This window comes from Methanomassiliicoccales archaeon (assembly GCA_038740345.1).
Lineage (GTDB): Archaea > Thermoplasmatota > Thermoplasmata > Methanomassiliicoccales > UBA472 > JAJRAN01.
Genome location: JAVYMA010000012.1, coordinates 1 through 57455, shown reverse-complemented (window position 1 = coordinate 57455; position 57455 = coordinate 1). Strand labels below are relative to the sequence as shown.

General features: G+C 50.7%; 57 protein-coding genes and 2 tRNA genes (1 of these 59 running past the window's edge). 30 read left to right on the top strand and 29 right to left on the bottom strand.

Annotated features, from left to right (window positions below; genetic code table 11):
• The coding region annotated (locus QW520_05535; GenBank protein MEM0449265.1) for a hypothetical protein crosses the window boundary (this coding region is incomplete at its 3' end): on the bottom strand, nucleotides 1-1213 show 1213 of its 5945 nt. The annotated region extends 4732 nt beyond the left edge of the window.
• A gap of 368 nt (nucleotides 1214-1581) precedes the next feature.
• Here QW520_05535 and hypB point away from each other — a divergent pair.
• Genes hypB through QW520_05520 form a run of 3 tightly spaced genes read left to right on the top strand, consistent with a single transcriptional unit; the run spans nucleotide 1582 to nucleotide 4295 of the window.
• The gene (hypB, locus tag QW520_05530; GenBank protein MEM0449264.1) at nucleotides 1582-2238 is read left to right on the top strand and encodes a hydrogenase nickel incorporation protein HypB; all 657 of its coding nucleotides are present in this window, start codon (nucleotides 1582-1584) and stop codon (nucleotides 2236-2238) included.
• Between the two features lie 53 nt (nucleotides 2239-2291).
• Complete coding sequence (gene purD, locus QW520_05525; protein ID MEM0449263.1) at nucleotides 2292-3620, top strand: phosphoribosylamine--glycine ligase; 1329 nt, start codon at nucleotides 2292-2294, stop codon at nucleotides 3618-3620.
• A gap of 30 nt (nucleotides 3621-3650) precedes the next feature.
• Entirely contained in the window at nucleotides 3651-4295 is a 645-nt protein-coding gene (locus QW520_05520; protein MEM0449262.1) for a hypothetical protein, read from the top strand.
• A 210-nt stretch (nucleotides 4296-4505) separates the two neighbouring features.
• On the opposite strand, the gene QW520_05515 is transcribed toward QW520_05520, so the two are convergent.
• The 3 genes from QW520_05515 to pyrF all read right to left on the bottom strand — a co-directional run bounded on the left by QW520_05515 (nucleotide 4506) and on the right by pyrF (nucleotide 12530).
• Nucleotides 4506-5210, bottom strand: a complete 705-nt coding sequence (locus QW520_05515) for a CARDB domain-containing protein (protein ID MEM0449261.1) — start codon at nucleotides 5208-5210, stop codon at nucleotides 4506-4508.
• A 53-nt stretch (nucleotides 5211-5263) separates the two neighbouring features.
• Nucleotides 5264-11770, bottom strand: coding sequence for a carboxypeptidase regulatory-like domain-containing protein (locus QW520_05510; protein MEM0449260.1), 6507 nt, complete (start codon nucleotides 11768-11770; stop codon nucleotides 5264-5266).
• Between the two features lie 112 nt (nucleotides 11771-11882).
• Nucleotides 11883-12530, bottom strand: coding sequence for an orotidine-5'-phosphate decarboxylase (gene pyrF, locus QW520_05505; GenBank protein ID MEM0449259.1), 648 nt, complete (start codon nucleotides 12528-12530; stop codon nucleotides 11883-11885).
• Between the two features lie 102 nt (nucleotides 12531-12632).
• Between pyrF and QW520_05500 the strand changes: the two genes are divergently transcribed.
• The gene (locus QW520_05500) at nucleotides 12633-13745 is read left to right on the top strand and encodes a radical SAM protein (GenBank protein MEM0449258.1); all 1113 of its coding nucleotides are present in this window, start codon (nucleotides 12633-12635) and stop codon (nucleotides 13743-13745) included.
• A gap of 26 nt (nucleotides 13746-13771) precedes the next feature.
• On the opposite strand, the gene QW520_05495 is transcribed toward QW520_05500, so the two are convergent.
• The 7 genes from QW520_05495 to QW520_05465 form a co-directional block, all read right to left on the bottom strand.
• Entirely contained in the window at nucleotides 13772-14197 is a 426-nt protein-coding gene (locus tag QW520_05495; GenBank protein ID MEM0449257.1) for a NusA-like transcription termination signal-binding factor, read from the bottom strand.
• Between the two features lie 5 nt (nucleotides 14198-14202).
• Nucleotides 14203-14478 (bottom strand): 50S ribosomal protein L30e, encoded by a 276-nt coding sequence (locus QW520_05490; protein ID MEM0449256.1) that lies wholly within the window; start codon nucleotides 14476-14478, stop codon nucleotides 14203-14205.
• Nucleotides 14471-15919: a DNA-directed RNA polymerase subunit A'' gene (gene rpoA2 / locus QW520_05485; protein ID MEM0449255.1), complete on the bottom strand. Its 1449-nt coding sequence runs from the start codon at nucleotides 15917-15919 to the stop codon at nucleotides 14471-14473. The genes QW520_05490 and rpoA2 overlap by 8 nt, the downstream gene beginning before the upstream one ends.
• A complete protein-coding gene (locus QW520_05480) occupies nucleotides 15919-18708 on the bottom strand; it encodes a DNA-directed RNA polymerase subunit A' (GenBank protein MEM0449254.1) in 2790 nt (929 codons plus the stop codon). Before QW520_05480 ends, rpoA2 begins: the two co-directional genes overlap by 1 nt.
• Nucleotides 18705-22304 carry a DNA-directed RNA polymerase subunit B gene (locus QW520_05475; protein ID MEM0449253.1) on the bottom strand — a complete coding sequence of 1200 codons (3600 nt, stop codon included), beginning with the start codon at nucleotides 22302-22304 and terminating at the stop codon, nucleotides 18705-18707. The genes QW520_05480 and QW520_05475 overlap by 4 nt, the downstream gene beginning before the upstream one ends.
• Nucleotides 22301-22579 carry a DNA-directed RNA polymerase subunit H gene (locus QW520_05470; GenBank protein MEM0449252.1) on the bottom strand — a complete coding sequence of 93 codons (279 nt, stop codon included), beginning with the start codon at nucleotides 22577-22579 and terminating at the stop codon, nucleotides 22301-22303. The genes QW520_05475 and QW520_05470 overlap by 4 nt, the downstream gene beginning before the upstream one ends.
• 124 nt (nucleotides 22580-22703) lie before the next feature.
• Nucleotides 22704-22840, bottom strand: a tRNA-Lys gene (locus QW520_05465).
• Between the two features lie 443 nt (nucleotides 22841-23283).
• Between QW520_05465 and QW520_05460 the strand changes: the two genes are divergently transcribed.
• Both QW520_05460 and QW520_05455 read left to right on the top strand, forming a co-directional pair.
• On the top strand, nucleotides 23284-23451 hold the full coding sequence (locus QW520_05460; GenBank protein MEM0449251.1) for a zinc finger domain-containing protein: 168 nt from the start codon (nucleotides 23284-23286) through the stop codon (nucleotides 23449-23451).
• Nucleotides 23452-23460: 9 nt separating this feature from the next.
• A complete protein-coding gene (locus QW520_05455) occupies nucleotides 23461-23727 on the top strand; it encodes an elongation factor 1-beta (GenBank protein MEM0449250.1) in 267 nt (88 codons plus the stop codon).
• Between the two features lie 61 nt (nucleotides 23728-23788).
• Here the strand turns inward: QW520_05455 and QW520_05450 are convergent, their stop codons facing one another.
• From QW520_05450 to QW520_05435, 4 genes are read right to left on the bottom strand one after another with little or no spacing between them, the layout of a single operon-like run.
• Nucleotides 23789-24490, bottom strand: coding sequence for an NAD-dependent malic enzyme (locus tag QW520_05450; GenBank protein ID MEM0449249.1), 702 nt, complete (start codon nucleotides 24488-24490; stop codon nucleotides 23789-23791).
• 15 nt (nucleotides 24491-24505) lie between these two features.
• On the bottom strand, nucleotides 24506-24754 hold the full coding sequence (locus QW520_05445) for a hypothetical protein (GenBank protein MEM0449248.1): 249 nt from the start codon (nucleotides 24752-24754) through the stop codon (nucleotides 24506-24508).
• Nucleotides 24639-24980 (bottom strand): hypothetical protein, encoded by a 342-nt coding sequence (locus QW520_05440; GenBank protein MEM0449247.1) that lies wholly within the window; start codon nucleotides 24978-24980, stop codon nucleotides 24639-24641. Before QW520_05440 ends, QW520_05445 begins: the two co-directional genes overlap by 116 nt.
• Before the next feature lie 14 nt (nucleotides 24981-24994).
• A complete protein-coding gene (locus QW520_05435; GenBank protein MEM0449246.1) occupies nucleotides 24995-25135 on the bottom strand; it encodes a hypothetical protein in 141 nt (46 codons plus the stop codon).
• 409 nt (nucleotides 25136-25544) lie between these two features.
• Here QW520_05435 and QW520_05430 point away from each other — a divergent pair, with 409 nt between their 5' ends.
• Nucleotides 25545-27149: a radical SAM protein gene (locus QW520_05430; GenBank protein ID MEM0449245.1), complete on the top strand. Its 1605-nt coding sequence runs from the start codon at nucleotides 25545-25547 to the stop codon at nucleotides 27147-27149.
• 36 nt (nucleotides 27150-27185) lie between these two features.
• The gene (locus QW520_05425) at nucleotides 27186-28325 is read left to right on the top strand and encodes a DNA primase large subunit PriL (GenBank protein ID MEM0449244.1); all 1140 of its coding nucleotides are present in this window, start codon (nucleotides 27186-27188) and stop codon (nucleotides 28323-28325) included.
• A 172-nt stretch (nucleotides 28326-28497) separates the two neighbouring features.
• Here QW520_05425 and QW520_05420 read toward each other — a convergent pair whose 3' ends face one another.
• The 3 genes from QW520_05420 to truA form a co-directional block, all read right to left on the bottom strand.
• The gene (locus QW520_05420; GenBank protein ID MEM0449243.1) at nucleotides 28498-29133 is read right to left on the bottom strand and encodes a CDP-alcohol phosphatidyltransferase family protein; all 636 of its coding nucleotides are present in this window, start codon (nucleotides 29131-29133) and stop codon (nucleotides 28498-28500) included.
• Entirely contained in the window at nucleotides 29124-29648 is a 525-nt protein-coding gene (locus QW520_05415; GenBank protein MEM0449242.1) for an adenylate kinase family protein, read from the bottom strand. Before QW520_05415 ends, QW520_05420 begins: the two co-directional genes overlap by 10 nt.
• A gap of 206 nt (nucleotides 29649-29854) precedes the next feature.
• Nucleotides 29855-30643 carry a tRNA pseudouridine(38-40) synthase TruA gene (gene truA / locus QW520_05410; GenBank protein ID MEM0449241.1) on the bottom strand — a complete coding sequence of 263 codons (789 nt, stop codon included), beginning with the start codon at nucleotides 30641-30643 and terminating at the stop codon, nucleotides 29855-29857.
• Nucleotides 30644-30687: 44 nt separating this feature from the next.
• Between truA and QW520_05405 the strand changes: the two genes are divergently transcribed.
• Nucleotides 30688-31407, top strand: a complete 720-nt coding sequence (locus QW520_05405) for an RNA methyltransferase (protein MEM0449240.1) — start codon at nucleotides 30688-30690, stop codon at nucleotides 31405-31407.
• Here QW520_05405 and ftsZ (QW520_05400) read toward each other — a convergent pair.
• The gene (gene ftsZ, locus QW520_05400; protein MEM0449239.1) at nucleotides 31404-32447 is read right to left on the bottom strand and encodes a cell division protein FtsZ; all 1044 of its coding nucleotides are present in this window, start codon (nucleotides 32445-32447) and stop codon (nucleotides 31404-31406) included. The two genes, QW520_05405 and ftsZ (QW520_05400), sit on opposite strands and share 4 nt — an antisense overlap.
• 9 nt (nucleotides 32448-32456) lie before the next feature.
• The gene (locus tag QW520_05395; protein MEM0449238.1) at nucleotides 32457-32768 is read right to left on the bottom strand and encodes a ribbon-helix-helix domain-containing protein; all 312 of its coding nucleotides are present in this window, start codon (nucleotides 32766-32768) and stop codon (nucleotides 32457-32459) included.
• 228 nt (nucleotides 32769-32996) lie between these two features.
• On the opposite strand from QW520_05395, the gene QW520_05390 reads away from it, so the two are divergent.
• A complete protein-coding gene (locus QW520_05390) occupies nucleotides 32997-33842 on the top strand; it encodes a TatD family hydrolase (protein ID MEM0449237.1) in 846 nt (281 codons plus the stop codon).
• 17 nt (nucleotides 33843-33859) lie between these two features.
• Here the strand turns inward: QW520_05390 and QW520_05385 are convergent, their stop codons facing one another.
• Entirely contained in the window at nucleotides 33860-34135 is a 276-nt protein-coding gene (locus QW520_05385) for an acylphosphatase (protein ID MEM0449236.1), read from the bottom strand.
• A 173-nt stretch (nucleotides 34136-34308) separates the two neighbouring features.
• Here QW520_05385 and ftsZ (QW520_05380) point away from each other — a divergent pair, with 173 nt between their 5' ends.
• From ftsZ (QW520_05380) to rpl12p, 8 genes are all read left to right on the top strand, one after another.
• Nucleotides 34309-35445, top strand: a complete 1137-nt coding sequence (ftsZ, locus tag QW520_05380) for a cell division protein FtsZ (GenBank protein ID MEM0449235.1) — start codon at nucleotides 34309-34311, stop codon at nucleotides 35443-35445.
• A 172-nt stretch (nucleotides 35446-35617) separates the two neighbouring features.
• Nucleotides 35618-36733: a cell division protein FtsZ gene (gene ftsZ, locus QW520_05375; GenBank protein MEM0449234.1), complete on the top strand. Its 1116-nt coding sequence runs from the start codon at nucleotides 35618-35620 to the stop codon at nucleotides 36731-36733.
• A 55-nt stretch (nucleotides 36734-36788) separates the two neighbouring features.
• The gene (locus tag QW520_05370) at nucleotides 36789-37004 is read left to right on the top strand and encodes a protein translocase SEC61 complex subunit gamma (GenBank protein MEM0449233.1); all 216 of its coding nucleotides are present in this window, start codon (nucleotides 36789-36791) and stop codon (nucleotides 37002-37004) included.
• A 30-nt stretch (nucleotides 37005-37034) separates the two neighbouring features.
• On the top strand, nucleotides 37035-37949 hold the full coding sequence (locus QW520_05365; protein MEM0449232.1) for a transcription elongation factor Spt5: 915 nt from the start codon (nucleotides 37035-37037) through the stop codon (nucleotides 37947-37949).
• Between the two features lie 4 nt (nucleotides 37950-37953).
• On the top strand, nucleotides 37954-38433 hold the full coding sequence (locus QW520_05360) for a 50S ribosomal protein L11 (protein MEM0449231.1): 480 nt from the start codon (nucleotides 37954-37956) through the stop codon (nucleotides 38431-38433).
• Between the two features lie 102 nt (nucleotides 38434-38535).
• Nucleotides 38536-39174 carry a 50S ribosomal protein L1 gene (locus tag QW520_05355; protein MEM0449230.1) on the top strand — a complete coding sequence of 213 codons (639 nt, stop codon included), beginning with the start codon at nucleotides 38536-38538 and terminating at the stop codon, nucleotides 39172-39174.
• 10 nt (nucleotides 39175-39184) lie between these two features.
• Nucleotides 39185-40183, top strand: coding sequence for a 50S ribosomal protein L10 (locus tag QW520_05350; protein ID MEM0449229.1), 999 nt, complete (start codon nucleotides 39185-39187; stop codon nucleotides 40181-40183).
• 18 nt (nucleotides 40184-40201) lie between these two features.
• Nucleotides 40202-40513 (top strand): 50S ribosomal protein P1, encoded by a 312-nt coding sequence (gene rpl12p, locus QW520_05345; protein ID MEM0449228.1) that lies wholly within the window; start codon nucleotides 40202-40204, stop codon nucleotides 40511-40513.
• 182 nt (nucleotides 40514-40695) lie between these two features.
• Here the strand turns inward: rpl12p and QW520_05340 are convergent, their stop codons facing one another.
• A complete protein-coding gene (locus QW520_05340; protein ID MEM0449227.1) occupies nucleotides 40696-41028 on the bottom strand; it encodes a hypothetical protein in 333 nt (110 codons plus the stop codon).
• Between the two features lie 148 nt (nucleotides 41029-41176).
• Here QW520_05340 and QW520_05335 point away from each other — a divergent pair, with 148 nt between their 5' ends.
• From QW520_05335 to QW520_05320, 4 genes are all read left to right on the top strand, one after another.
• On the top strand, nucleotides 41177-42145 hold the full coding sequence (locus QW520_05335; GenBank protein MEM0449226.1) for an NGG1p interacting factor NIF3: 969 nt from the start codon (nucleotides 41177-41179) through the stop codon (nucleotides 42143-42145).
• A gap of 7 nt (nucleotides 42146-42152) precedes the next feature.
• Nucleotides 42153-43325, top strand: a complete 1173-nt coding sequence (locus QW520_05330) for an AAA family ATPase (protein MEM0449225.1) — start codon at nucleotides 42153-42155, stop codon at nucleotides 43323-43325.
• A gap of 64 nt (nucleotides 43326-43389) precedes the next feature.
• The gene (locus QW520_05325) at nucleotides 43390-44589 is read left to right on the top strand and encodes a glycine cleavage system aminomethyltransferase GcvT (GenBank protein MEM0449224.1); all 1200 of its coding nucleotides are present in this window, start codon (nucleotides 43390-43392) and stop codon (nucleotides 44587-44589) included.
• A 42-nt stretch (nucleotides 44590-44631) separates the two neighbouring features.
• Nucleotides 44632-45699 carry a M20/M25/M40 family metallo-hydrolase gene (locus tag QW520_05320; protein MEM0449223.1) on the top strand — a complete coding sequence of 356 codons (1068 nt, stop codon included), beginning with the start codon at nucleotides 44632-44634 and terminating at the stop codon, nucleotides 45697-45699.
• On the opposite strand, the gene asnS is transcribed toward QW520_05320, so the two are convergent.
• Nucleotides 45690-46988, bottom strand: a complete 1299-nt coding sequence (asnS, locus tag QW520_05315) for an asparagine--tRNA ligase (GenBank protein MEM0449222.1) — start codon at nucleotides 46986-46988, stop codon at nucleotides 45690-45692. The two genes, QW520_05320 and asnS, sit on opposite strands and share 10 nt — an antisense overlap.
• 106 nt (nucleotides 46989-47094) lie before the next feature.
• Between asnS and QW520_05310 the strand changes: the two genes are divergently transcribed.
• The 5 genes from QW520_05310 to QW520_05290 all read left to right on the top strand — a co-directional run bounded on the left by QW520_05310 (nucleotide 47095) and on the right by QW520_05290 (nucleotide 48779).
• A complete protein-coding gene (locus QW520_05310; protein MEM0449221.1) occupies nucleotides 47095-47574 on the top strand; it encodes a GNAT family N-acetyltransferase in 480 nt (159 codons plus the stop codon).
• A 69-nt stretch (nucleotides 47575-47643) separates the two neighbouring features.
• Nucleotides 47644-47865 carry a hypothetical protein gene (locus tag QW520_05305; protein MEM0449220.1) on the top strand — a complete coding sequence of 74 codons (222 nt, stop codon included), beginning with the start codon at nucleotides 47644-47646 and terminating at the stop codon, nucleotides 47863-47865.
• A gap of 34 nt (nucleotides 47866-47899) precedes the next feature.
• The gene (locus QW520_05300) at nucleotides 47900-48322 is read left to right on the top strand and encodes an Lrp/AsnC family transcriptional regulator (GenBank protein ID MEM0449219.1); all 423 of its coding nucleotides are present in this window, start codon (nucleotides 47900-47902) and stop codon (nucleotides 48320-48322) included.
• Between the two features lie 35 nt (nucleotides 48323-48357).
• Nucleotides 48358-48615, top strand: a complete 258-nt coding sequence (locus tag QW520_05295) for a UPF0147 family protein (GenBank protein MEM0449218.1) — start codon at nucleotides 48358-48360, stop codon at nucleotides 48613-48615.
• Between the two features lie 92 nt (nucleotides 48616-48707).
• Nucleotides 48708-48779, top strand: a tRNA-Gly gene (locus QW520_05290).
• 5 nt (nucleotides 48780-48784) lie between these two features.
• On the opposite strand, the gene QW520_05285 is transcribed toward QW520_05290, so the two are convergent.
• From QW520_05285 to QW520_05270, 4 genes are all read right to left on the bottom strand, one after another.
• The gene (locus QW520_05285; GenBank protein MEM0449217.1) at nucleotides 48785-49195 is read right to left on the bottom strand and encodes a hotdog fold thioesterase; all 411 of its coding nucleotides are present in this window, start codon (nucleotides 49193-49195) and stop codon (nucleotides 48785-48787) included.
• 276 nt (nucleotides 49196-49471) lie between these two features.
• Nucleotides 49472-50812 (bottom strand): Ig-like domain-containing protein, encoded by a 1341-nt coding sequence (locus QW520_05280; GenBank protein MEM0449216.1) that lies wholly within the window; start codon nucleotides 50810-50812, stop codon nucleotides 49472-49474.
• Between the two features lie 264 nt (nucleotides 50813-51076).
• The gene (locus QW520_05275; protein ID MEM0449215.1) at nucleotides 51077-51796 is read right to left on the bottom strand and encodes a DUF1638 domain-containing protein; all 720 of its coding nucleotides are present in this window, start codon (nucleotides 51794-51796) and stop codon (nucleotides 51077-51079) included.
• Nucleotides 51797-51862: 66 nt separating this feature from the next.
• Entirely contained in the window at nucleotides 51863-53707 is a 1845-nt protein-coding gene (locus tag QW520_05270; protein MEM0449214.1) for a cation:proton antiporter, read from the bottom strand.
• Between the two features lie 223 nt (nucleotides 53708-53930).
• Here QW520_05270 and rtcA point away from each other — a divergent pair, with 223 nt between their 5' ends.
• A complete protein-coding gene (gene rtcA / locus QW520_05265; protein MEM0449213.1) occupies nucleotides 53931-55025 on the top strand; it encodes an RNA 3'-terminal phosphate cyclase in 1095 nt (364 codons plus the stop codon).
• Here rtcA and QW520_05260 read toward each other — a convergent pair.
• A complete protein-coding gene (locus tag QW520_05260; protein MEM0449212.1) occupies nucleotides 55010-55849 on the bottom strand; it encodes a PAC2 family protein in 840 nt (279 codons plus the stop codon). The genes rtcA and QW520_05260 overlap by 16 nt on opposite strands.
• Nucleotides 55850-55959: 110 nt before the next feature.
• Here QW520_05260 and QW520_05255 point away from each other — a divergent pair, with 110 nt between their 5' ends.
• Both QW520_05255 and QW520_05250 read left to right on the top strand, forming a co-directional pair.
• On the top strand, nucleotides 55960-56598 hold the full coding sequence (locus QW520_05255) for a 2,5-diamino-6-(ribosylamino)-4(3H)-pyrimidinone 5'-phosphate reductase (GenBank protein MEM0449211.1): 639 nt from the start codon (nucleotides 55960-55962) through the stop codon (nucleotides 56596-56598).
• Nucleotides 56588-57067 carry a Mut7-C RNAse domain-containing protein gene (locus QW520_05250; GenBank protein ID MEM0449210.1) on the top strand — a complete coding sequence of 160 codons (480 nt, stop codon included), beginning with the start codon at nucleotides 56588-56590 and terminating at the stop codon, nucleotides 57065-57067. Before QW520_05255 ends, QW520_05250 begins: the two co-directional genes overlap by 11 nt.
• On the opposite strand, the gene QW520_05245 is transcribed toward QW520_05250, so the two are convergent.
• Nucleotides 57042-57455 (bottom strand): hypothetical protein (locus tag QW520_05245; GenBank protein MEM0449209.1); only part of this gene is annotated, 414 nt, incomplete at its 5' end. The genes QW520_05250 and QW520_05245 overlap by 26 nt on opposite strands.

Here is a 57455-nt window from a genome sequence, read left to right as displayed (position 1 = left end):
CTTGATACGGATTGGATATATCCGTTCCCACAATGTTTATAGTGGCCGTATGATTGGACTGGACTGATATCGGCACATCCACATTTTCGAAAATGCAGTTGGTTACGCTAACAATTGCGCCTTCCTCCCAAGCCCAAGCCACTAGACCATATTCAGTGATGTTATCAAAGGTGACTCCAGATACGGCTATGTTCACTCCTCCTTCAGGTGCGTAGCCGAAGGCTCCATAAGTGGCGTTCCTGATTACCATATTTGTGAGTTGAATGGTCGATTTACCGCCAATTCCATAGGCTATGGCAGCTGCTCCATAACTTGTACCTGCACCCTCGACATTGCCAAGCGTTACTCCATTCATGGAAACTACGGCATTGCCCACCACACACTCAGCCACCGCTCCTATTTGAGCATAGTAGAATGATGCCCCTCCAGAGATACTTACAGAAGAATTCCAATAGGCAACTGACCAGGCACCACCAAACATTCCTGCTGTCGGGGAAGTAAACACGCCTCCTACAATACTTAAGGAAGCATTACCCCACGGAGAGAATACATAAACCCCAACACCTTCTACATTAAATGCTCCACAATTAGTTAACGAGACAACAGCGTTGCCATTGTCCGCAATGAATTTGTAACCGTCACCACCAATGCCATTTAACACAAAACCCTGTAACGCAACATTTAGATTGCCGGTGGTTCTGACAAAGGTAACAGCGTCGCCAGCATTGTTATTTATTGTTCCGCTAAAGGGGCTGACCGTTGTGTCCTCAATAACAATACCATCTTGGGCATAGCTCATTTCAAAATATGTCATTCTTGAACCAGATGGGCCCTTGAGTAGAATTCCATCCCAAAACCCTGGGGTGGGAGTCACGCCCGACATTCTTACAGGGCTACCCTGAGTACCATTCACATACAGATAACCCTCAATCGTGAGACTTGAACCAGATGTAAAGTTTACATATACACCAGGTTCAATTGACAACCTGACTCCCGATACAACAGTAATATCTCCACTGATAATGTAATCATCAGCTGTTGTAAGCGTTGTATCAGTCGTTATATCAGTGTTGATGACTATCGTCGCGCTCGCATTGCTGGTGTTAAGCAAGAGCACCAGCGCAAAAGCGAATACGAGCAGCGCGATGTAGAGCAAAGCTCTCTTTCCTAGAACGCGACCCAAAGGTAGACCGCGGACATTAACGTTTGCCATATCCATATCTCGCCACCTCGAGAAGAGGTACAATTATTTCCTCCTGAAGCTAAGTGTTTTAATTCTTGAGGGGTTTATTGAATTGCCTATTACTTAAATCTTCTTCCAGCGCATTAAAAAAAAGAGTGTTTCGAGCGCTCATGAAACATATATCCTGGCTATGGGTTGATTGATATTTAGTTAAATTTTGTATAAAAATGAACCTAGCCCCCGAGAGGAATGTATTATCATTTGACGATATCATTTTGCGAAATGAGCTATAATTGCCAAGAGAACCATTTTTGTAAAATATTGAGGGCTCCTAACTAATTCTGCAATTGGGAGATGAAATGGGTAAAGATTAAGTCTGGATTCCCATTATCAAATCTGTGCATAAAACCACTATAATCGATATGGGCACTGACGTGCTGGCAGAGAATCGACGACTTGCGGCTGAAAATCTTCGGCTTCTTCGTTCCAAGGGGATAAAATCCGTGGACGTGATGGGTTCTATAGGATCGGGAAAGACCGCTCTCATATTGAGAATGTCGCGCATATTGAGGGCCAGAGGTGTCAGAGTAGCCGCCATCGCAGGAGATGTCACAGGTGAGGATGATTATAGCCTTTTCAAGAAAGCGGGCGTGCCTTCTGTTAATTTGAATACCGGGAAGGAATGTCATCTAGACGCGCACTTAGTTGGTCACGCTCTGCAGGAGTTGAACTTAGAGGATCTGGATGTCCTTTTTATCGAGAATGTTGGAAATCTGGTATGTCCAGCCGACTTCCCCTTGGGAACGGAGGAAAGGATGGTTGTGATTTCACCAACAGAAGGGGATGACATGATCAACAAACACCCCATGATCTTCTTGGAAGCTGGGGTGGCAGTGTTGAATAAAATAGATCTCCTCCCGCATCTTGATTCAGATATTGAGAGATTGAAGAGGGACTATTCTAGGTTGAGAAAAGCCGGAAAGCTCTACCTAACGAGCGCCAAGACAGGGGAAGGGGTGGAGGAACTTCTGAAGGCATTGCATCTTATCTCGTGAGCCTATAACTTCAGTTCAAGAATTAATACTGGTTCGACGATTATCCTGCTGGTATGAGAATGAAAGTCCTGGCGATTGGTGGAGGAGGCAGGGAGCACGCTATAGTGAAAGCCTTGGCCAAATCAGATGTTGAAATATATTCTATTTTAAAGAATAAAAATCCTGGTATTATCAGGGCTTCTAAGGAATACGTTTTGTTAAACGAGACAGAGGTTGATTCCATCGTTAGATATGCCACATCTAAGGGAGTAGAGCTGGCCATCATAGGCCCGGAGTCTCCCCTTGAAGCAGGTGTGGTGGATGCCCTGGAGGAAAAAGGCGTGAGATGCGTTGGGCCCACTAGGTCAGCGTCTCGCATAGAGACTGGCAAGAGTTTTGCCCGCGCCCTTCTTGCCAATTATAAAATTCCTGGAAATCTTGCTTTTGCCGTCTTCTCATCATATGAAGAGGCTAAATCTTTCCTTGATAGCGTTGAGCATCAGGTTGTTGTGAAACCGGAGGGGTTGACGGGAGGAAAAGGGGTAAAGGTTGAGGGAGAGCACCTGAAAGACAGAGCAGAGGTCTTGGCATACATCAAGGAAGTGATCGAAAAAGGTGTAGGGGGAGGAAGGGTGGTAATCGAGGAGAAGGTCGAAGGTGAGGAGTTCAGCCTGCAGGCTTTCTCTGACGGCAAGCATATTATCCCTATGCCATTGGTGCAGGATCATAAGCGAGCTTTTGAAGGCGATAAAGGTCATAACACAGGGGGAATGGGCTCATACTCTGGCGAGGACCATCTGCTGCCTTTCGTAACCTCTTCAGAGAAGGAGAAGGCAGTAATGTCCATGCGTAAAACGATAGATGCGCTGGCTTCTGAAGGGACCCCATATAAGGGAATTCTTTACGGGCAATTCATGTTGACCGCTGAGGGGCCCAAGATAATTGAGTTCAACGCCCGTTTCGGTGACCCTGAGGCTATGAACGTCCTGCCTCTTCTCGAATCGGATTTCTTAGAAATCTGCCAGGGCATCGCTTTTGGAGACCTATCGAATAAGAAATGCCTGTTCAGGAAGGAAGCCACGGTATGCAAATACGTGGTTCCGATCGGTTATGGATTGAATGCCAAATCGGGTACCACAATAAAAGTAGACGAGGAGGGGATTAGGCGATGCGGGGCGGAACTGTTCTACGCGGCGGTCAACCAAGAGGATGGACGTCTGCTGACAACCTCTTCGAGAGCTGTAGCGGTGGTCGGCATTGATCGAAGCCTCGATGCTGCAGAAAGACAGTGCGAGAGGGCCCTGCGCTTCGTGTCAGGGGAGGAGGTCTACGTCCGCCATGATATTGGCAAGCATGAGGTGATTCAGAGGAAGATAGAGCGCATCCGATCCCTGAGGAAATAGTATTTATTCTTGAGTCAGTTTAGCCGTTTCATGAGTAACCTGGATGAGATAGCTAATCGTATCCAGAGCAAACTTGATGAGAAGGATACAGTTAGGGAGATAGCTATCAAGTCCTCGCGGGCAATCATTCGCCTCTCTGGAAGCGTGGTGCACAGCATACACAAGGGGGAGAATGCGGAGGAGATGATGTCGGAGGCCATGGATGAGTCGCAGAGGCTTAGAAGCCTCCTGCTTGACCATCCAGAGATTTTCAGCTCTGGGCTCGTATCAGATGCCATGCAGGAGTTGGCTGAGGCGGCCATACTGCTGTCCATAGTCAAAGGTGAGGATATGCCATCTCCCGAGGAACTGAACGTTCCCAGTACTGCCTATCTGTTAGGTCTCGCGGATTGCATAGGGGAATTGAGGAGATTCTGCCTTGAAGCCCTTAGAGAAGGTGACATAGAAGCGGCCTCACGTCATCTGGATATGATGGAGGAGTTCTTCCAGATAATAATGCGCTTTGATTATCCAGATGCATTAGTTGCCATCCGAAGGAAGCAGGATATAGCCCGTTCTCTTCTAGAAAAGACGAGAGGAGAGCTCGCCGTGGCAGTAAGCGCCAAGACGCTAGGCGATAAGATCGAAGCCTTGTATAAGAGGCTGGATAAAGAGGAGTCAGTGAATCGAGATTGATTCCCCTATAAAATGGGGACGTAAAAACAGTACTATTCTTCCACATGACCTCGAACAATGAAGGTGTTATCCAGCACGAGTATTTTATTGAAGGCTATTCAATTCCATCTTTCAAAGCAGTAAATGAATGAAACCTCCTTTAAGACTACAGGCAATTTTACTCATCGAATCATGAAGACCTTCATTTTCTTCATAAAAAGGATGCTTCTTTCATCTTCTACGCCGTTTTGTCGTTGGCCTTTTATAAACGAGGTAAGCCAGCAGGCCTAGCAGGATGATCAAGCCTATCAATATAGCGTTGAAATTAGCCCAATCGGTCCCTCCGACCCAAATGGTCTGCTCGAAGATCGTTCCTCCGGATTCGAAGCGTACGAATTGCCCCTGCGGATCCAGTTCTACTCTTATCCTATGCTCTCCTGGTGAAACGCTTTCGGTCCAATTGTATGTTACGACCTTGGAGGCGCCTGCGGGTATGTCAACTTTTTTCTCTTGCAGTAGAACTCCGTCCGCAAAGAAGCGAACGGCTACACCTTCGACCTCTATGCTCCCTTGGTTGACCACTTTAGCACTGATAACTATTGGCTCCACCGAACGGACGTAGTAATTATAGATTTTACTCACTTTGCCAGAAGGCCCAGTCGATGTGACATTCACGGTTATGGTCATATCTGTAGCGCTGGAAGGAGCGGTCAGGTTAAAACGGAATATGCCAGTGGGCGTTACTCCATTCGCTGGAGACACCAGGGCATCTACCGCATTCCTGCCCGTGACCGTCACCAAGAAACTATAGTTTCCACCGCCAGGCACCTCTGCGGGTCCGCCTATGGCCGTGACGACGTAAGGGTTGACCTCCCTCACTGCCACCACATTTCTGCCCTCTACTTTGATGTAAAGAGGATTCTCCGCTTGTACCACTAGTGCTAGATTAGCGCAGCTAGCCAGAAGAAGGATGAGCGCGGCGGCGATGATCAGCGCTTTCTTCGTCGGAATACCCCCTTCTGCACTGAGAATACCATTAAGATAGTTGTGACCGCCACCAACAATCCAATGAAGATAACCGTTTTAGTTGGAACTTGCTGAACCTCTGTGAACACGCCCGGTCCGGTGACTGTTAGGCCTCCCAATGGAATATTGAAATTAGGCATGGAGGGCTCGAATTGCAGCACCTTAACCGTGGAAGGAGAATTCAATGATTGTATAGTTAGGACTATTGTCACCCTTGCATTCGGGTTGCTTCGAAGCGGAATTAATCTTAGTTCAAGATTACCCTGATTGCTCGCTGCAAGAGTGGATGAGATGTAGCTGGACCAGGGGCCGGTTCCCGATCTTATCTCCGCCTTCCACCCCCAAGAGGCAAGCTCCGACAGGTTAGGAATAGAGATGTTATAAGTATCATCTACGTTGCCCACGTTCTTGAAAGTGAACTTGTAGAGGTATTCGCTTCCTGACGTGCTCGAGGCCGAGGAATAATTGAGCCAGACATCATGGTGAGAGGCAATGCCGACATCAACTGTTACGGAGTCCGAAGCTGTCCCTTTGGTCGATTGTGCGCGAATAGTGATGGGCGGATGGATGACTTTGGCGTTAGTGGGTGTATAAATCGTAACAGTAACCAATTGTGCGCCATCGGGCCCAAAGTCCACGTTGACCGAGTTCTGAGAGAAGCTAACCCTCCATCCGGTAGCGAAACCAGAGGCGCTCAAGGTGAACACATCAGCAACGTTGCCAGTATTAACGATGCGTAAGTTGTAAGATACATTCCCTCCGGGAGCTATGGTCTGCTTCTCCGCTGCATCCCAGCTCAAGTCTACGCCGTACTTAGGCACCTTCTTCAAATCTATTATGCTTATCTGGTTATTCCTTAGTTTCAACGGAAATTCCAGCTCGTATTCCACGGCAACTCCCTTTTCGCTGCCCTCAGCCGTGCATTTCACAATGTAATCATCCTGAGGTAGGTAGATTTCGAAGCTGCCATCTTGACCACTCTTCACCTGAGCATAATTGGCGCTGTTGAATTCTAATAGCGCGTTGCCAGGTCTTCCGTTTAACAACGTAGTGCCAGAGAATTTAATGCCCGGGACCAAATCGATATTCAGATAAGAGGATGAGCGGGGTGGCACGTTCATTTTGCCCATGAATACCGATGGACCGCTCAATTCTCTAGCATAGATAGCGTATTCCCCCGGCGCGACATCTACGGTGAAGCTTGAAGCTGGCACGGTGAAATTTCCCCAAATTGCTGAGGAAGAAGCAGGAATAAATTGCAGCACCGCCGCCACGGCCTCTCCATTAACCCTAACTGATCCAATCAGAGTGCTGTTGTCAAGAGCCTTATCGACATTGATGGTAATAGACTTACTTCCTGCCACATTGAAAGATAAATCTCCAAAGTAGCGTATGTACCTAGTTCTGGTTTTAATCGCTTCCGTGGTATGGAAATCTACCGAAGCCATATATTCCCCTGCTGGCAGATAAGTAGTAAAGGTGCCAGCAAGGGTGGTCTTAAGCTCCATACTCCCACCGCTGCCGGCGCTGATCACCACCGGAGCGTTTCCCGTTATGGCCTTGCCCTCAAATCTCACAGATCCCTGAATAGAATATGCTTGAGCCGTCACCAGATTTACATTATTAATTTCATAAGGACCGACTGTCACGCTTGCGATAGCTGCATATCTCGCTCCAAGCCTCTCCACTAAAGAATAGAAGCCATATTCTCCTGCTTGTAGATAGATGCTGAAGGAGGTCTGCGCTCTCAAGCTCCTTACATCTGGACCGTATATGCTTATGGTAGCTAAGGAACCTCGATCCGGAGCAATAGTTCCTGTTACCAGATAGCGCTTCACCAGATCAAGCGTCAAGGGGGAGGGGTCCTTGCCTATTTCCACTGTGAGATTTCCTTCATATTGATATCGCGATGAGTTGTCCCCCACCACAGTATCCTGATCCACCCTTATGCGATAAGAGCCAGGATGCAATTGCACCGAGAAAGTCCCCAAGGTTGAGGTCTGGACCACTTTGGTAATTGCATCACCCGATATCGATTCGAATCTTATCACTATTCCTTCTATGCCCGTCCCCGAAATCTTGGCCGTGCCGCTTACTGTTCGGTTTAAGGCCTTCAATTGGATATCCGTGTTGGATGAGGATGTCAAGGGTTCGAAGGATTTTACAAAGCTAGCAAAACCTTCTTCGCTAACCAGTATAGAGAACGACCTGCCCGGGACAAGATAGAACTCATAATTCCCTCCTGCCCCACTGAGCTTGGATATGCTCCTTCCATCAGCGTCTCTGATTTCCACTCTCACGCCTTCTAGCCCTTCATCCCAACTTCTTGCTCCATCGCCATTTTTGTCATACCAGACATAGCCATTTACCTTAGCCGCACTGGCCAGATTAATAATCAGACTGGTTGAAGAAGCCACTGTCAGGTCGTTCCAATAGGCTCCTCCTTCTTCACCCATCTGCACGAAATAGATATCATTAGGAAGTATCACCCCAAAATTCCCAGTCTCGTTCGTCTTGGCAGACAATGAAGCGCCACTGCTTCGCGACTGGAACAGTACAGTCAAACCTTCAAGAGAGGAGATGCCTTGAACCTTCCCCTTCAAATAACTAGCAGGGACTAACAGAGGATCGAATGAGTTTTCGCCAGGCATGAGAGTTAACTCCTTAAGAACCGCCATATCCCTGCCTTCGGAGACAAAGGTAGAATATAGGTTATAGGTGCCCTGCGGCAATTCCACTGAATAGCGACCCGAGCGATCCGCACGTATTACCACGTTTAAATCCTCGTTCTGCAAGAGGATTGTGGCATTGGAGGCTACTATTCCCGTAGTGAGCCATGCTTGTCCTCGGAGTATTGAGGATGGATAAACTATGAGCTGTTTGTTGACTTTCTCCCCTTCGCTAAGCTTAATCTGTAACGGACCAAAGGTAGTGCCAGGCATCCCTGAGCTTATCTCATATTCGCCATACATCAAGCCCTCGAAAGAGAAGGCGCCTGAATCGTCGGTGCTTTTCGTGCTAACTGTCCCATTGATCTTATCAGAGAGAACGATTCTAAAGCCAGGAGCGGGGGTTCCGTCATCATATTTCACGGTCCCGCCGATCGAGCTAGGTTTGATGCCGATGTCCACAGTGGTATCTGCCAATGGAAGTATTTGTGTTGGCTTCTTGGTGGTTGGGTGGCCTTCAACTATCGCGTACACATCCGCAGAGACCGCGGGCACGTTGTTAATGGTATATCCCATGGAGGTGGTGACGGCCTCCACCCTGAAGCCTAGGGATTCATTAGTGGCTATCACCCTAGCCCCAGATATAATTTCATCTTGAGCTGAGTCATAGGACCCGTCACCATCCATATCCCAGTATACCTTCCCCTTCAAATTGGCGCTGGTAATAGTGACATCTCCATCGATTATGTAGTCCGTTTGTCTCATGGCCTGAGCGTAAGTCACATGGTATTTAACGCGCTGAAGTTCACTGGCATAAAGCAATCTCTTATCTAGATTGCCCATGGAGAAGACCACATCGACATCGCCAAAGGGAGCGATCACGCTGTAATATCCGTTCTGATCCGTACGCACATAATGATGCGGTATGCCATACTCATCCAGAACCGTCACCCATACGTTAGGATAGGGCAAACCGGAGGCAGTCCTCACCTGGCCCTGGATGATGGCCCCATCATAGTATTGTACAAACACTACCCCTTGAGTCAGACTATAGGCAGAAGTGTCAACAACACCTATCTCCTCTCCACGGGAGATCTTGTCCTTCAATATCAACGCCTCATCATATGAAATGGCCCTCCAAGCTTGACTGTGATTGGCCACCTGATCGGAGGGGAAGGGATTGAAATAGGCCGTTCTATACACCATGCGGAAATGGCTCTGATTCCAGCCCTGCATAGGCGGGAGGTTTGACAAAGAGCCTGATATTCCGGGGATGCCTTGCTGGGTATAACCGATGTCATACGGGCCATAGCCCATAAAAGCCCTATAAAGCATTGTTTGATAGAATGCCTGGGTGTATTCGATCTTGTAATCGATTATCGTCATGTCAGCAGTGATCTCCCCCAACGGAACTGTCCGCTGCTGGCCATTCTGGATAACCACTGCATAAATTTGATAGAAATCGACAGGAGCGTTGCTTCCCTTATCTATCACGTGATCTGACAACTTTGCAGGAGCGTAGAAGATGTTGTAACCCGTCGCGGTGAAGGGGAACAGGCGAGAGTCAATAGCAAAATACCCTATATTGTTGCCAGTAATCGCCCTGATCTTATTGTAAAGGGAAACCAACTCGCTCTTACCGACTTTTGCCATTTCTACCCTGGCAGCGATATATTTGGCATTCGCCGAGGAGAGGTCAGAGCTGAATCTGCCGTAAGTCTCAGGGTTCCCCAGGACCACGGATATATATTTGGAGGGGTTTTGCAATATATCTCTAACTTTTACGGCGTCGACGCCGTGGGCCATTAAGGCATTGTATACATCAGAGCCCTCACTCAAGTCATTATATTCTATGCATCTGATAACTAACATGGCGATGGCTTGGGTCTCATCAGTGCAGGTTATGTAATTGCCTGCGAAGTTGTAGCCGTTCTGGAAGTTGTCTGCCACCGTGGGATGCTGCCCAGCCTGAATCGCTTCGAAGCCATAGTCCCACCATGATAGGAAAGCGGGGCGATCGTAAATGGGCAAATAAGAATCTTGATATCGATACCAGCTCCATGCTGCGGGCCAGTATTGGCTGGGAAGGGGAAGGCTGAAACCGAAGGCTCCTAAGTACCATTGTGAACCATTTACACTGTCATAATTCGAAGGTCTTAGGATTGAGGGCATGGCATTGTAGATCTGCAAGTCATATTGTTTCTTGAATTCTGAAGGAATACCCGCATCCACCGCGGCCCAGGCGTTTGGAACGAGCACCAAGATAAAGAGGAAGAAGAAGGCCATCACATATTTCGGCCTGAAAACGCTCTTGAACCAGGGCCATGGTGATCGCCAAGGACGGGTAGGGTTCTCCAGTCCTTTAGGATAATCTTGAAACCTGACCGCATCGATTATAAGGACCACGATCCACCCCGCCATAATGGCAAAGGCAGGTGCGGCATTGAATAGGAATCTGCCCGCGGAAGCGGCCATGAACACCGCCGTCCCCGTCCAGACTATAAGGAAGACAAAGTGGGGGGACAGACTCTTGCGTACCTTGATGGCGGCGTATCCTATCCCCACCAGGGCCAGCCAAAAAGTAACTATGCCAAAGGACATGGCTAGAGTGGAGAAGCTGGGAGCCTGAGCTTCGGATATAGTGGAGTAAAGCTTACTTTTCACCAAATAGCCCTGACCAGTGATAATGGCGTCGAACAGATTAGGAGCCAGGAAGGAAAGCGCAGCCAATGCCACCGTTACCAATATCAAAAAGGATGGCACGACAAGAGTCCAAGGCAGGTCCCTGGTACTAGCGAAAATGAGCCCGACGACTATCATAGCTAGGAATAGCAAGAGAGGCACATCGTACCAAGTAGCCCAATAGTCCATGGTCCAATACAAGGGTGCGGCCAAAATGAAAGTCAGACCTAGCATTACGCCGACGCTCATCATCACACCCAATGAATCGACGTTGCGGAAACGATTGATGAAGAGCTGCAATAGGAAATAAACCAATACGATTATCAACACATACATATAGCCCGTCCAGATGAATGAAACCGCGGCTACACAAACTCCCCCTAATGCTGCATAAATAAGGGAGACCTGATTCATCTTCCAATAGGACTTAAGCCCCGAGAGGACGGAACGATAATTCTTCCAATTTGAGACCCAGCGGTCACCAGTTATAGTCTTAAGACTTCGCAAGAGGAAATAGAAAGCGAAAACCACGAAGAACAATATCATGGCATCATGATCGGCCTGTGACGCTACCGACCTTTCGATGTGTCCAGGCATTAACGCGAACAGGAACGCTGCCACTAATCCAGCCTTTCGATTGAAAGCTTCGCGACCGATCATATACATGGGTATGCAGGTCAATGCTCCCCAAACAGCAGTAGCCGTGATCAAGGCCAAACCTGTGCCATCCGATACGGCCATGCCCGTTAAGCCGGACCATATCATCCCCATGACCGCTACAGACCAATCGAACAAGGGGGGCCGCGGATTCCTCATTCCCCCGGGATAATTCAAGAGTGGGTCGATGTAGAGGTGCTGCCCTGTATTAGAGATATGGTCGATGACACGTTGATGATAGTAGGAGTCGGAGCCTCCTGAGACCAAAAAGCCATTTTCCACTGAAGGGCCCCAGACGAAATAACTGCGAATGAAAAAGGCCAGGAGCACTACGAAAAGAAGCACCACCACTGTTCGCCAATTCCGATTTAGCCAGGATTCGCGGCCCTTACCGAATGAAGCTAAAAAGTTGAGGCGGCTCTTTTCCACAGTTCTGCCCGACCCTCCATCCATAGATGCCATCAGCTATCTCCTGTAGGATTTGACAACTGATTACAAATCCACTATAAATACGTTCTTTCAAAGAGAGGGTGAAAATTTTTTCATCTGGCTATTTCAAAAAAGGTGTTTTTCTTCACAAGAAGGCGTTTTGTATCTCCTCCAAGAATCGTCTTGCCGCCCCCGCAGGATCCTTATCTTCGTATATGGATCTCCCAATGATAATGAAGTCAGCTCCGTTTCTTAATGCCTCAGTTGCACTTCCACCTTGAAATCCCACACCTGGCGAGAGTATTAGCTTATCACCGATCAAGGAGCGAAGGCGGGCGATCCGTTCTGGTCTTGTCGCCGGAGCTATTATTCCAGTTGCCCCTACTTCCACCGCTAAAGTTGCCAACCGGTCGGCCAGAGAAGCAGTGAACTCTTCTCCTCCAGGATGGCTCATCTCCGTCACTAAAAAGACCTCCTTCCCTCGCGCCTCATGCACTACCGCTGCCACTGAGTCCCGGCCAGCAAATCCATGCACTATTATACCTGATGCTCCCAATTGAAAAGCTCTCTGCGCTATCAATCTATTAGTGTTTGGTATGTCAGCTAGCTTGAAGTCGCAGATTACCGGTGCCAATCTTGCCATCTCTGTGATGATGTGAGGGCCAGTGGCTAAAATCAATGGCCAATTTATCTTTATGGCATCAACATAATCCAACACCTTTTCGGCTACCGTCAATGCTCTAGCTTCATTAATTACATCCAGGGCAAGGATGATCCTTGTACGCTTTTTCATGACTATTCATCATGACACGGGCTATCTGGGATAAAAACATGGCCCCGGCAAGATATGCCGATGCAAAAATTGAATAGAACCTCTGGGGTGTGGTGTTTCGATATGGTCGAGGTGAAGGTTAGGAGTATCGAGGCCGGGTCCGCCTATACACGCTCCCTCCCAAAAGGATGCCAGATATGTCGCAGAGGGGCGAAGATGGTGCTCCTTGTCACTGGCAAGTGTGAAACTGGATGCTACTACTGCCCTCTTTCCAAGGAAAAAAAAGGAAAGGAGGTGGTTTACGCGGATGAATTAAAAGTACATTCCGATGAGGATGTCATAATGGAAGCGAAAAGCATCAAAGCAGGGGGAACAGGGATCACAGGAGGTGACCCTCTCAAATCACTGCAAAAAGTGCTCCATTATGTAGGGATTCTGCGCGAGACTTTTGGAGAAAAGCACCACATACATTTGTACACAGCTAGCATTGATGACGACGCCTATAAGATACTGCAGGGCGTCGGATTGAACGAACTTAGGATACATCCGCCCACTTCCATGTGGACTAAGATGAATAGAACAGGTCTGGAGAAAGCTATATCGGGATTGGACATGAGTGTGGGTATAGAAGTGCCCGCAATACCTGGGCATGAGAAGCAATTAGAGGCCTTGATCAGATACGCTGATGCAATAGGATTGGACTTCGTAAATTTAAACGAGCTCGAGTTCTCGGAAACCAACTTCAAGCAATTATCAGAGAGGGGGTTTGCGGTAAAAGATGAGATTTCTTCTGCCGCTTGGGGGAGCGAGGAGACGGCGCTGAAAATGCTTAGACTGGAGGTCGGGATTCCTGTCCATTACTGCTCCTCGGCCTTCAAGGATTCGGTACAGCTGCGCCGTAGGCTAATGCGCAGAGCTAAAAACGTAGCCAAAAGAGGAGATGTGATCACCGAAGATGGAACGTTGGTCAAAGGAGTGGTTGAACCAGATGAAGCGCGTCTTGCTAAAAAAGTTTTGAGCGAAGATTATGACGTCCCTGATACCCTCATGTACACTGACCCAATTACGGGAAGGTTAGAAGTTGCGCCTTGGATATTAAAAGAGCTGGAAGGGCTGCTACCTTTTGATTCCTATATCGTTGAGGAATATCCTACTGCAGATAGGCTGGAGGTGGAGCGGGAATTAATAAAAGGAAAAATGCAAAAGGACAAGGCAAAGAAGTGTTCATCTAAGTAAATTCACACCTTTTCGCGGCCGAGATTCTAAGCCACGATGATGCTTTGGACGTTATGATGCCTTGCCACGATGTCTCGGGCTATCTTTAGATTGCGCCCGTTCTTCCCTATAGCTCTTCCCTTGACCTTGGGGTCTACGGTCACTGTGGCATGGACGATATTGCCGCGATTCTCTATGGAGACGCTTTGCACTCCGTAATTGTAGAAGACGTTCTTTATAAACTGCTCTGCATCATCCGAATATTCTATCACTTGGATATTCTTTCCTGTGGTGTTTTTGAGACGGATTACATTCTCTCCACCCTTGCCCACGGCCCTATTGGCCTGGCCTGGGTCAACCACGAAAACCAATTTGTCTTCTGTCTCCATGCAATCCTTGACGCGTGTTTTCGTCATGTTCTCGAACAGGGTTATGTATCGAAGAGTGTCTTCTGTGAGTTTTACTTCAGGCATGACCATCACAACGAAAGGATATTAGAGGAGCCTTTATCGATTATAGCTACGGCGGAAACGGAGAAGGGTTTCCCAGCCAAGGCTCCAAGTTCCATATTTGTTCCTTCAAATGTTTTTACTGGCACAGATTTAGTCGACTTAAGGAATTGGCTGGGGCAGTTCGATGAAATGATCACCATCTTAGCCTCACCATTCCTGACAGCTTTTTCTGCTTGCTGTACGCCAAATACCACTTTGCCCGTCTGCACTGCGGTCTTCAATGCTCTACCGATATCAACCATGGCTCTGCCCCCTGGAAACAGGTTTATATACCAAATTAACGGCCCCAGTTCCGAGCGTAACAGGCTGCCCTACTATAATGTTTTCTGCCACGCCGTCCAAATGATCCTCTTCTCCCGTCAGCGCGGCATGTAACAGATGCACGGCCGTAATCTCGAAGGCCGCTCTGGCCAAGACGGATGATTTGCGGCCTGAAATGCCGTGCCTCCCGATGGCCTTAACATCCCCATCGTTGGTCATGAGGTCCGCGACCAGCATTATGTGCCTGATGTCAACGTTCAGCCCTTGCTCGTCAAGAGTGTTGTATGCCTCCTTTATTATCGCGTTCCTCGCCGCCTCCACGCCCAGCTCTTCATATATTTCTTGAATGGCATTGGTTGTGGTCTTGGATTGGTCAACGCCTTCTTTGCGCAAAACCTGTCTCAGATTGCTGCCCTCGGTGTATATAACATAGCTATCTCCAGAGCGGCGGATGATCGCGCGCTTTATGCCGTCGATGCCTTTTATCTTCCGCTCTTTCACATCGTCTATTATCCTCTGCAGTTTTTTGAATGAGGGTTCATCAGATGATATCACGATTTTATCGCCCTGCATCTCTACCAAGCCTTTAAGGCCTCGGGTCTTCGCCAGTTCTGTGTAGAGCATGTCAATGGAGATGCCTTTCTGAGTCATCTTTCTCTCATCTGGTCGGACCAACACCTGCATGTTCACTATGTCAATTTCAATGGAGGCCACATCCTCCACCGTAGTCATCTCTATTTCCGAGGCGATGCGCCGCACGCTCTCCACATCCTGGCAGAGCTCTGGAACCACATGGACTTCCATCATCGGTGTGGATGGGACTCTTCTGGCATCGACGATCTCGATAAGCCTTGGCAGCCCTAAAGTGACGTTTATCTCAGCCACACCCGCATAGTGGAAGGTACGCATGGTCATTTGGGTACCCGGTTCGCCGATGGATTGTGCAGCGATTATACCTGCGCTCTCGTTGGGGTCCATCTGATGCTCCATGTATCTTTCATAAGCGCGCTTCATCAAGGCCTTTATCTTCTCATCTGGCACTTCGATGCCTTCGATGCGTTCGGCAATAATCTTGATGATCTTAAACGGCAACTCCAATCCCATCTCTTCTGCCATCCGACGCATCCTCTCTTCTAGCTCAGAGGGTTTGCTCAACTTGTCAGGTATCTGAATCTCGAGCTTTTTGCGTTCTGCCTCCGGCTCTTTTCCCTTTTTTATTCTCTTTTCCGGAGCTGTCTTCTTGCCCGCCTTCTTGCCTTTTATCTTCTCGATATCGTCTGGGCTGAGACCTAGCTTCTTCAATTCTTCCTCTGGAGCCTCGATTACCTTTGCCTTCGAGCCGAACTTGTCAGCCAGCAAACTGGCCTTGGCCTCATCTAAGCCCAGCTTGGTGAGGGAACGAATAGTGTCCTTCTTGGCCATTACTCTTCACCTCCTCCCTCGTACTCAGGCTCCTCGAACTCCTCGGCCTCCTCGTCCATTTCTCCCTCCATAAGGTCCTTCTCAACGTTGGCATATGATATGGCGCTTCTCTCCTCTACCTTGCTTAAGAGTTCGGCTTCCTCGCCTAAGACCTCAACCAGAATGTCCTCAACATCTATTGGATCTCCTTGCACCGAGCGGGCCGGATCCACGCCATCATCGCCATAGCGGAACTGGATAATGTAATCAGCTGTATTACGCACCGTTCCATCCTGCTTTAGCTTCAGGTCTTCCAAGGCGTTGATGAGACGACGCTGCATGTATCCTGATCGAGAGGTTCTAACGGCCGTATCCACCAGGCCTTCTCTTCCACCCATAGAGTGGAAAAAGAACTCAGTAGGGGACAATCCTGACTTGTAGGAATGAATAACGAAGCCTTTGGCTTGTGCTCCCAAGTCTCCCTGTTTGAAATGCGGTAGGGTGCGATTCCAATATCCTCGGGAAAGCCTTTCCCCACGCACTGCCTGTTGCCCGATGCAACCGGCCATCTGAGAGAGGTTGAGCATACTTCCTCTGGCTCCGGACCTGGCCATTATGACTGCGCTGTTCTCTAGGCCCAAGTGCCTGCCTGCGATCTGCCCTGCCTCATCACGAGCCCTGCCCAAGACCTTCATGACCTCCACTTCCAATGTCTCCGCCAAGGACCGGCCGGGCATCTGTTCCAACTCTCCGTTGCGATAGGCCTCCACTAACTGATCGACGCGCGCCGTGGCCTCGCGCAGCATCTCTTCTATCTGCCTTTTGGCTTCCTCAGGTATGTCCTCGTCGTCTATGCCAGTGGTGAATCCTGAGACCATGATGGCTCCTATCGCCAGTCTCGTCACATTGTCCAAGAACTCTCTGGCCTGGTCGGCACCATAATCTCGAGCAATTTTGTCCAATATCTTTCCTTTGAAGGACCCGATGGCTTTCTCATCGATAGTACCACAGATCAGAACACCTTTGCGTATCTTGACATAGGCATCGAGATCACACTTCTCCTTCTGACAAACAGCGCACTTGCGGCATATGCTCGATTTAAAGGTTAAATCCAAGTCATCAGGCAAAATGAGGGAGAAGAGTTGCTTGCCAGTCCATTTCTCTTCCATGTCCACCTCAACCGGTGGCGGAAGGGGTTTGTGGTTGACCCTCGAAAGCATGACTAGAGTCTCGCTCTTGGAGAAGTGTGGATTCTTATGGGTGAGCATGAAGGTGCCCGTGATATGGTCATGGATGGCACCTATGATGGGGCCTCCAAAGCGGGGGGATAGCACATGCTCCTGTACTTTCATAAGGATCTGAGCCTCTGCTCTCGCCTCTTCCGATTGTAGCACATGCAGATTCATCTCATCCCCATCAAAGTCCGCGTTGTAGGGCGGGCAGACACATAGGTTAAGGCGGAATGTCTTCCCTGGCATGACGCGGACGGTATGAGCCATCATGGACATGCGGTGCAGCGAAGGCTGCCGGTTGAAGAGCACGATATCGCCGTCCTGTAGCTGACGCTCAACTATGAAGTTCACGTCCAGGCTCTCAGCCACATTCTCTGCATTCTTATCCGTGACTTTTATCCTCCGGCCATCTGGTCTTATTACGTAATTCACACCAGGCAAATATTTACCGTCTTTGCGAGGGCTGACTCCTCTTTTTACCATCTCCTTCAGAATCGCAAGGTTGGACTTGGTTACGTAGACTGGAACGGTCAGCTCCCTAGCTGCCTCCTCAGGGACACCTACTTCATTGATGCTTAATCCAGGGTCAGGCGATATGACCGTCCTGGCCGAAAAGTTCACCCGCTTACCGGAAAGGTTGCTGCGGAATCGGCCTTCTTTGCCCTTAAGCCTCTGGACCAAGGTCTTCAGGGGTCGTCCGGACCTATGCCTCGCTGGGGGGATTCCTGATGTCTGATTATCGAAATAGGTGGTGACATGATATTGTAAAAGCTCCCAAAGGTCCTCGACGATGAGCTGAGGCGCTCCTGCATCTCTGTTCTCCCGGAGCCTTTGATTTATTCGCAACACATCCACTAGTTTATGGGTAAGATCATCCTCGGAGCGGTCCCCTGATTCCAGTGTGATGCTTGGCCTCACCGTTACTGGTGGCACAGGTAGAGCGGTTAGGACCATCCATTCTGGCCTACAGGAATTCGGATCGATGCCCAAGGGTATTAGGTCAGCATCAGGTATTCTCTCCAAACGCTCTCGCACTTCTTTTGGAGTCAACTTGTGACCGTCCTCCCTGAAGGTGGTAGGCTTGTCCAAGGTGATTTTCTTCTGCTCCGCGCCGCAATGAGGACATATTTGCCTCGAGGCTGCATCTTTGGCTGTGTCTTTGGAGACCAGGCGCACGTCGATTACGTCGTGACCCATCTCCTCCATAGATTCCATCTGTTCCTTGTACTCTCTAGCCTGTTCCTCGGTGAGAAGCAATCGGCCGCACACCGAGCATGTGGACTGCAAGAGCTTCTTTATTTCTTTGACATAGCCCACATGAATCACTGGCATTGCTAGATCGATGTGCCCGAAATGTCCTGGGCATTCGTCCACTTTGTGACCGCAGGTCTTGCACCTCAACCCAGGCTCGATGACCCCCAGATGAGTGTCCATAAGCCCCATGTCAATAGGGAAGCCGTCATCGTCATAGGTATCCGCGGTTATGATTTTGGTAGCAGACATCTTGCGTATCTCATCGGGGGAGAGGCAGGCGAATTTTATCGAAGCTATTCTTTTGGAGACTCCTCGCATCATCATCTTAGGTCCTCCAGTTGCAAGCGCATGGCTACGCCAAGAGAGAGCAGTTCATCTAGAAGCAGCTTGAATGCATAGGACGTCTGCACCAGATGAACATTGGTATTGTTCCCACAGACAGGGCATTTTAACGAGCCGCGACGGTCGAGAATGGCTATATGACCGCAGTTGGGATTTCCGCATACGTACTGGAACGTGCCATCCGATTCATCCAGCAAGCGATCCTTAATGACCATTGCCGCTCCATGGCCGATGAGACAATCTCGTTCCATCTCACCGAACCTAAGCCCACCTTGCCTTGAACGGCCCTCTGTAGGCTGACGGGTGAGTATCTGCACCGGCCCTCTTGAGCGGACGTGCATCTTCCCCGAGACCATGTGATGCAGCTTCTGGTAGTAGATGACCCCTATGAATATGTCGGCCTTGATCATCTTACCTGTCAAGCCATCATACATGACCTCCTTGCCAGTGTGCATGAAGCCATTCTTGACCAAGGATTCGCGGATGGCCTCTTCCCTCTCTCCCGAGAATGGCGTGCCGTCCACGAACCTGGCCTCCATCGCTCCCACCTTTCCTCCGATCATCTCGAGAACGTGGGCGACGGTCATACGTGAGGGGATGGCATGCGGATTGATGACAAGGTCCGGCACCACGCCATCCGATGTGAAGGGCATATCCTCCTGGGGAACGATGAGCCCCACCACCCCTTTCTGTCCATGCCTAGAAGCGAACTTATCTCCCAGCTCGGGAATGCGTTCGTCGCGCACCTTGACCTTCACCAGGCGTGAGCCGTTCTCGCTTTCGGTAAGCATAACACTGTCTACCCAACCAGTCTCTCCAGGACGGCAGGTTATGGAAGTCTCTCTCCTTTTTTGAGGCGTGAGGAAGTCCGTCTCTTCCTCCAAGAATCTTGGCGGTGAGGTCTTGCCGATGAGAACATCACCTCCAACGACGGGGGTCTCAGGAGAAATAAGGCCGTCCTCACCAAGTGAGGCGTATGATAGGTCAGCTCTAGCTCCCCTCACATCAGGCGAAGGAATCTCGAAATGATCCTCTTGTCCTCCTGGATAGCGGCGCTCTTCCGCTCTATACGTCCTCATGAAAGTACTCCTTCCCAATCCTCTCTCAATGCTAGCCTTGTTAAGGATGAGTGCGTCCTCCATGTTGTATCCATGGTAGGACAGCACGGCGACGCAGAAGTTCTGCCCCGCAGGTCTCTCATTGAATGCGACGAACTTCATGGTATGGGTTTGCACTATTGGCTTCTGCGGATAGTGCATGATGTGCCCTCTTGTATCTGGACGGTGGCGGTAATTGCTCGACGCTAAGCCCAATGACTGCTTGGCCATTCCTGACCCCATGGTTACCCGGGGGGAGGAGTTGTGCTCAGGATATGGTACCAGGCCAGCACAGCATCCAAGGATGACAAGAGGATCCACCTCTAAATGGGTATGCTCGTTGGTGAGCAACAAGGGCGTTTTGAGCTCTGCCCCGCACTGTTTGCATTTTAGTATAGCGTGCGGCTCTGGGGAGGCGGGGTTCATCCAATCCACATAGGTTGGGGATAAGGCTATGCCGCAACCCGAGCAGCGTTCTGGGACCTTGTAGGGCTCCACAGCTATTAGGGTGTCCTCTTCCTCCTCTGCATCCAGCCACTCTATAACCCCTTCGCGTACCAGGTCAGACCACTGAATCCTTCCCTCTCGTATGTCCTCGATATGCTTTCGATTGAGGATGGTCCTACCGTTCTTCAGTACCAACAGTGGTCGACGCAGCCTACCTTCATCGCAATTGATAATAATCTCATCCATCTCTCGATCATAGCGCACGTTGATCTCATTAGATAGAAGGCCCATGCGCCGCCTTTGGCGAATTTCACTCACCAATTCTCTTGGCCTGTCGCAAATTCCTTTCAGGTCTCCATTAACATACACGCGCGTGCCAACAGGGGGGCTTTTGACCTCTTTCACCCCCTGCTCCCGTAGCATATAGGCAACATCCTCCTCGCGAAATCCCTCGGATACGTCGATAATGAGTGCGGCGTTCTTCACAAGACCGCAGTTTTGCCCTTCAGGAGTCTCATTGGGGCATAGCCGGCCCCATTGAGTGGGATGCAGATCACGCGCCTCAAAGTGAGGTTGAGACCTCGTCAGGGACGAGGTGACACGGCGCAAATGAGAGAGAGTCGACATATTGGAGGTTCGATCCAGAAGCTGTGATACACCGGCCCTTCCTCCCACCCAATTGCCCGTGGCCAGGGCATGGAGCAGTCGATGCGTAAGCAGATCTGGCCTAATAGCAGAGGAGATACGCAGGTCCTTCTTACGTGCATATGACCTCTCCAATTGATATTTGAGGTCTTTCATGAGGTTGGTAAACGCCACCCGGAAAAGGTCCTCCATAAGGTCGCCCGCAAGCTTCAAACGCTTGTTGGCATAGTGGTCCTTATCATCCTCTTTCCGCTTACCCAGCGAAAGTTCGAGTACCGAACGCGCTATGCGGCCTAGGAATATGGCTTTCTTCATCCTATCTTCTTTGGTATCTCCAAGATGGGGAAGGAGGGAGCGGTCGATTATGCTCTCCACCTTTTTCTGCCGATATTCCTTGGCTTGTCCAGTGGCGAATTTGCGCTCGAGATAGAGAATAGCGTCCTCTGTTGTGAATATTCCGTTAGGAGGATAGAGCTTTTTGTCCTGGCATTCTTCAATGTTGGCGTAAACGATATTGGACATTTCCTCGCTGGAGACGATAGCATTGTAAATTTCCTCATCGGATTCCATGCCTAGCGCTTTCATGAGCGCAACCAATGGTATCTGCCCTGAGGCAGCCGGAACCGTTACCATCAGCATGCCATCTCGCTTTTTCTCCACCAAGGTAAGAGCACGGTGGCCCTCCTTTTGGGAGAATACTTTGGCCACCTCGAGTTTCGTACCGTATCTCTCGTTCACCTCTACCATCACGCGATTGGGCGCCAAATCCTCTAAAGTGATGAGCACGCGCTCTGTACCACCGATGATGAAGTAACCGCCAGGATCCATGGGGTCCTCTCCTTTTTGAATAAGCTTTTGGCGGTATTCTTCATCGCTCAATTCCCTCTCCTGTTCGAGATTTTCTTTGTAGAGGGTGCAACGTTTTGATTTGACCATTATGGGTAGGTCTCCGATGTGCACACGCTCAGGATCTTTTTCGATGCCATCCTCGATAACTGTGAAATCCACATACACCGGTGCCATATAGTTGAGGTTGCGGAGCCTTGCCTCCATAGGGGTAAGCTCGTGTACATAGCCGTTCGCTTCTCGGATTTCAGGCGTTTTCACCTGCACCGTAGGCCTAGAGTGGCTGTCAATAAGTCCCGTCTTCTCGTCTCTTTTGCGCCCCACTCTAATCTCGATGATCTTACCTTCGGTCTTCTCGGGGTCTAGGCGGATAATGCCCCTATCTATATCCTCCGCTGATACGCGAAGATTGTCCACGATGCTCTGCATTCGGCTGTTGGGGTTGTCTATCGTGGAGAGGAAGTCGTTAAAGCTCGCTATGTGATGGTTTACAATGCTCCTTTCCTTGAAATAAAGCTCTACTAGATCTCGCAAGGGTTTCACCCTCTTATTACCAATCGATATGCTATCGCTATTTCAGAAGTAGGGGAGCGACGCACGATTTTCACCACACGCCCCTCCTTTATTGCTGGCCTTCCTGCCTCCTGCTCCAAGGCATCCAAAAGTCTTATGCACGGATCGCTCTTGCGGATTTTCGGCAGTTTATCCTTGTCAACTTTGAGTTTGGCCAAGACTTCCTTGGCTTCTTCCTCTGTCAACAAATAATGTGCAGGCACTAAATCATGATTAAATACATTAAGCTGGATATCCTCCTCCACGAAAATCACCTCGCCCCTCGTTCCGGACCGTTCTTTCTACTATGTAGTGGCCTTATAAAAATGCATCGAATGTTGGTTTTCGCGTTTGCGGCTTCCATTTCTGCCCCTCACTTCCTATCCAAGGCGGGCCCGCGGGGATTTTCGTCCCCTCGGTTGTTGACCGACGGCTCTTCGAACCCCGGACCATCTGGTTAAAAGCCAGGTGCTCTTTCTAGGGAGGCTCAGCCCTGCAAGCCCCCTACCTAGCTGAGCTACGGGCCCATTGGCAAGTGCTTCCGGCGATGCGGATTTGGCAGAAAAGAGTGCCATTATTTAAAGCTTGGGTATGCGGATGCTGATTTTTCAATGGATAAGATTACCAGATTATTCAGCTCCTTCCCTTTGAATTTTTATCGAGAGGTTAGAAAACATCATTTTTCACACCTCAAGCTTGCACCTCAAACCCTTACTGAGATCTGACCGGAAATGCTCCATTTTCTTGGAATTACATTTTCTTGGAATTATATAGTTAAAGCGAAACTTCCCCGTAAATCGCAGCAGCCTTCCTGAAAAATCTGCGAAATGCGCGTTAAAATAGATTATTCCATCAATGTTCACTCGAGGGTAATATATCTCCATCTGGGTGAAAAAAATTGAATAAGGCTGAGAGTTCGAAACCACTCACGTATAAATATAAGTAGCATAATCATGCCTCGGCGAGCGCTATGGAAAAAGAGAAGATTTGCAGTTCATGCGGGATAAGGTTGATTGGCAAGAGTATTACCTTTTTCCCTTGTCCACAATGTGGAAAGACAGAGATTGGGCGATGCCCTCAATGTCGCGATCAAAGTGTAGCCTATTCATGTGCTAATTGTGGTTTCTCTGGACCTTAAGGTGATTGCATGGGAAAAGTGGCGGTTACATTCAATCTCCTTCCAGAGGATACTACATTTGATATGGAAGGACTGAAGAATAGGTTACCTGGATTGCTGCCTGAGGGAGTTCAGCCTTATAAAGCAGAAGTGAAGCCTTTCGCTTTCGGATTAAAGGCGCTGGAGATAATCTGCATAATGGACGATGCCAATAATGTATTGGAAGAGTTAGAGGAGAAGTTGCGCTCCATTGAGGGTATCCAAACAGTGGAAAACACAGGTATAACACTTATATGAGGATTCTCGACTATTAGATGAGAATTCATTCTGGCATGGCAGGGATTACACCAGCCTTCATCTAGGCCTCCATTTCTTGGCGGGCGCGGGAAATAATAAAGTGAACATTTAGGTTGAGTTCTTTCTTTCCAAGTATATTCTTTGCCACCCCTTGCTCTATGGCCTTCATGCCCACGGCGACCGCCACTCTTGGGAAGACCTCCCAATCCGCCATCGACGGGATGATGCATGAAGGAGAAAGACCCTTTTCCTCGGCGGCAAGTGCCAATTCCATTGCTGCGGCTAAGCACATCTCTTCGGTAATAGAGCTAGCCCTAACATCGAGAACCCCCCTGAAGATTGCCGGGAAAGCCAAGGAGTTATTCACCTGATTGGGAAAATCCGAACGCCCAGTGGATACAATCTTCGCCCCTGCCTCCATGGCTTCCCAGGGCCAAATTTCAGGTATAGGGTTAGCGGTCGCGAACACGATGGCATAGTCGGCCATCGAGGCCACCATGCTTTTGGTCACTATTCCTGGGCCTGGCCGTGAAGCTGCTATCACCACATCCGCATCTTTGATCGCTTCGCTAACTCCTCCCACTTTTCCTTCCCTGTTTGAATGGATAGCGATGTCCCATTTTTCTCGATAATCTCTCTTCAACTCCTTGCGCCACGGACCAAGTATACCGCGGGAATCAGTCATAACAATCCTGCCAATATCTGCGCCAGCAGCTACCAGTAGGCGAGAGATTGCCATATTAGCCGCTCCCGCACCTATCATGGCGATGTCGATTTTCTAAATACTCTTCCCCACCAACTTGAGAGAGTTGATTAGAGCGGCTAGAACAACAGTTGCGGTTCCTTGCTGATCGTCATGCCAAACAGGAATGTCCAAACTGGATCTAAGAGAATCCAATATACGGAAGCATTTAGGCTGGAATATATCTTCTAGATTGATTCCCCCGAAAGAAGGGGACAACAATTCCACTGTGCGGACGATTTCTTCCTCTTCTTTCGTGGCCAGACAAATAGGAACCGCGTCCAATCCCCCCCAAGTGCTTGAAGATGAGGGGCTTTCCTTCCATAACAGGAAGACTAGCTAGAGGGCCGATATCACCTAGGCCAAGCACTCTTGTTCCGTCCGTAACGACAGCTACCATATTCCATTTATTTGTATAAAGATAAGCTAACGAAGGATCATTCTCGATCTCTTTGCATGGCTCTGCAACTCCAGGCGTATACCATGTCGCGAAGTCGCAAACATCTCTCACGGGACACTTTGGGGCTATGCCAATTTTCCCCTATAGAAAAGATGTTTCTTCGACGCGAGAAGTGCCGGCTCATTCGCTTTTCTCCATTTTTCCTCTATAGCTATCTCATTGTGCGCATCAATATCAGGCCTTTGGGGAAGGGGCACTTCGTCCATATCAACACCGACCTACTCGACATTATTTTCATTCCAGAGGCAGATATTTAATCATATAGACTTTATATCTGGTTGAGTAGCATGTACATCGATGTCACGGCTCAATGTATCACGTAAAAAAGATTAACTTTTAATTAATGCCAGTAGCGTTATTTTATATGTAAATTTAATTTTATATTTTTATATTTAATTTTTATATAACCATAATTATTTATTCGAATGCTTATTGCTTATTATTATTTATTAATCATTAGTTTGTCTTTCAAATATTATTACTTTAATTTAAATCTCCTTTTCACGTAGGAGTCCTTTAAGAGAATCGAAAATGGGTTTTACTGGCTTCTATTCTGATTGAAGCGATGGCTAAGGAGCGGATTTGATATCTAAGAATGACTTAGAGTGAGGTGAAATGAAGGTAGTCATCTTAGATGGATACATTGACGAGCCGGCTTCTTTAGGCGTCCCGCCCTACAGCTCCCCCTTGCTTCGAGCTACCGCTGGCGCCGCCATATCTGCTGGCTCCGAGGTAATGGTTGTGACTATAGATCATGTTAGGCGCGGGAGTTTGCCCGAGGGAGAGGTGCTTGTGGTATTGGGAGGTACTGCCGTCCCTGGCAGGTATCTAAGGGCAGCTCCGGCTTCAGGTAAAGAAATCATCAGAATAGCCTCTAATTTCCGCGGGAATAAGCTTCTGGGAGGACCTGCAGCTTTGGATGATACGCTCGACAAGAGGTCCTTCAATCTAGTGTCTCGCAAAGACCCCGCTGCTATGCTATTCGACTTTCTGAATGGCTTAGAGCCGAATGAGCGTTGGCGCACACCTCAAGAATGGGAAGATTGGCTGAGAAAAGGCGCGTCCGCTGTCATGGCGCACCCCGATTTCCCACAGCCCCTAATCGCAGAGATCGAGACCTTCAGGGGATGCGTGCGCTATTCAAGTGGCGGATGTTCATTCTGCGTTGAGCCCCTGAAGGGAAAGCCTGTGCACCGCAGGCCGAAAGATATCATATTGGAAGTGAAAGAACTCCACCGCCTAGGAGTGCGCAATTTCCGCTTGGGAGCACAGACCTGCTTCCTGTGTTACATGTCTGAGGGGGAGAGTGAAACGCCTACACCTAATCCCCAGGCTGTCGATGAGCTCCTCCAAGGGATTAATGCGCTCGGAGTGGATGTGCTCCATCTCGATAACGCAAATCCTGCGGTAATCGCCACTCATGCCGAGAAATCCGCGGAAATTCTCCATAGTATAGTAAGGTATTGCACTAGTGGGAATGTGCTGGCACTGGGCCTGGAGAGCGCTGACCCCGCCGTGGCTGAGGCCAATAATCTCAATGCTACTCCCGAGCAGACTTTGGAAGCAATTAAGCTCATCAATCAAATCGGTAGGGAAATAGGACCTACAGGCCTTCCAAAGCTACTACCTGGATTGAATTTCATCATCGGTCTGGATGGTGAGTCAAAAGAGACCCTGAGATTGAACTTGGAATTCCTTAGAGAAGTGAGGAGGGAAGGGCTCTGGTTAAGGCGAATCAACATACGTCAGGTAAGCCCTATAAGACGCCATTTCAAACGCCGCATTTCTCACTCCGATTTCCTGCGCTTCAAGGAAAAGGTAAGATTAGAGATAGATAAGCCTCTTCTACAGGAGATGCTCCCCTTAGGGTCCCGGCTTAGCAAAGTGTACACCGAGATTTACGAGGGTAATCATACCTTTGGTAGACAGGTGGGAACATATCCTATTTTGGTTGGCTTCGAATATCCCCTGCAGCTTGGGCGCTTCGTGGATTGCAAAGTGGTGGGATGGGGAGAGAGAAGCGTTACCGCGGTGGAATACCCCTTGGACCCTAATACATGTCCCCTGGCCGCGTTGGCTTCTCTACCGTCTATTGGGTTAAAGAGGGCAAGCCGTTTGGTGAAGGGGCGCCCATATTCCAATCTGCAAGAGTTAGCCTCACAGTTGGATGATTCCTCGATAGCCGCCTCGATTGCGCCTTTCCTCTCGTTAGGTGATTGAGAGCGAGGCTTTTATGGACCTTTGGTCTTAGCTTGCATGATGAATTCGAAGGAGCTAGCCCGCTATCCCTTCCTTAAAGGCGCGGGGGAGATGGTGAAACAGTCTGGCATAGAGCTGGAGGATCTCCTTCTCAAAACAGCGCTCCAGGAAGCGAGGACAAGAGGAAAGAAGCGGGTGCTGAGCGCCATCGAATCAGGCAGGGTTAGCGATAATCCTATGGCCACTGAAGAGGAAAGGCTGCAGGAGGTCCTGAGCTACCCCTTGGCGCGCATCCTAGTCTCGTGCGTGGGGGATGGGTTCCTTATCCGTCGCTATGCCCTGGCAGAGGCTAAAACCGCTTACGAACGGATGCAGACTGAAAAAATGGAGCTGCTCATGCAAATCGCCCAAGAATTGGGCGTGCAAGCGGAATTGATTGAAGGTATCCCTAGACTACACTTCTCGGACTTCCTGCGCCTTACATCCTCGCTGAGGGACAGGAAGTGGAAGTTAGTTAATACAGAAGTTAAGAGAGGAATGGTTTCGCTGCCTAAAACGAGCTTCGCTAGAGTACTGGAACAGGCTCTCTACGATAAAATAGAGGATGAGTTGCCTTTGCCTGTTAACAAATGGATGATGGATGCGCTTCGTCCTGATGTGGTAGAATTGCGAAGGCTTGCTGAAGAGATGAAAGATCGCTATCAGGCAGAAGACTTGGGAGAAGCTGATGTGGAATGCTTCCCCCCGTGTATGAGGCGCCTGGTGGCTTTGGCCCAAGCAGGGGAGAACATTTCACACCCAGGCAGGTTCGCCCTCACCTCTTTTCTATACGCAATAGGTCTGAGCAGAGAAGAGATATTGAGAATCTTCTCCGGATCACCTGATTTCGACGAGTCTAAGACCAAATATCAGATAAACCATATTACGGGAGAGATATCTGGCACTACTTATACCCCTCCTGAATGCTCGACCATGAGGACTAATGCTGTTTGCTTCAACGCTGATGATTTGTGCAAGTTGGAATGGGTCAAGCACCCTCTCATATACTATCGCTATCGTTTAAGAAAGAAAAGAAGGCAGCCAATGAAGGAAGAGGACCATTCGAAGGTCATCTCTAAAGAGAAGCCGATGCGACTCCAAGCAGGAGTCCCACCTAACCAAAAAGCAAGCAGCTCAAATCCCAAACCTGAGACATAAAAAAAGAATGTTCGTTACGTCTTCAACGTAATGCTACTGAATTGCGAGTTGGAGTTATAGCACACCCACCTTTTTCAATAGAAAGTGCGTTGAGATATGCGGGTTAGCATCAACTCTCAATAATATGCTAGGTTATGTCTTTATGACCATAACCCCAAATCGAAGGCGAGCTCTATTTCAAGGCTCTCCAAGTGCCATAGGCACGTTGCAATGCAGTCAGATTGCCCACCACAGCGAACCATATCATCATGATCTCAAAAATTGTGAGTGATAAGGACGCGAAGTCCAAAGTTCTGATGCCGTATGCTTCTAGCACGGCCTGAACGACGCATGCTATCACCATTAGCACCAAGCGGTCCGCTCTTCCCAACAGTCCCGCATATTGCCTCCCAATGCCCACCGCCTGGGCCTGAGTGCCCATATACGAAGTCAGGAGAACACCTACCATGGCTAGAATACCCAGGTACGGATCGCACCACGCACTGAAGGCTACGGCTCCTATCATAAGGACATCAGCATATCTGTCGATAACATGATCCACGAAGTCCCCTCTCTTACCTGCTTTACCTGACAATCTAGCCACTTTTCCATCCAGGGCATCGAGGAAACCGCTTAGAAGGATGATGAGAGAGGCGAGGGAAAGGAATGCGATGGTGAGGTGCTGATAAGAGAGATAGATTAGCAAAGCTGCTAGAGCCGCAAGCAACAGAGATGATAGAGAGATAAGATTAGGGTTGATGTCAGCGAATGCGCGGGCAGCTGGCTCCAATATGAATTCAGCCTTCTTGCGCTGGGCATCTAGAACCAATCCAACACCTCTTCGCTCCAGTCAAGATGACCAGCTTCGTACTTCTTCTTTTCTCCTCCCAATATCTCCTCCACTGCATCCGCCGTCTCCTTCACTGAGCGGTTGGTGGTATCTATCTCCAGAACTTCCTTTCCCGTATCCAATGCCTCTATCAAGATGACATCCAAAGCTTCTGCCTCCAAATTCTCCCTAATTTTATGCTCCGGGTAGCCTCGCATCTCTAGCCTGCTTCTCAACACACTGGGACGACAACGTAAAACGATGATGTATTCCACATCGAGCTCGTGCGCAAAATGGCCTATGACGATGGCTCCTTCGGGAATGTCTTCATGCGACATGGCAGAGGCCAGTTCTTCGATATCGACTTCATAGCTGCATCGTTTCCGGTCTATCCCTCCCAAAAGACCTTTGTTCTGAATGAAGCGATTCAGCTCGATTACGCAATGGCCTCTTTTGGCTAATTCTTCGCCCACCGAAGTCTTCCCCGTCCCAGGCGTGCCGCTCAAGGCTATCATCAGTTAAGCAGATGAGAAGTCGACAATAAAACATTCTTTGAGGTTGGATGTGAGGGATGGGGAGAAGCGTCCCCGTGAACCTTCTTTCCCTACCGTGCCCCTATAGAGGCAAGGAGACACCTACGCCTGATTATAAAAAACCGACTGGAGCATACTCAACAATAGTTTATAGCTATTCTTAAGGTTGATAAGCGGTGGGTAGAAATCTAGAATCTTGACGCCAAAGAATCGTAAAAGGAAAGCTTCAGCTTGGCGCTCTGCGAGCGCTCCTTTACAAGGGCGAGAAGGCCCGGAGGAGCCGCCACCGTGAATTCGAAGGGATACCTAACGTCCATAAGCCAAAGCTTCTCAGGTGGGGCTAGACCGAATTGGATGTCCTCACCCTCCAATGCTCTCCGTACATCCTCTTCGTGCCTCCTTCCGGCTCCCACCTCTCGGAGGGCAGCGACAATTCGTCGAACCATGTTGCGAAGGAACTCTCTGGCCTCCAAGTCTATGACTAAAAAATCGCCCGTGGGCGTAACCGATAATTTATCTAGAGTTCTTACGCTGGACCACCCATCGGGTTTGCAGAAGCGACGGAAATCATGTTCACCGAGGAAAAGCCCAGCGCATTTTTCCACGCGGGATATGTCGAGGCCCTGGCAAGGAAGGAAGTAGCGATACCAGCGCGCCTGGGCGCGCCTGGGCGAGAAGTTCTTGGGAACTTCGGCCCAAGCATAGAAGAAAACACTTTCTGAGACCGCGTTTAGAGCTTTAAGAAGGGACCGCCCGCGGAAGGAAGTGTCGAAAGCCACCACGTTGCCTAAGGCACTAACGCCTCTGTCCGTGCGGCTAGCAGTACGGAATCTCGCCGTTTGCGGGTCTTCTATGGCTTTAATGCGGCGCAGCGCTCTTATGACCTCAGCTTCTACTGTCGGTACCTCTGGCTGACGCTGAGAACCAAAGAAGTCCTGACCATCATAGGCCAATTTGACCGCTGCTCTCCAGGTCATGACATCACGGTTAAGTATGCAGGTGGCATTTAGATTTCGCTTACATGCCTGTCTTCCGCATAATCCTGGTCTCACCCAAGCACGACGGTAACATAGGTGCTGTAGCGAGATCCATGGGCAATTTTGACTTCAAGGATTTGGTTTTGGTTAATCCATGCCACATCACTGAGGAGGCTTACAAGAGAGCCAAGCACGCCGGTGATATCTTAAGAGGAGCCAAGATCGTAAAGGATTTTGACCAGGCAGTCGAGGAATGCGACCTGATCGTGGGTACCAGCGGCATCATAACACCAGGCGAAAAACATTATTTGCGCATCCCTGTCTCAGCCAAGGATTTCGCGGAGCGGGTGAGGGATTTTGAGGGGCGAGTCGCCATCCTCTTTGGACCTGAGGATACAGGCTTGCGACAGGAAGAGCTGATGCGCTGCGATATGCTGGTCCATATACCAGCCAGCGAACAATATCCTGTACTCAATCTCTCTCATGCCTCGTCCATAATAATGTATGAGCTGTTCCAGGTGCGGCCCAGGCCGAGTGGGCCAAGGGTTACGAATGAGCTGGAGAGGGAGAAGCTCTACCAATTCTTCGACGACCTCTTGCAAGCGATCGATTACCCTGAGTTCCGCAGGGAGCGTACCAGGATAATGTTCAGAAGGCTGATGGGTAGGGCCATACCCACAAAATGGGAGTTCCATACCATCATGGGTGTCCTGGGGGACGCGGCTAAGAAGATTAGAGCTTTGGAAGAGAGAAAAGGACCTTAGACGGTGAAACGCGATATTACCTCGCGCTGGGATATAGGCACTTTGTTGTAGATTTCATCAGCAATCTCCGCTATACCAGTCACCACAGCGATTAGCCTTATAGTGCCCTCGAACCTTTCATCCATGCGCGCTCCGAATATCACATTCGCCTCAGGATCAAGATTCGATGTGAGAGCGTTCATCACTTTATGCAACCTCTTCAAAGTAAGGTTGCTTCCCCCCGTTACATGAACTAGGGCACCTGTGGCGCTGCAGATAGGATAGTCGAGTAAAGGATTATTAAGAGCGTCCTTGACCACGCCTTCGGGATCTGAGTTTTCCCCATAAAGCACCGTGGAGACGCCACCGTGACGTACAATGGTCTTTAAGTCCGCGAAATCCAGGTTTATGAGGGAGCGCTCGGTAATAGCTTCCACTATGCCCTTTACCATCTCGGATATGAGCTCATCCATGACCGAGAGCGCCTGATGCAAGGGAAGGTTGGCCACCATGTCTAAAAGGCGATTGTTGTCCAGAACGAGGCAGGTATCAGAGCAGGCTCTCAAGGCGCGAAGCCCTCGGACGGCCAGCCTGCTCCTTGATCCTTCCATGTCGAAGGGCATGGTGGCTATGGAGACGACCAAGGAGCCACACCTTTTAGCTATGTCCGCTATCACCGGTGCGGCTCCAGTGCCGGTCCCACCTCCCATACCTACCGTCACGAAGGTTAGGGAGGCGCCCTGCAGCAACTTGGAAATCTCTGATGCTGCATTCTCTGCGCATACCCTCCCTATTTCTGGATTCGCCCCAGCCCCGTTGCCATTGGTTATACCTTGCCCGATGAGGAGACGTCTGTGAGCTTTGATCTTGGCCAGGGCTGGACGGTCGGTGTTGATGGCTATAGTCTCCACTCCTTGGAGACCAATCTCGTTCATCCGGTCGACGGAATTGCATCCTCCGCCTCCACATCCGACGATGACGATGCGTGGCTTGCCTGCGCTCGCCAGGTCATCATCGGTGATGTACTCCCACCCCACTTGAACACCCCATCCTGCGTCCAAGCAGCGCGCTTACTTCATCTCCTCCATAGCGCGGTTAAGGCGCTTACGGACATACTCCCTAACCGCATTTCGGATCGCGTCGTCAATGGATACCGAATCCCCTTCCTGGACCAGGGCCTCCAGCTCCACCACGTTGCCTTTAGGAAGTTCCACCGTAATCCGCTCTATGTATTCCGGAGTAAAGTGCTTCTCCACGAAGGAATCCAAAGCCGCCCTAATCGCGTCTGATATGGTTGGGAACTTCCCCTTCTCCACCAATTGTTGGAGGGCGTTCAGCTTGTCAGCTGGAATCCTTACCGTGATCCTTTCGGTGTCTCCCATGGCACAACTCCGCGCGCGCTTTTGTCCGACTATTGTCGGACATCCGTATGTATTCTCATGGGGGTTATTTATAGATTGGCGAGTGAAACAACCACCAGGACTTAGTTACTGAAGTCTCAAAGAGGGTTTCTGAGTTCCCTTGCATTCGTGTAATGCTGGGATGATCTTACGTTGGTAGGAAAGAATATAGGAGTCTATGAGTTCTCAACATGGATTAGGGACAAGTGAATGCAACGCATACCTATCTTTGACAATCACCTCCATCTGAGTCCAGAGGGGCGCAACGTCGAGGCGGTAAAGGAATTCGTAAAAGAAGGAGGGACCCACTTCATACTTTGCCATCTTCCTTACGCGAGCGTTCCCATAAACAAGGGTGAGGATTTTCTCCGTTCTTATGAAATCACTCTGCAGTTAGGGGAAAAGTGCCGGAAAGAGGCCGAAGTGGGCGTGGATATCATTATCGGACCGTATCCCGTGCTTTTACTAGATCTCGCTAAGAAACATGGCCTCTCAGAAGCCATGAATATAATGCGCCAGGGCATGGAATTGGCTCAGAGCTTGGTCCGTGAAGGAAAGGCTGTAGGCATAGGGGAGATTGGAAGACCGCACTTTCCCGTTTCCGAAGAGATTATGGAAGCTTCGAACGAGCTTATGTCTTATGGTATGCAATTGGCCAAAGAAGCTTCTTGTCCTGTAATCCTGCATACAGAGAGCGCTACACCTTCTACCATGCTAGAAATAGCTAGAATGGCGGATCGGGTGGGGCTCCCGCGTGAAAAAGTGGTGAAGCATTATTCGCCCCCTTTAGTAAAGGAGGAGGAGAACTCAGGCCTTTTCCCATCGATATTGGCAAGCCGAATGGCAATGACCGAAGCCTTGTCCAAAGGAAAGCGGTTTTTGGTTGAGACCGATTATTTAGATGATCCGAAGCGGCCAGGCGCGGTCATGTCCATAACCACAGTGCCTAAGCGCACAAAGGCCCTGTTGAAAACAGGGATAATGAGCGAGGAACAAGCATATGCTATTCATCAGGAGAATCCCGGAATAGTGTACGGCATTACGGTGAGATGCTGAGTCATTTTGGATTGCCTTCAGATCCTGATTTGGAACCTTGAGAACTCGTTCCTGAAATCACTCCATTTAACTTCAACCTTGTCTATTCTTGCTCTCGGATGTTCCTCTCGCAACCGCCGCACCACCTCCTCAATGGCTAGCTTCTCCCCTTCGAAGCAGGCTTGAACCGAGCCATCAGGAAGATTTCGTACCCAACCTGTTACCTTCTCCTGATTGGCGAAGCGAGCCGTATAATCCCTAAAATGAACTCCCTGCACTACACCGGTGAAGCGCACGTCAGCCCTCACCTTCATGGTTAAATGATTGTCGGGCTCGATTTATGAAATTTGTCTCAAATAAGAGAATTGGCAGACAAATTGTCCGACATTTTAAAAAGACTTATATACTGTGATATTATATTTATGCTTGACCAGAAGGGATAGCACCGCTGGTTAGGACCAAGCCTGGTCCGGGGATGGATGGGATTATGAAATCATTGGTGGAAGAAGCGCTGGCTAGGACTGGTGGGATGGGTGCTCAGGCTCCGGCCCAGAGCTTAACGCCGCCCGCTCCGCCGGAACCTACAGGGGATACGGCTGACGCGGAGCTGCTAGATATTCTGCAAAAATTGAAAACGAATGTCAAGATTATCGGTTGTGGCGGGGGTGGCTCCAACACCATCGCCAGGATATGTCAGGAAGGCATAATCGGAGCAGAGCTCTTCGCTGCCAATACCGATGCGCAGCACCTACTTGCTATCAGAGTTCCTCATAAGGTCTTATTAGGCAGGCGCTCGACCCGAGGTCTGGGGGCAGGAGCCCTGCCTCAAGTAGGAGAGCAGGCGGCACGTGAAGCGGAGGAGGAGTTGAAAAAGATCGTGTCCGACGCGCATCTCGTCTTCATCACGGCTGGGATGGGCGGCGGGACAGGCACTGGCTCCGCCGCGGTGGTGGCGCAGCTGGCCAAAGAAGCAGGCGCATTAGCGGTGGCGGTTGTCACCACGCCCTTCAAAGGCGAAGGCAGGGCGCGTATGGAGAATGCGGAGTGGGGGCTGGAGAGGCTTAGGAATGTGGCGGATACGGTGATCGTGATCCCCAACGACAAACTACTTGAACTCGCCCCGAGACTCCCTCTCAACCAAGCCTTCAAGGTGGCAGACGAGGTCCTCATGCGTGCCATAAAAGGCATAACGGAACTCATCACCAAGCCTGGGCTGGTAAACCTGGACTTCAACGATGTGAAGACAATAATGAAAGGCGCGGGAGTGGCCATGATAGGCCTGGGTGAGAGCGACGGGCACGCTGAGGACAGGGCCATGGAGGCTATAGAGATGGCGCTGAACTCGCCTCTGCTGGAAGTGGACATCTCTGGTGCCAACGGTGTGCTGGTAAATGTGATAGGTGGACCCGACATGACCATTTCCGATGCGCAAAAAGTGGCAGAGGAAGTGCAGAAGCGCGTCAGCCCTACGGCACGCATAATATGGGGGGCAGCGATCGACCCCGCTTTAGAGCACAAGATTCGTGTTATGGTGATTGTGGCTGGAGTCCAGTCCAAGCAGATCATCGGTCGCCAGACCGAATTTACCCGCCTCAAGGATGCAGATGTGGACTTCATCCGCTGAGTGATTCGAGGTCCACCGGTCGTCCCTTCCAGGGGACGACCGGTCAACCCTTTGGGATCGCACCGTCGATGAAGGACTGGCGCATAGAAATCTTTTAAATCGAATTCGCATATAGGCCTTGAGGGACGCGGTATGATTGCCACGTCCCTCGTCTCCCCCAGGAGGATTGCAAATGAAGTCGTTCATCAGCGACGCCCTCGCGCGCGCAGGACCAACAGCCGTTCCGACCCCCGAGCCGACATCATCATTCCAGCCCTTTTCCGATCAGGATGAGGAGTTAGAGAGAATTCTGGCAAGCCTAAAGACGAACATCAAGATTATAGGATGCGGTGGAGGTGGATGCAACACCATAGACCGCATGACTGAGGTTGGGATCTCTGGAGCTGAGCTTTACGCATGCAATACCGATGCGCAGCATCTCTTGGCTATAAGGGCGCCGCATAAGATTCTGCTGGGACGAAGATCCACTCGAGGCCTTGGTGCGGGTGCTCTGCCTCAGGTGGGGGAAGAGGCTGCCAGGGAAGCCGAGGCGGAGTTGAAAAAGGCTCTGCAGGGAGCAGACATCGTTTTCATTACCGCTGGCCTGGGTGGCGGTACTGGAACTGGGTCAGCCCCCTTCGTAGCCCAATTAGCAAAGGAGCTAGGTGCTCTGACCATTTGCGTCTGCACCTCACCCTTCAAGGCTGAAGGAGTGATTAGGGCAGAGAATGCGGAGTGGGGGCTGGAGAGGCTTAGGAATGTGGCGGATACGGTAATCGTGATCCCCAACGACAAGCTCTTGGATTTAGTCCCACGGTTGCCATTGAATGCTGCCTTCAAAGTTGCAGATGAGGTTCTGGTCCGCGCTATAAAAGGCATAACGGAACTCATCACCAAGCCTGGGCTGGTAAACCTGGACTTCAATGACTTGCGCACCATCATGAAAGGCGCGGGAGTGGCCATGATAGGCCTGGGTGAGAGCGATGAGGACGATAGGGTAGAAAAGGCGGTGGATGAAGCCATCAATTCACCACTCATAGATGTGGATATTACTGGTGCTTCCGGTGCCCTGATAAATGTTATGGGTGGCGACAACATGTCCGTGGCCGAGGCGGAGAAAGTAGCTGAGATCATCCAGTCCAGAATCTCTCCCAACGCCAGGATCATCTGGGGCGCGGCGGTAGACCCGGCCCTTCAGGACAAGGTGCGGGTGATGGTGGTTATAACCGGGGTGAAGTCGAAGCACATTCTTGGTCCCAAAGAGGCCCGAGGGACGATAAAAAGCATGGACGTAGACTTCATAAGATGAACCAAAAGCAATTTAATATAGAAGGGATTCGGGAGTCTTACAAGAGAGTATCGCGATGGACATCGTTGATAAGTCTTGGGAGGTCCAAAAGGACATTGAGGAGCGAGTCTCCAGAATCGGTAAGGGCAAGTATGGCCGCGTCATAAAGATGGCGCGCAAGCCCACCCGCGATGAGTATGTCAAGACCATAACCATAACCGGAATTGGTCTGGCACTCATTGGAGGCCTAGGGTTCCTCATCTACCTAATTTGGAATACGTTCATCATCTGATACTCTACTAAACCCCGGAGTGCGCTTTCCATGAATGATCAAACACCTCAACCCCCTGCACCTGCGCCCCCCACTATGCCCGCTCCAGCTCCGACGCAGGTAGTGGCACCAGCGCAGGTTTCGATAATCCTCACTGGTGAGAAGGACGAGCGCAAGGTACCCGCTGGCGGGAGCACCGTATGGAACCTTCAATTGAAGAGCGATGCTGGCGGTAAGCACAAGGTCAAGCTAGTATTAAGCATCAAGGTCATCTCGTCCCAGGAGGGAGCGGCAGATTGGTTCCTTCGCCTATACGATTCTACCGGACTCATATGGGATAGCGCCTCCGCAGCGGCGCCTGAGCTGATCCTGAACATGGAGGGGCCCCATGCCAAGATTTTGAAATTGGAAATGGAAGCCCCTAAAGGAGTGAGATACGGGGAGGGGGCGATTGCCAAGCTCGAGGCTTGCTATGAGGATGGCAGTTCATGCCAGAATATGGAGTTCAAGGCCATGGCTCGTCAGTCAATAGTGGTCCTCAAGGCTTCTATCGGTCACGAAAGGAATGTAGCCGATGACGTAGCCAGCAAAGCCAAGAGTGGCAAGAGCGGCATATATGCCATACTTGCCCCCAACAATTTACGTGGATATGTCCTGATTGAAGGTATGAACACGGATGAGCTGAAGGAGGCGGTGAGAGGGGTCCGACGCGCCCGGGGCTTAGTGGAGGGCGAGACCAATTTCGCCGATATCGACCATTTCCTGACGCCTAAACCATTGGTTTCCGGCATTCAGGAGGGGGATGTGGTGGAGCTCATCGCTGGACCCTTTAAGGGCGAGAAAGCTCGAGTCAAGAATATCGATGAGACTAAAGAGGAAATCACGGTGGAATTGATAGAGGCAATGGTCCCCATCCCCGTGACCGTTCGTGGTGATAGCGTTCGCGTATTAGAAAAGGAGAAGTGAGGATATGGCAGATACTATTGAGGTGCTCGTGGACGGGGGCAAAGCAACGCCCGGTCCTCCCTTAGGTCCAGCGCTTGGGCCTATGGGGGTGAATGTTGTCCAGGTGGTCGCCAAGATCAACGAGAAAACGAAGAGCTTCGAGGGCATGAAGGTGCCGGTCAAGGTCATTATTGATCCTAAGACCAAGAGCTTCGACATTAAAGTGGGAACGCCTCCAACTTCACAGCTTTTGCTCAAAGAAATAGGAGCAGAGAAAGGGTCAGGAACACCTAATAAGAGCAAAGTTGGCGACCTCAGCTTGGACCAAATAATAAAGGTTGCCAATATGAAAAGCGATTCCTTGATGGGCAAGGATCTTAAAAAGAAAGTCCTAGAGGTTGTGGGCGTCTGTGTCTCCACTGGCATAAGCATCGAAGGCAAGGACGCCAAGGTAATGCAGAAGGAGATTAGAGAGGGGAAGTGGGACGCCAAGCTTTCGGCTTAGGCATCCCCTCTTGTGCATAAAGCTTATAAAGGGAAGGTGCATAGAGGGACTCCACCACTGTAGGAGAGCCTAGGCTCGTGAGCACTACAGGAGAGGATGAATTTGGTCGAGAAAAAGACTTTGGACGCCGTCAAGAAGGCGCTGGAAAACCATAAGAAGCGCAATTTTACTGAGACGGTGGACATTTCCATTAATCTGAAGGACATAGATCTTAGCGTACCTAAGAACCGAATTCAGGATGATATTATCCTACCAAACGGTAGAGGGCGTCAGGTGCGGGTCTGCGTCATCGGCGGCAACGAGATGGTGGCGAAGGCTAAGTCCATCGCTGACCGCGTGTTGACCGCGGATGAGTTGGGCAAGATCGCTGAGGATAAGAAGCTAGCGAAGAAGATGGCCAATGAATTCGATTTCTTCATCGCTGAAGCTACATTGATGCCTGTGGTCGGTAAGCGCTTGGGGATGGTTCTGGCCCCTAGGGGCAAGATGCCCAAGCCAATACAGCCTGGAGCGGATCCCAAGCCTATAATAGAGGCATTAAGAAAAACAGTAACGGTCCGGAGCAAAGACCGCAAGACCTTCCACGCTCCTGTGGGTACGGTCGAGATGACCCCAGAACAGATTGCTGAGAACATCGATATGGTCTTAAAAAGGGTAATAGGAAAGCTGGAAAGAGGAACACAGAACATCGGCTCTGTTTATGTCAAGACGACCATGGGGCCTGCGGAGAGGATAATGTGAGGTGAGATGATTGGCGCACGTAGCAGCTTGGAAGAAACAAGTTATCAAGGAGCTGGTCGATGCCATGAAGTCCCATCACTCCGTGGCCGTGGTCGACCTACACGGAATACCATCAGCCCAGCTACAACTCATGAGGCAGGGGATGCGACCCAAAGCCGCTGTGATTATGTCCCGCAATACCTTGCTGAACATCGCAGTGGACGAGGCTGCCAAAGAGAGACCTGGCCTGGAGAAAATAAAAGAGTTCATCAGCGGGCAATGCGCCATCGTAGCCACTGACGAGAACCCCTTTAAGCTATTCAGGCGGATGGAATCAACGAAGAGCGCAGCCCCAGCTAAACCGGGAGACGTGGCCCCAAAGGATATAGAGGTTAAGGCAGGGGAGACACCGTTCAAACCCGGCCCCATAGTAGGCGAGTTGCAGAAAGTCGGGATTCCGGCCGGCATCGAGGGCGGGAAGATCGTCATCAAGAAGGATAAGGTGCTGGTCAAGAAAGGGGAGGTCATCTCGGCAGAGCTGGCGGCAGTTTTGCCCAAGCTGGAGATCCTCCCTATGACCGTGGGCATGGACCTGAAAGCGGTCTTCGAGAATGGACTGATATATAAGAAGGACGTCTTGGACGTGCCTGCGGATTACTACACAGGAATGATCGCGCTGGCATCACGCAACGCCATGGCGTTGGCTGTGGAGGTGGCCTATTTCGCGCCAGAAACCATGGCCCCCTTGTTAGCCAAGGCGTATAGGAACGCGGTGGCGATCTCTTCGGAGGCAGCGTTCCCGACAAAGGACACGATACAATTCCTCTTGGCAAAGGCGGAGGCGAGCATGCTCGCCCTGGCAGCTCGGATCCCTGAGCTGGCGGATGAGCGAGTGAAAGAGAGGCTGTCATCAACGCCCTCCTCATCGGCGCCCTCTCCTAGCGCGAAGGAGGAGCCGAAAGAGGAGAAGAAAGAGGAGAAGGTCAGCGAGGAGGATGCCGCGGCTGGCCTTGGTGCACTATTCGGATGAGATAAAGGAGGCAAAAACATGGAGTATGTATACAGCGCTTTGGTTCTTCACGCCGCTGGAAAGCAGATCACCGAGGACGCGGTCGCCAATGTCCTAAGAGGCGCCGGGGTCGAACCCGATGTCACAAGGATAAAGGCCCTTACCGCTTCTCTCGAGGGTGTCAATATCGACGAGGCTATTAAGAGCGCCGTCATTGCGACCCCCGCCGCTGCCCCTGCAGCAGCTGCCGCTCCAGCCGCGGAGAAGAAGGAAGCGAAGAAGGAAGAGGAGAAGAAGGAACAGGTCAGCGAGGAAGAGGCTGCAGCCGGCCTCGGTGCTCTGTTCGGTTGAGCCGAGCAGCGCAGGTTCGCCCCGCCCTCACCTGTTTCCGGCCCATCAGGAGCCGCTCGGCATCCTACGAGCTGCTCCTGTCAGGCCACCTAAACCAATTATCTAAATATTCTTCTCACAAAGTGTTTGGCCTGAGTCTGAACCTTTAAAACTGGAATATGATAGATACGCCGTTCGACATTTCACATCTTCTCTATGACTTGCGCGACCTCCTTCTCAATGAGCTCCGCCACCTCATGGGTCAATTTCGCCTTCATATCCTCGGGAACAAACTTGACGCCTAACTCCGCGGAGCACTTAGCCATCTTCACCAGGGCATAAGCCTCACGCATCTTTGCGTCGAGAAATTCCTTTACTGCCTCCTTGAGTTCCGCCTTAAGCTGTGGGTTCTCCTCGATCTTCTGCTTTATCTGCCTTTTGATCTCATCCTTGACTAGGTCCCTAATGGCCTCTATTATCAAGTCTTCAGTGTTGCTCACACCTATCGTGGTCCTAAGCATTTGGTCGACTACCATTCGAGCTCACTCAATAGCGAATCATGAACAGCAGGATATAATTACGTTTTGACGCTAAGGCACACACCTCATCATGCTGGTGCTAGGTGTTTTGTATTCGCGCGCCAGGGAATGAGACAAGGTTAAATAAGCACGACCTTCTTCTTCGATGAGCGGTATGAGACTTGATGAGATCTATAAACTCGCAGTGAAGGCGGGAATGGAGGCAGATCCCCGCACTAAGAAAGAGATTGAGGCGGAGTTGAGGAGCCAGAAAGAGAAATTTGAAAAATTGGATGAAAAATCCAAGGATAGATTCGATAAGGATCTTCTCTGGAATCCCTATCATGATTCCAGAATTCTGTTCGGCGATGATGACATGGAGGTTAAGAGCGTGCTTTTCGGCATCGATGTAACCTCGGGAGAGGTGCTCCTTGCCGACCGCCTTAGGGAGAGGGGAAAGGATGTGGATCTTATAATCAGCCACCATCCTTTAGGAAAAGCTAGAGGCCTTTTCCCTGAAATGCTACATGTGCAGGAGGATATGTACCATGATTATGGAGTACCTATCAATGTCATCGAGGATATCATGGCTCCGAGGATTAAGGAGGTGATGCGTGGAGTACACCCTGGCAACTTCAATCAGCCAGTGGACGCGGCCCGACTCCTGGGTATACCTTTGATGTGCCTGCATTCCCCCTGCGACATGCTAGGTCAGAGATATGTGCAGAGGCTAATGGATAAGAGGAAACCGCGCAAGGTCTCCGACGTCATCGATATCCTGCTGAACCTGCCCGAGCAGGACCAAGCCGCACGATATAATAATTCGCCTGAAGTACTGGTGGGCGATAAGAGCCGCAGGGCAGGGAAGGTGCTGGTGAAGTTCGCTGGAGGCACCGCTGGCCCCAAGGAAATGTACGATGCCCTGGCCAAGGCAGGAATAGGAACCATTGTCTGCATGCATGTGCCTGACAACCATATCGAGGAGGCGAAGAAAGCGCATGTCAATCTGGTGGTCTCCAGCCATATGGCCTCGGATTCGATAGGGATCAATCTCTTCGCTGATATGCTGGAAAAACAGGGTGTAAAGGTGGAGCCTTTCTCAGGGTTTATAAGGGTCAGAAGAGGGAAAAGGTGAGGGGTGTGTGAGGGGCGAATACCAGGAGCGTAATTCTAGGATATTCAAAGATGTGTCCAAATTAAGCTTCGACTATGTGCCGGAAAAGCTAGTGCATAGAGAGAATCAGCTAGCTAAACTCTGGATGCTATTTCGCCCATTACTGGAGGAGGGGGTTTCCCAAACCGCCCTCCTCACGGGACCCGTAGGCACAGGAAAAACGGCAACCTCAAAACGATTCTGCCTCGACCTTGTGAGGGAGGCACAGGCAAAAGAGAGGGCCATAGATTTCGTTATAGTGAATTGCCGTCAAAGGAACACAGAATCCAGTGTACTATTACGTTTGGTTACACACTTCGACGAGCGCTTTCCCGATAGAGGCTTCTCCTCCGCGGAGATGCTGCGCTCCCTGCGCAAGCACATCGATAAACGCAGGATCCATCTGGTTGTAGTCTTGGATGAGGCGGATGTTCTCCTGCGAAAGGGTGCGGGAGACTTAGTATATCATCTATCACGCTTCGATGAAGAGAAGGTGGCTGGAAGAGCCTCGCTGTCATTGATTCTGGTTTCACAGCGCCAAATCCTGGAGATGTTGGACCCTGCCTCTGCCTCCACGTTCAAAAGGGCGAACGTTGTGGTCTTTGACCGTTACAACGCCGAAGAACTCGCAGATATCGTGGCGGATCGTGCCGCCCTGGCCATGTTCCCCGAGGCGATAAGCAGGGAATGCATCGACCTGATCGGAGACATTGCCTCAGAGTTCGGAGATGCCCGCTTCGCCATCGAACTATTGGAAAAAGCAGGAATGCTGGCAGAGGAGGAATCCGCAGAGAGGGTGACGGCAGAGCACGTGCGCGCGGCCAAAGCTCTCACCTACTCTGTGGTAACCGAGAGTAAGATCGAGGAGTTGGATAAGCAGAGGAAGTTGGTTCTGCTTTCCATCGCTCGCGCTATCAAGGGAGAGGCGTATGTCACCACAGGTGAGGTAGAAAGGGTGTATAGAGTGGTAGCTGAGGAATATGGGGAGAAGGCGCGCGCACACACTCAATTCTGGGCCTACCTTCAAGACCTGGCCAATGAAGGGCTGATCAGCACCAAAGTAGCGGGCGAGCCCTCAGGTGGAGGGAGGACCACCTACATCTCCCTCCCGGACATCCCCGCTTCGATATTAAAAGAGAAGCTGGAGTCCATGATGCAATGAAAGCAGCTGAGGGAGCTGGAAAATAATTTAGCGTTATTCGGCTTATCTTTGGCTCGGTGTATCTATGCTCCAAACCCCTCTTCACGAGCAGCATGTGCGATTAGGCGCCAAAATGGGGCCCTTCGCCGGCTGGGAGATGCCTATACAGTATTCCAGTATCATAGAAGAGCACATGGCTGTGCGAAAAGCCGCTGGCGTCTTCGATGTTTCTCATATGGGAGACATCTTGATAAGAGGAAAGGGTGCGCGCGAGGCTTTAGCAAAGCTATGCACCAACAAGGTTGAGGATATTCCCCCGGGCAGAGGGATTTACAGTCATATTCTAAACGAGCAGGGCCACATCATCGATGACGTAATCATCTATCATTATGCTGAGGAGATATATCTGATGGTTCCTAACGCGTCTGGTAGGGGGAAGGTGTTAGCCTGGCTTCAATCGCATAGCATGGGACAGGAGATATTGGACTTATCCGACCGCATCGCCTGCATCGCCCTTCAGGGACCCAAATCCTCCGAGATACTTGAAGACCTGACCTTCTCCGATCTCTCAGCCCTGAGACGCAATTCCTGCGAGCTGACAGAGCTGTTCGCGGATCCCGATCTCACTGAAGGCTTATTCGACAGGTATCAGCCCACTGGATTCTTGTGCGATATTCTGGAAAGCAAATGCCGACCCAAAACCAAGGGTCAGCTAGGATTCAATGAGACTGCCTACCTATGCCGAACCGGATATACCGGCGAGGATGGTTTCGAGATTATGGTGGAGAACGCCGTGGCTCCCATCCTCTGGCAGATCCTACTTAGGACTGGAGCTGATAAAGGTCTTAAGCCATGCGGACTCGGAGCCCGTGACACCTTGCGTCTGGAGATGGGTTTCCTTCTCTCCGGGACTGACTTCGATGGCTCCCAGAGCACTCTGCAGACGGGACCAGCATGGGTCCTCAAGATGGACAAGGATTTCATCGGCAAAGAAGCACTCATGAGACAAAAGGAGTACGGTGATTATGAGAGGCTAGTTTGCCTAGAGCTCTTAGAGAAAGGCGTACCGCGCCATGGCTATGAAATAATGGCCAAAGGAGAGGTGGTGGGACGGGTGACTAGCGGTACCATGTCGCCCTGCCTTAAAAAAGGAATCGGAATGGGCTATGTGCGACCACCGTATCATCAGGAAGGGTCGCGGCTGGAGATTGCCATAAGAGGGGCGAGTGTGAAGGCTGAGGTGGTAAGACCGCCCTTCATCAGGCGGAGTAGAACTGCGGAATAGCGATCATAAGTCTTAATCGATTATTTGAGCTGGGTGAACTGGATGCCGCGGCGCACAGGTAAGGTGGTGCAAACCCTTCTGGATCTGCTAGCCCGGCCCAGCGCTTATGGCCAGGATAAGTACCAGATCGTCTCCTATGTGATGGATTGGTTCTCGGACCTGGGCATGAGCGTCACTTTGCATGGGCAGGAGAACTTGCCGGCGATATGCGCTACTAATGGTGCAGGTGGCCTCATCCTCTCAGGTCATTTGGACACCGTCCCTATAGGGAACAATTGGGAGATGGAGCAAGGACAGGTGGTAGGCGGTCGTATATATGGCAGGGGGGCGGCGGACATGAAGGGTGCGGTGGCATCAATGTTGCACGCCTGCGTCGAATTAATGCGCCAGGATCTTCGCTTCTCCGTCCTTTTGACCACGGATGAGGAGGAGAAGATGACAGGGGCATACGCTCTTGCCGAGCTAGACGTGGTAAAGGAGGCCAAGGGCATATTGGTTGGTGAGCCCACCGATCTTCTTCCAGCCTATAAGGAGAAAGGCATTTCACGCTTCCGTCTCACCACCTATGGCACAGCGGCTCATGCGAGCCAGCCCTGGCTGGGGGAGAACGCCATACAGAAGATGTCGTCCCTCCTTGAACGATTGAATAAGTGGGCAAGGGCTCCCGAAGGACCCACTGAAGATATGACTCTCTGCATCTCCATGATTCGAGGGGGTATCAAATCCAACATGGTCCCCGATAAATGCGAGGTGGACATAGATGCCCGCTTTCCCAAGCCTTTGACCTATCAAAAGGTCAGGACCATCATAATGGATGAGCTGAAAGGCGCGGACTATGATATCCAGATGCTATATGAACTGGAAGCCTATGAGGCGGACCCCAACTCAGAGATAGCACGATTGGCACAAGAAGTTACGGGTTCTGAACTCACCATCGTGCCCTATGCCACAGAGGCCCCGATCTACGCTGCTGTGAACCCTAATGTCTTGGTCTGCGGACCTGGAGCCATGACCATGGCGCATGCGGACGACGAGTATGTGGAGAGATGGCAGCTAGAACGGGCAGTGGAAATTTATACGGCGATGGCGGAGCGGATGGCTCAGGGATAGCAGCGAGCTACGGTGCGGGGAAATGGCACTGCGTCACGGATGTGCTCCAGCTTGCAGATCCACCGCACGACCCTCTCCACGCCCAAGCCAAAGCCTGAATGCGGCACGGATCCAAACCTCCTAAGATCCAGGTACCATTGATAGGCCTCGATAGGTATGTTGTCTTGTTGAAGCCTTTGTATTAGTTTTTCCAGGTCTGTCTCCCTCTCTGAGCCCCCGATTATCTCTCCATAACCCTCTGGGGCTAAAAGGTCGGAACATTTGACGGTCCTGGGATCTTGAGGATCTTCCTTCATATAGAAGGCCTTTATCTCTTTGGGGAAATTGGTGATGAAGACTGGGACTTTCTCGTCTGCAGTGAAAGCCCTTTCCTCAGGTGCCCCCAGATCGCTTCCGAAGTTAAGCTCGAAGCCGAGGGATCTCAGCTTTTCTATGGCCTGGGAATAAGGTGTTCGCTTGAAGGGTGGGCGTACCTCCTTCAAATCATTCGGATCCCTTCCTAGCAATCTCAATTCCTCAGGACGCTCGACCCTCGCCTTTTCCACCATGGCCGCGACCAGTCCTTCCTGCACCTCCATGTTCTCTTCATTATCCATCCAGGCCTCCTCGAGTTCCAGGTGCCAGTACTCGGTAAGGTGCCTCGTGGTCCTAGATTTCTCGGCCCGGAAAGAAGGGGTTAGGGAATACACTCGCTCCAAGGAAAATATCAGTGCTTCCAAATACATCTGGGCACTCTGACTTAGATACGCTTCGCGATCGAAGTATTTTAGCTTAAACAGGGTCACCCCGCCCTCGCATGCATTCTGCGTTAGAACGGGTGGGGTGACCTCGATGAAATCGTTATGCTTCAACCATTCCCTGGCCCCTTCCAACAAAGAGGCTTTCACTTTCATCACCGCTGCCTGCTCCCTGGACCTAATCCAGAGATGACGATTGTCCAGCAGAAGCTCTTCGCTCTGATACTCCGTGATGGGAAATGGCTGTGCTAAGGATACCAGCTTAAAGCGGGTTGCCTTTATCTCATAACCACCTGGAGCTCGAGGATCCTCACGAAGCTCTCCGCTCACGATCACTGACGACTCCACTGGAGCAGATTTCGCCGCTTCGAATTCTTCTTCGGGTAGGGAGCCCTTTTTCACCGTCACCTGCATTATGCCAGTTGAGTCCCGCACCACCGCAAAGACGATGGCACCGCTACTGCGAATGCGGTATATCCATCCTTTTATGGTCTCACTGCCTCCCTCTGCAGGGGAGGCGAAAATCTGAGAGATCTTCCTGGAGGGGACCATAGGCTCTTCAACCACTTACAGATAGTTTTCCCTTTCGGTCCCATGGATGATAGGCGCGGGTTCGAGAAAGGATATGTTTATCTTCGGTGTCGATTGATTGCTTGGCATGGTCGTGAGGCTTGCAAAGGAGGACGACCTTCGAGGATTGGAGAGGATTGAGCGCTCCTCATTCCGTAAAGAAAGATTTCCCCGAGCGCTTCTGGCCTTTCTTTTGTGCTCAAACGCCTTCATGACCGTGGTGGATGAGACAGATGGGGTACTAACGGGGTATGCCTCGGCTTATTTGGATGCAAGGGAAAGCGCAAGACTGGTATCCCTTGCCGTTCTTCCCGCATTCAGGGGTAGGGGCGTGGCTAAAAGATTAATGGAGAAAGTAGAGCTGGGATGCATAGAAAAAGGGGTGAGGGAGATATCTCTGGAAGTCTCCATCTCCAACTTGATAGCTTTACACCTTTATTTAAGGCAGGGATATGAAATTGCGGGCATCATAAAAAACTATTATGGCGCGGGCCATGACGCCTTCTACATGGAGAAGAAGATTTATAAAATGGAGAACGAAGAACCCCCAAATCCACAAGGGCTCTAGAGATTGATTTAATGACTGGCAAGCTTAAAAGTACAAATCTTAGGTTCACGAATTTTTAAATAGTGAACCGTGTATTCGGCGCTTGATATCTGCCCTCGCTCGAAGCAGCTAGAGGTGAAGCAAATGGAAGAGACCCTGTGCAATGTGGAGTTCCTCAAGAATAACAATACTTACATCGCCAGAGTGCAGAGCGACCTAGGAGGAATGAGGGAGTACCGCAGCTCTAGCTTCGAGGAGGTGCTAGAGCAGGTCATAATCGACCTCCAGGAAGAGTTCGAGACCGCTATGTAAACTCGACGCTGAGAGCTTATTGCTCTTGGCGTTGGTGATGTCCTATATCGGGCTTGATGGGAGGAGATGCCGTTTCCTTAGGGCGGAAATGGAGGTTAAACATATGCAGGAAACTGACAAATCGGATCTGGATGAGGTCATCTCAAACTATTATGGCGATGAGCAGGTCACCGCCCTTATCAATCTCAAGGTCGACACTAAAGATGCCGATAAAATTGCGGAAAGGATCTCCGGTTTCCTGCCAGTGGAGGATGTGTTTCTGGTCACGGGGGATACGGATATAGTGGCCAAAGTTAAGGTTCAGACCTATAACCAGTTGAAAAGATTCATAATCGAAGACCTTTCCAAGATAGAAGGTGTAAAAGATACAAAGACGCTAATGGTGGTGAGCACTTTCAAGGAACGGGGCGAGCTGCGTTTCGAACCAGGCGAGAGCGAGACGACAGGCGATGCCTGAACCGAAATATTCTCACGATCCAGGAGGGATGATGCATGGTAGACGCGGACACAAAGATGAAGCAGATCATCGATGTCCTTGACCAACTGGCAGAGGATACATCGGTCCCTAGAAATATCAGGCGGGGGGCGACCTCGGCCAAAGAAAGACTGCTGCAACAGAAAGAGGCCTTGGATGTAAGGGCAGCCAGCGCTATCTTCATATTGGATGAGCTGGCCAACGACCCCAACATACCCTTGCATGGTCGTACCCTAATCTGGAATATAATCAGCCAATTGGAGACGATAAAATAAACTCAGCTTTTTCTTTTTCCCGACTCCTTCAATCTGGCCTGTGTTTAGAGGGGAAAAGGTTTATCATTGCAGCCACGATTCCGAGGGTCAAAGCGGCTGTGGTCTAGTGGTTATGACCGAAGCTTCCCAAGCTTCTAACCCGGGTTCGAATCCCGGCAGCCGCACCTAATTACCTGGGCAGTAGCTTATGCCCCTTTCCTTCGAATACGGCTACCAGCACATTCCCTTCACGCACTTCCACTTCATAGACTGAGCCTTTTTCATCCTCTGCTCTCTTCTTGGCCGTGGCAATCAATTTTCCTCTTGCCGGCCGTAGGAATCTGATGCTAGCCTCCTTAGCGACCTGTGTATATTTCCCCATATTGCAGGCCAGGGCGAATGCTTGATCAGCGAGTGAGAAAATTGCTCCTCCATGGGCTGTGCCTACGCTGTTCCGTTTGCCCTCTAGGTCCATCTCCACCTGTACTTCCTCCTCTGTCATCTTGATGGTCCTCATATTCATCATAATAGGGTATTCGCTGCAATCAATGGCCTTTAGTCTTTCTTCAATATCCTCGTAGATGATGAGCGGCTCTCCCATTCTTCACCCCTCATGAGATAAGCGGAGCTGAGGATAAATGATGCACTTGTAGGAGGATGAGCATACTTTGCTGATTAAATCGAGACCATTGAACAGACGGCATTGGCTAGACTTAGAACCAAGTAGCTTTCGAGCCTCAACCGCCTCTTTGGTCATTTTCTGTTAGAGCGATAATGCTAAAGCGCGCTTACTGAAAATAAGAGAAAGTAAGGTTAAAATGGTTTTATGGCGAGGCTTTTATGATCTGGCCTCGCCATGGGTTGTGCAAAGGTTTACTCAATATCCGCCCTCAGGCTGATTGTTGATGTAGTCAGCCAAAGAGGCCGCCTTGGAATACTTGCCCTCATGGTACCAAGTCACGATCCAGTGCATGGCCTCATGGATGCTAATGTCCTCCATGCCTTCAGGCATGTCGACACACCCATTCAGATAGTATCCCTCGCCCTTGGTCTGCTCATAGAGTCCTGCGGTCAAGAGCATGGCTAGCATCTGCGCCTTCGCCATCTTCATAGGTGTAGTGGGCTTCTCGTAGTTCAGGATATCATAGGCTTTCTTGGGCGTCAAATCTTTCAGCCAGTCCAAGGCTCCGTTATAAGAGCTTCCGAAGGCTGGGATGACGTGTTTTTTTGTTAGATCATCTATCCAAGCCAGTGCGTATAGGACCTGATCCTTAGTCACCTGGGTTCCCTTTCCCTTGTCATATCCCCAGAGCTTGCCAATGTTGGTCTTCCAGAAACCCATGGTATAGCCATCGGGATAGTAGCAGCACCGCACGCAAGCTATGTCGCTCAGCATTCCCGGTAGCAGGACCACGTCCTGTCCGGTCTCCAACACATGTTCGACCAGCCTTCCATAGCCTCCCTTCACTTCAGCGGTGACGGTGATCATCATGCCCTCATGGCAGCACATGACTTCGATCGATGCTTCGCCGTTGCAATCCGTGGTAACGAACTCGTCATAGTCGCAGCATCCATGCACATGGAAGGCTACCTCCACCCCCGGCATCGGGTTTCCATTGTTGTCCAGCACCGTGGCCGTTATCGTTGCCGCCTCTCCCACGCCCACACTCTGGCAAGCGGGTGACAGCTCAAGGCTAGCTGGGAACGCGCAATTCGCCGGAATCGTACCATATATCTCTGCTGCCCTCATACTAACATTAGCCAGGCTGATTCCTAAGTCATCATCATTGTAGGTTATCATCCAGATTACCGCCTGTATCGCAGCTGCCTCTAGATTCGGATCTGCCGCGCCCTCAGCCTGATAGTTGTTCAACACCCAGTTGACCTTGCACCATTCTTCCGCGGTCAGCAGATCGTCGATTACCATGGCGTCGTCATAGTTCAACGGTTTGTTGTAGTCAAGACAATAAGCGTTATAGCTCTCATCCTTGTCCACATTGTAGATCACAAGATAACCAGCCCATATCTTGTAACCTGGATCCATCGGATTGACTGGATATAAATCAGTGTTGATCCACAGCCCATATTCCCCTAGTTCATCGAAAATCGCGTCATCGCCAGGCTCAGGCGCTGCCAGGACCGTTGCGGGCACGGCGAAGGCCATGGCCAGCATCGCTACCATGACAAACGCCATCGTGCTCCTCAATCTCGTTTTCATTCATCCTCCCTCCGTTTCCGAACTTCCTTAAAGCGCAACTAGAGCCTCCCCCTATACAGGCTCTCAATTTTCGCCTTTAAAGATTGATATATGTTTGGATGGTGAATTATATATATTTATCTCTATTCTCTTTATTATTATCCAAAAAGATAATAACCTTTCTTACTAACCATTATCATGTCCAGCAACGCATTTTTTTAAACTATTGTCTGAACCTGTTTTTACCCGAGCCCGATGGTTGAAATGCTAGTTTTTATGATAGATTTATCGCGAACAGCCTTCAGGGACAGCCTGTTCACATTTGCCCAAAGAGCATCTTTCGATATAGGCCAATTCCTTGGCTCTCATCAAAGCTTTCTCCAGCACGCTCATATCGCATCCTCGGCATTCGTGCCTTAGACTTAGCAGCTCGGCGAATGCTTTCGATTTCTCCACATATCCCTGCTCATCTTCTACATTGGTCGAGATGTACAGGCAGCGCGAATAGCCAGTGAAGAGCATCTTGAGAAAATACATGGGATCGTAGCCTTGATCCACCATACAATCCAGATGCAGCTCTTTTATAGCTCCCTTAAACCCTAGCTCTGCCCAGCCCGGACTGGAGAACCAAGTGCCGGTGCATTTCCTCTTCTCCCTCTCGTACTCCACTGGAGTTAGTAGAGCGGCGATGCAGTCATCCGCCTCCAGCATGGATGTGGGCACCTCCAATTCCTTGGTCACGCCCCTTAAAGATTGGCACACCCCATATCCGAGGAAGACTGCGTCGACCTTGCCCTTCAGCGCGGAGACTCTCTCCCTGACCCTTACCTTCAATTCCGCCGAATCCACATGCAGAGCGAATTCCAGGTACTCACGGTGCACGATGTCTGGATCGTCTTTGGTCAGATTCTCGATCTCACGTTTCAGTATTTCGCATGCGACGATTCCCACCCGGATGCCATTGCTCTGCATGATGCGTCCTCTTCTCCTCATAGAGGAGCGCATCTACAATTTAATTCTGATGCATTATACCACGGGCTTAACTTTGATTGCATGCCCTGCTGTCCTCAGCTAAAGATACTTCCATTTCCTTTTTGGCTCATGGGCCTCTCTCTCGACGGATTGGCTAGGCGCAATGGCCGAGGGTTCACCTTTCATCCTTTCGGGAGACTTATGCGGTAATGATACAAGAGTAGTCGTCTCTAATGACCACGGTCGGGGCGACCTTATGGCCGATGCCGTGAATGGATTGCGGATGATTTTGGCATAATGGTTCATGAGCAACAGCAGCGCTATGGCATAAGAAGCCATCACCACCAGGCTCAGCCACCAGGCTAGTTGGAATAAAAAGGCCACCACCAGTATAGCCAGAAGGCTTATAGAGATGAAAGAGGCGATGAAATGGCTGATCTGTTGGGAGCCTTTACCACTGGCCCCCAAATTCTCATAGTTTATTGAGCGCACCACAGGGGCCAGCTCGACCTTCAACATATAGGAGATCCAGACGGTTAAGCTAAGGGCTGCGAAGAAAGTCAGCCAATGCCAAATACCAGTAGTCCCCGCAACCACCAAGAGGGAGAGGAAATAGGCTATAAGGCTCACCTCTATCCTCCTGCTGCGCTTGAAAAGCTTGAGGGAAGAAGGAAGGAGGATTTTTCCCATGGTCCTAGACATTATGGCCCCCCCTTGCTTGACGTAGGATGGCAGCAGCTTGGAAAAAAACCGTGCTATCTGGTCGCTGAAGCGGATAAGTGCGGGAGTGATGAGGCTCATGGTGAAACAGAAAAGGCCAGCGAAGGGGTTGATTTCCGCTCCCTTGGTTACTCCTGCCGCCCCGCTGCCCATGCTCGCGTACATGATCGACTCCGCACCCCTTCCACACATGGATGCTCCCATGGAAACTGCCGCGCGCGAGCTGAAGCCCATGAGGTAAGCTATAGCCGGCAATATGATCATCTCCCCTAGCAGGGCTACGGGGACCGCGATCAGCACCACCGTGATTATGCCAGGGAACATTGCTGGATCGATAAGCATTCCGAAGAAGACGAAGAATATGGCCACGAAAACGTCTCTGAAAGAGGTCAGGCGCATGCCGAAACGCTCGGCGAGCTTGGTCTCGGAGAAGACCATGCCCAGGAAGAAGGCGCCTATTATCGCTGGCACTCCTGAGGCCTCCGCCAGGGCCGCGGAGAGGAAGACCATTCCCAAAGCGAAGAGGACGAAGAGCTCGTCGCTCTTTATCTGGGAGAGGTAAGAGGCGGTGCGGGGTATCACCACGGCGGCCAGGAAGGCGAAGAAGGCGAAGAAGACGCCGATGCCGAGGAGCAAATTCGGGATGCTCTCCGCCCCTAGCCCAATGCTTCCAGCCTGCATAATCAGACCTCCCATGATAGCTAGCACTATCATGGAGACGAAGTCTTCCATCACCATCATCCCCAGGAGGACCTCGGTCTCGGGATTGGAGAACCTATTGAGCTCCATGAGGGACTTCCCAGTAATGGCCGCGCTGCCCATGGCCACTACGCCAGCCAAGAATATGGTATCCACAAGGGGCCATCCCAAGGCCATGCCCAGTACCACGCCCATGAAAAGATCCACCCCAGTATTCAAAAGCGCTAGCAGGGTGGCAGGGCCTTTGATCTTGCGCAGCTTGGTGAAGGAGAACTCCAGGCCTAAGAAGAAGAGTAACAGGACCAAGCCGAGCTGGGAGAGATATTCGACAAAGCTGATGTCTTGCACTAGACCATTGTACTGAATTCCAAAGAGGTTCAAGCTGACATAGGGGCCGATAAGCGCTCCAACGATTATGTAACCCAAGATGACGCTCTGCTTGAATCTCGAGGCCAGTGAGGCTGCGATGAAGGCGAAGAGCATTATCACCCCCAATTGCATCAACAACTGCAGGTTCCCTAGCATCGTGACTCCCCTTGGTACGCAGTGGCGCCCTGAGCTACGAGATCAGGAACACAAACCAAGTTTAGCGTCCCTCTCTTCATCATCACCTAGGCGTGAGCTGGGCATATCGGCGAAGCTAGCCATTGGCCAGCAACCTAGTGCATCCCTCGCCCGCATCACGCTGCAGCGTAGAAATACTTTTTCTAGCCAGTCTTGCCCTCGCTATATTGCTTTTATAGCCTAGGTGCCTAATTCGTCAAAAGATAATTCAACTCCGTGGAGGGCAGAGACGCGTCTGGAGGCTGAGGGTTTGATAGAGGTTGATGGGGCGAGGGGGGAGGGGGGAGGCCAGATTATCAGGACCTCAGTGGCGCTTTCCTCCCTTATCGGACAGGAGACGCGCATTTGCAATATTAGAGCTGGCCGACCTAATCCTGGGCTGCAGGCACAGCATGTGTGCGCCATAGAGGGGGTGGCGCGACTTTGCGATGCAGTGGTGAAAGGCAATAGAGTGGGGTCGACAGAAATACTCTTCTCACCTGGAAGGGTAAAGCCAGGCCAGTATAAGATGAGCGTGGGTACCGCCGGCAGCGTGACCCTTGTGCTCCAGGCCTGCCTACTGGCCAGCGCTCGAACTCCACAACCTTTTATTTTCGAAGTAATGGGAGGTACGAACGTGCGTTGGTCCCCTCCCATAGACTTCTACGAGCTGACCCTGTTTCCGCAACTGGAAAGAATGGGTGCGAGATGCGCTCTAGTGGAGATGAAAAGAGGATTCTATCCAGAGGGGGGAGGGAGGGCTGTGGTGAGGTGGGAGCCACCATCCAGATTCCTGCCTTTGAACCTAGAGAGAAGAGGTGGACTTAAGCACCTCAAGGGAAGAGTCTTCACACAGAACCTTCCTGAGCATGTGGCCCAAAGAATGGCAGCGGCCTTTAGAAAATCATTTTTAGGCGCCAATATCAGCCTTTATACCGAGCGGAGCTTGGGTGATTCCACGGGAGCAGGCATATTCATTCTCGCAGATTTCGAGAATTGTCTCCTATCGGCAGATGGCCTTGGAGAGAGAGGAGTTCCAGCAGAGAAGGTGGGCGAGGATGCGGCCCAAGCCTTAAAGAAGGAGATTCACTCTGCGGCCACTGTGGATGCGCATGCCGCCGATCAGCTCCTCCCCTTTATGGCACTGGCAGAGGATGAGTCGCGGGTTGTGGTGCGAGAGATCACTGGACATCTGCAATCTCAGGCCGATCTGATGCGAAGATTCCTAAATGCCTCGATTGATTTCGAGCCCATCGACCGTGGCGTCCTGCTGCGTGTAAAGCCTCAGCCATACATATAGCTGGTCTTCCTCTTGGAGCTCTCTTCTTCGTTTATGGCCTTCTTCTGTATCTCCTTAAGGGTATCCTCTATGAGGGCCGCCTCCTCCAGCAGCGGTTTTAGATCCAATTCCACGTGTAGCAGCATGCGGTCGATCACGGTCATAATCGCCGCCGCAGCCCTAGCATCAGGGTATTCAGCATGCGCTTCGGCCAGGAGGGTCAAGACGTCAAAATCTCTAGCTACGCCCTCATTCAGCAGCACGCCCGCGAAGCCTGCAATGACCCCATTCTCGAACGTCTTCACATCGATCTGCTTCATTATCTGCCTGACTGAGGGCGTGGAACCCACTCCCCAAACCCTTACTCCAGCTCCTGGCTCGATGGCATCGTCAGATATGGCCGCGCCATATTCGGCTAATTTTTCTGAGCTGGCTTTGGCCAAAGCTTCAATGCGCTCAGAGTCATCTTTGCTTAGTAGGCCTTCGGGGGAGATGACCATCTTGCATTTGTGATCCTCTACCCAATCCATCATGGTGATGGCCAAGGGCTTGAGTATGTCCTGGGCGGGTTGGAACTCGGAGACGAAGACCACCACCTTCTCTTGGCCCTTGGTTCCCAAAGAGCCGCCATAAACCCTCACAGGACTCAATGGTACACCCTCGCGCACTAAAGAAATGGAAGGGAAGTAGATGGAATCGACCACGGCTATCTGTTCCAAATTGAGAAAGCTCACCAAATAATTGGCCACAATGGAACCTACCAAGCCCACAGAGGGGAAGCCGTCGATGACGTACGCGCCCTTGATGTTCTTCTCTTTAATGTCGATTATATCTATCCCGTTCATCAAAAGGCAATGTGCGCATTGTGTACTTATTTTGTAGGTTCTTGATTCGAGTTCTCGAGTGCGCAAAGGTCAGTAACCTTTATTTTGGCATCCTGCCCTGAAAGCGTGCGATGAGACCTCATGTTATAGTAAACTGCGCCATGACCGCCGACGGGAAAATCGCCGGAAGGGCGCGGAAGCAGGTGAGGATATCGTCCCCTGAGGACTTGGAACGAGTGCAGCGGCTGCGCGCGGAGTGCGATGCCATTCTGGTAGGCGTGAACACAATAATATCAGACGATCCTCACCTGACGGTGAAGGGGTTAGACCGGCAGCGTAATCCGTTGCGTGTGGTGCTAGACTCGAAAGGAAGGACTCCGCAGAGTGCCAGAGTGCTCGATGAACGAGCGAGAACTCTCATAGCCACCTGCGAGGAATGCAGCAAGGAATGGGAGGGGGCGGAGACGGTGCGCCTGGGCAAAGAGAAGGTCGATTTACACCAATTGATGCGGGAGCTAGAGCTCAGGGGGGTGAGCAGGCTAATGGTGGAGGGAGGGGGTGAAACGATATGGTCCTTCTTCAAAGAGGGACTGGTGGACGAATATGTCGTATTCGTCGGCTCAATGGTGCTGGGAGGGAGGGATGCGCCCTCGCCCGTGGACGGGGAAGGATTCGATGAGGGGAAGTGTGTCAGATTAAGGCTAATCGAATGCAAAGTACTGGGTGACGGTGTGCTCTTAAAGTACGAGGTCATGAAGAATGCTGGCTGAGCCTAAATTCCTGGCGGATGGGATGCTAGGATCTCTGGCGCGCTGGCTGAGGATGATGGGATATGACACTACCTATTATAGCGTGCTTGAGGACGATGAGCTTCTAAAAATGGCGAAGGAACAAGGAAGGCTGCTTCTCACGCGAGACCAAGACCTAGCTGCCCGTGGCGGGCGATACGCCATTTTGATCACTGAAGAGAATTTGGAGGAGCAGCTTTTACAATTGGTGCATGAGCTTGGTCTAAGAACCGATTTGGAGATGAGCAGATGCACAGAATGCAATGGTGCCTTGGAGAGCGTGAGCAAAGAGGAGGTGAAGGGGAGGGTGCCACAAAGGACCTTGCAGTTGCAAGATCAGTTCCATCGCTGCCTATCCTGCGGCAAGATCTATTGGAAAGGAACGCACTGGGCCAATATCCAGCGACGTATAGCAGGCATCGAGGCTAGAAGCGATAGAAATCCTCGCTGACGATCTTTCCTGTGCCCGCATTGATGATCATTACACCATATATTCCTTCTATGCACCAGATGGGGAGATAGAATATGCCCTTGCGGTCCAGATGTATATCGTTGGCACGGGGGGCAACGCGCTTGCGCTCGGTCATGGTCACATGGCCCTCATCTCGCACCATTTCTTTTTCTCTGCTGTGCAGGCGCAGCACCTCTTTTCGCGCCAATTCGTCCGCCTCCTCTTGGCCGAACGAAGGTGTGGCTTTGTGGTGCGCTGCCTCCAGGGTGTAGACTACATCCAATTTTTCGCTCCACACCTCCACCTTCCTGGTGAGGGCGTTCACCGCCAGGCGCCCCTGCTCCTCCCCCACCACTTCATTTCCACAGTATATAGGGCAGGAGTAATC

What these genes read in the sequence shown, in the direction of transcription:
- purD (MEM0449263.1), top strand. Translation starts at nt 2,292, where the DNA reads ATGAGAATGAAAGTCCTGGCGATTGGTGGAGGAGGCAGGGAGCACGCT.
- QW520_05520 (MEM0449262.1), top strand. Translation starts at nt 3,651, where the DNA reads ATGAGTAACCTGGATGAGATAGCTAATCGTATCCAGAGCAAACTTGAT.
- QW520_05510 (MEM0449260.1), bottom strand. Translation starts at nt 11,770, where the DNA reads ATGGCATCTATGGATGGAGGGTCGGGCAGAACTGTGGAAAAGAGCCGC.
- pyrF (MEM0449259.1), bottom strand. Translation starts at nt 12,530, where the DNA reads ATGAAAAAGCGTACAAGGATCATCCTTGCCCTGGATGTAATTAATGAA.
- QW520_05500 (MEM0449258.1), top strand. Translation starts at nt 12,633, where the DNA reads ATGGTCGAGGTGAAGGTTAGGAGTATCGAGGCCGGGTCCGCCTATACA.
- QW520_05495 (MEM0449257.1), bottom strand. Translation starts at nt 14,197, where the DNA reads ATGCCTGAAGTAAAACTCACAGAAGACACTCTTCGATACATAACCCTG.
- QW520_05490 (MEM0449256.1), bottom strand. Translation starts at nt 14,478, where the DNA reads ATGGTTGATATCGGTAGAGCATTGAAGACCGCAGTGCAGACGGGCAAA.
- rpoA2 (MEM0449255.1), bottom strand. Translation starts at nt 15,919, where the DNA reads ATGGCCAAGAAGGACACTATTCGTTCCCTCACCAAGCTGGGCTTAGAT.
- QW520_05480 (MEM0449254.1), bottom strand. Translation starts at nt 18,708, where the DNA reads ATGATGATGCGAGGAGTCTCCAAAAGAATAGCTTCGATAAAATTCGCC.
- QW520_05460 (MEM0449251.1), top strand. Translation starts at nt 23,284, where the DNA reads ATGGAAAAAGAGAAGATTTGCAGTTCATGCGGGATAAGGTTGATTGGC.
- QW520_05455 (MEM0449250.1), top strand. Translation starts at nt 23,461, where the DNA reads ATGGGAAAAGTGGCGGTTACATTCAATCTCCTTCCAGAGGATACTACA.
- QW520_05450 (MEM0449249.1), bottom strand. Translation starts at nt 24,490, where the DNA reads ATGATAGGTGCGGGAGCGGCTAATATGGCAATCTCTCGCCTACTGGTA.
- QW520_05435 (MEM0449246.1), bottom strand. Translation starts at nt 25,135, where the DNA reads ATGGACGAAGTGCCCCTTCCCCAAAGGCCTGATATTGATGCGCACAAT.
- QW520_05430 (MEM0449245.1), top strand. Translation starts at nt 25,545, where the DNA reads ATGAAGGTAGTCATCTTAGATGGATACATTGACGAGCCGGCTTCTTTA.
- QW520_05425 (MEM0449244.1), top strand. Translation starts at nt 27,186, where the DNA reads ATGATGAATTCGAAGGAGCTAGCCCGCTATCCCTTCCTTAAAGGCGCG.
- QW520_05415 (MEM0449242.1), bottom strand. Translation starts at nt 29,648, where the DNA reads ATGATAGCCTTGAGCGGCACGCCTGGGACGGGGAAGACTTCGGTGGGC.
- truA (MEM0449241.1), bottom strand. Translation starts at nt 30,643, where the DNA reads ATGACCTGGAGAGCAGCGGTCAAATTGGCCTATGATGGTCAGGACTTC.
- QW520_05405 (MEM0449240.1), top strand. Translation starts at nt 30,688, where the DNA reads ATGCCTGTCTTCCGCATAATCCTGGTCTCACCCAAGCACGACGGTAAC.
- QW520_05395 (MEM0449238.1), bottom strand. Translation starts at nt 32,768, where the DNA reads ATGGGAGACACCGAAAGGATCACGGTAAGGATTCCAGCTGACAAGCTG.
- QW520_05390 (MEM0449237.1), top strand. Translation starts at nt 32,997, where the DNA reads ATGCAACGCATACCTATCTTTGACAATCACCTCCATCTGAGTCCAGAG.
- QW520_05385 (MEM0449236.1), bottom strand. Translation starts at nt 34,135, where the DNA reads ATGAAGGTGAGGGCTGACGTGCGCTTCACCGGTGTAGTGCAGGGAGTT.
- ftsZ (MEM0449235.1), top strand. Translation starts at nt 34,309, where the DNA reads ATGAAATCATTGGTGGAAGAAGCGCTGGCTAGGACTGGTGGGATGGGT.
- ftsZ (MEM0449234.1), top strand. Translation starts at nt 35,618, where the DNA reads ATGAAGTCGTTCATCAGCGACGCCCTCGCGCGCGCAGGACCAACAGCC.
- QW520_05370 (MEM0449233.1), top strand. Translation starts at nt 36,789, where the DNA reads ATGGACATCGTTGATAAGTCTTGGGAGGTCCAAAAGGACATTGAGGAG.
- QW520_05365 (MEM0449232.1), top strand. Translation starts at nt 37,035, where the DNA reads ATGAATGATCAAACACCTCAACCCCCTGCACCTGCGCCCCCCACTATG.
- QW520_05360 (MEM0449231.1), top strand. Translation starts at nt 37,954, where the DNA reads ATGGCAGATACTATTGAGGTGCTCGTGGACGGGGGCAAAGCAACGCCC.
- rpl12p (MEM0449228.1), top strand. Translation starts at nt 40,202, where the DNA reads ATGGAGTATGTATACAGCGCTTTGGTTCTTCACGCCGCTGGAAAGCAG.
- QW520_05340 (MEM0449227.1), bottom strand. Translation starts at nt 41,028, where the DNA reads ATGGTAGTCGACCAAATGCTTAGGACCACGATAGGTGTGAGCAACACT.
- QW520_05335 (MEM0449226.1), top strand. Translation starts at nt 41,177, where the DNA reads ATGAGCGGTATGAGACTTGATGAGATCTATAAACTCGCAGTGAAGGCG.
- QW520_05325 (MEM0449224.1), top strand. Translation starts at nt 43,390, where the DNA reads ATGCTCCAAACCCCTCTTCACGAGCAGCATGTGCGATTAGGCGCCAAA.
- QW520_05320 (MEM0449223.1), top strand. Translation starts at nt 44,632, where the DNA reads ATGCCGCGGCGCACAGGTAAGGTGGTGCAAACCCTTCTGGATCTGCTA.
- asnS (MEM0449222.1), bottom strand. Translation starts at nt 46,988, where the DNA reads ATGGTCCCCTCCAGGAAGATCTCTCAGATTTTCGCCTCCCCTGCAGAG.
- QW520_05310 (MEM0449221.1), top strand. Translation starts at nt 47,095, where the DNA reads ATGGTCGTGAGGCTTGCAAAGGAGGACGACCTTCGAGGATTGGAGAGG.
- QW520_05295 (MEM0449218.1), top strand. Translation starts at nt 48,358, where the DNA reads ATGGTAGACGCGGACACAAAGATGAAGCAGATCATCGATGTCCTTGAC.
- QW520_05285 (MEM0449217.1), bottom strand. Translation starts at nt 49,195, where the DNA reads ATGGGAGAGCCGCTCATCATCTACGAGGATATTGAAGAAAGACTAAAG.
- QW520_05280 (MEM0449216.1), bottom strand. Translation starts at nt 50,812, where the DNA reads ATGAAAACGAGATTGAGGAGCACGATGGCGTTTGTCATGGTAGCGATG.
- QW520_05275 (MEM0449215.1), bottom strand. Translation starts at nt 51,796, where the DNA reads ATGCGCTCCTCTATGAGGAGAAGAGGACGCATCATGCAGAGCAATGGC.
- QW520_05270 (MEM0449214.1), bottom strand. Translation starts at nt 53,707, where the DNA reads ATGCTAGGGAACCTGCAGTTGTTGATGCAATTGGGGGTGATAATGCTC.
- QW520_05260 (MEM0449212.1), bottom strand. Translation starts at nt 55,849, where the DNA reads ATGAACGGGATAGATATAATCGACATTAAAGAGAAGAACATCAAGGGC.
- QW520_05255 (MEM0449211.1), top strand. Translation starts at nt 55,960, where the DNA reads ATGAGACCTCATGTTATAGTAAACTGCGCCATGACCGCCGACGGGAAA.
- QW520_05250 (MEM0449210.1), top strand. Translation starts at nt 56,588, where the DNA reads ATGCTGGCTGAGCCTAAATTCCTGGCGGATGGGATGCTAGGATCTCTG.